Source organism: Ruegeria sp. O5, assembly GCF_056535105.1.
Genome location: NZ_JBQERN010000011.1, coordinates 57,085 through 113,673 on the forward strand (window position 1 = coordinate 57,085; position 56,589 = coordinate 113,673).

Annotated in this window: 56 protein-coding genes (2 of these 56 cut by a window edge); 34 read left to right on the forward strand and 22 right to left on the reverse strand. The window is 56.2% G+C overall.

Features of this window, described 5'->3' with window-relative positions; all coding sequences use genetic code 11:
• From ACR0M3_RS14125 to ACR0M3_RS14145, 5 genes are all read right to left on the reverse strand, one after another.
• Positions 1-1,084: the beginning of a GcvT family protein gene (locus ACR0M3_RS14125; protein ID WP_480911388.1), read on the reverse strand. The gene continues 1,361 nt to the left of window position 1, outside the view; only the first 1,084 of its 2,445 coding nucleotides appear in the window; it begins with the start codon at positions 1,082-1,084; its stop codon lies beyond the left edge, outside the window.
• An 8-nt stretch (positions 1,085-1,092) separates the two neighbouring features.
• Positions 1,093-1,974, reverse strand: coding sequence for a phosphotransferase (locus tag ACR0M3_RS14130; protein ID WP_480483477.1), 882 nt, complete (start codon positions 1,972-1,974; stop codon positions 1,093-1,095).
• 1 nt (position 1,975) lies between these two features.
• Positions 1,976-3,967, reverse strand: coding sequence for an ABC transporter permease (locus ACR0M3_RS14135; protein ID WP_480871248.1), 1,992 nt, complete (start codon positions 3,965-3,967; stop codon positions 1,976-1,978).
• Positions 3,964-4,986, reverse strand: a complete 1,023-nt coding sequence (locus tag ACR0M3_RS14140; RefSeq protein WP_480546022.1) for a quaternary amine ABC transporter ATP-binding protein — start codon at positions 4,984-4,986, stop codon at positions 3,964-3,966. Before ACR0M3_RS14140 ends, ACR0M3_RS14135 begins: the two co-directional genes overlap by 4 nt.
• Positions 4,987-5,062: 76 nt before the next feature.
• On the reverse strand, positions 5,063-6,010 hold the full coding sequence (locus ACR0M3_RS14145; RefSeq protein ID WP_480488010.1) for an ABC transporter substrate-binding protein: 948 nt from the start codon (positions 6,008-6,010) through the stop codon (positions 5,063-5,065).
• A 203-nt stretch (positions 6,011-6,213) separates the two neighbouring features.
• Between ACR0M3_RS14145 and ACR0M3_RS14150 the strand changes: the two genes are divergently transcribed.
• Positions 6,214-6,999: a DeoR/GlpR family DNA-binding transcription regulator gene (locus tag ACR0M3_RS14150; RefSeq protein WP_480483469.1), complete on the forward strand. Its 786-nt coding sequence runs from the start codon at positions 6,214-6,216 to the stop codon at positions 6,997-6,999.
• A gap of 197 nt (positions 7,000-7,196) precedes the next feature.
• Here the strand turns inward: ACR0M3_RS14150 and ACR0M3_RS14155 are convergent, their stop codons facing one another.
• Positions 7,197-8,225, reverse strand: coding sequence for a LacI family DNA-binding transcriptional regulator (locus tag ACR0M3_RS14155; RefSeq protein ID WP_480773823.1), 1,029 nt, complete (start codon positions 8,223-8,225; stop codon positions 7,197-7,199).
• A gap of 112 nt (positions 8,226-8,337) precedes the next feature.
• Between ACR0M3_RS14155 and ACR0M3_RS14160 the strand changes: the two genes are divergently transcribed.
• The 5 genes from ACR0M3_RS14160 to ACR0M3_RS14180 are packed head-to-tail and all read left to right on the forward strand — an operon-like array spanning position 8,338 to position 14,293.
• Entirely contained in the window at positions 8,338-9,849 is a 1,512-nt protein-coding gene (locus tag ACR0M3_RS14160; RefSeq protein ID WP_480488014.1) for a tripartite tricarboxylate transporter permease, read from the forward strand.
• A complete protein-coding gene (locus tag ACR0M3_RS14165; protein ID WP_480483463.1) occupies positions 9,846-10,301 on the forward strand; it encodes a tripartite tricarboxylate transporter TctB family protein in 456 nt (151 codons plus the stop codon). The genes ACR0M3_RS14160 and ACR0M3_RS14165 overlap by 4 nt, the downstream gene beginning before the upstream one ends.
• Before the next feature lie 42 nt (positions 10,302-10,343).
• A complete protein-coding gene (locus tag ACR0M3_RS14170) occupies positions 10,344-11,303 on the forward strand; it encodes a Bug family tripartite tricarboxylate transporter substrate binding protein (RefSeq protein WP_480488016.1) in 960 nt (319 codons plus the stop codon).
• Positions 11,304-11,363: 60 nt separating this feature from the next.
• Positions 11,364-12,785: an acylating sulfoacetaldehyde dehydrogenase gene (gene sauS / locus ACR0M3_RS14175; protein WP_480899706.1), complete on the forward strand. Its 1,422-nt coding sequence runs from the start codon at positions 11,364-11,366 to the stop codon at positions 12,783-12,785.
• Positions 12,782-14,293: a class I adenylate-forming enzyme family protein gene (locus ACR0M3_RS14180; protein WP_480773821.1), complete on the forward strand. Its 1,512-nt coding sequence runs from the start codon at positions 12,782-12,784 to the stop codon at positions 14,291-14,293. Before sauS ends, ACR0M3_RS14180 begins: the two co-directional genes overlap by 4 nt.
• 195 nt (positions 14,294-14,488) lie before the next feature.
• Here the strand turns inward: ACR0M3_RS14180 and ACR0M3_RS14185 are convergent, their stop codons facing one another.
• Positions 14,489-14,653: a hypothetical protein gene (locus ACR0M3_RS14185; RefSeq protein WP_480539211.1), complete on the reverse strand. Its 165-nt coding sequence runs from the start codon at positions 14,651-14,653 to the stop codon at positions 14,489-14,491.
• Positions 14,654-14,733: 80 nt separating this feature from the next.
• Between ACR0M3_RS14185 and ACR0M3_RS14190 the strand changes: the two genes are divergently transcribed.
• The 6 genes from ACR0M3_RS14190 to ACR0M3_RS14215 all read left to right on the forward strand — a co-directional run bounded on the left by ACR0M3_RS14190 (position 14,734) and on the right by ACR0M3_RS14215 (position 20,904).
• Positions 14,734-14,982 carry a hypothetical protein gene (locus ACR0M3_RS14190; RefSeq protein ID WP_480773819.1) on the forward strand — a complete coding sequence of 83 codons (249 nt, stop codon included), beginning with the start codon at positions 14,734-14,736 and terminating at the stop codon, positions 14,980-14,982.
• Between the two features lie 14 nt (positions 14,983-14,996).
• Positions 14,997-15,299: a hypothetical protein gene (locus ACR0M3_RS14195; protein ID WP_480773818.1), complete on the forward strand. Its 303-nt coding sequence runs from the start codon at positions 14,997-14,999 to the stop codon at positions 15,297-15,299.
• A 239-nt stretch (positions 15,300-15,538) separates the two neighbouring features.
• Positions 15,539-17,167: a peptide ABC transporter substrate-binding protein gene (locus ACR0M3_RS14200; protein ID WP_480623655.1), complete on the forward strand. Its 1,629-nt coding sequence runs from the start codon at positions 15,539-15,541 to the stop codon at positions 17,165-17,167.
• Positions 17,168-17,233: 66 nt separating this feature from the next.
• Positions 17,234-18,157 (forward strand): oligopeptide ABC transporter permease OppB, encoded by a 924-nt coding sequence (gene oppB, locus ACR0M3_RS14205; protein ID WP_209507493.1) that lies wholly within the window; start codon positions 17,234-17,236, stop codon positions 18,155-18,157.
• Positions 18,158-18,167: 10 nt separating this feature from the next.
• Positions 18,168-19,097: an ABC transporter permease subunit gene (locus tag ACR0M3_RS14210; protein ID WP_480478073.1), complete on the forward strand. Its 930-nt coding sequence runs from the start codon at positions 18,168-18,170 to the stop codon at positions 19,095-19,097.
• Between the two features lies 1 nt (position 19,098).
• On the forward strand, positions 19,099-20,904 hold the full coding sequence (locus ACR0M3_RS14215) for an ABC transporter ATP-binding protein (RefSeq protein ID WP_480911391.1): 1,806 nt from the start codon (positions 19,099-19,101) through the stop codon (positions 20,902-20,904).
• A 92-nt stretch (positions 20,905-20,996) separates the two neighbouring features.
• Here the strand turns inward: ACR0M3_RS14215 and ACR0M3_RS14220 are convergent, their stop codons facing one another.
• Genes ACR0M3_RS14220 through ACR0M3_RS14230 form a run of 3 tightly spaced genes read right to left on the reverse strand, consistent with a single transcriptional unit; the run spans position 20,997 to position 22,884 of the window.
• The gene (locus ACR0M3_RS14220; RefSeq protein WP_480911392.1) at positions 20,997-22,058 is read right to left on the reverse strand and encodes a YeeE/YedE family protein; all 1,062 of its coding nucleotides are present in this window, start codon (positions 22,056-22,058) and stop codon (positions 20,997-20,999) included.
• Positions 22,059-22,100: 42 nt separating this feature from the next.
• Complete coding sequence (locus ACR0M3_RS14225; protein WP_209507497.1) at positions 22,101-22,457, reverse strand: ArsR/SmtB family transcription factor; 357 nt, start codon at positions 22,455-22,457, stop codon at positions 22,101-22,103.
• A 52-nt stretch (positions 22,458-22,509) separates the two neighbouring features.
• The gene (locus ACR0M3_RS14230; protein ID WP_480911394.1) at positions 22,510-22,884 is read right to left on the reverse strand and encodes a hypothetical protein; all 375 of its coding nucleotides are present in this window, start codon (positions 22,882-22,884) and stop codon (positions 22,510-22,512) included.
• An 80-nt stretch (positions 22,885-22,964) separates the two neighbouring features.
• Here ACR0M3_RS14230 and ACR0M3_RS14235 point away from each other — a divergent pair, with 80 nt between their 5' ends.
• The 14 genes from ACR0M3_RS14235 (at position 22,965) to ACR0M3_RS14300 (ending at position 35,643) form a co-directional block, all read left to right on the forward strand.
• Entirely contained in the window at positions 22,965-23,705 is a 741-nt protein-coding gene (locus tag ACR0M3_RS14235; RefSeq protein WP_267366182.1) for a cytochrome c biogenesis CcdA family protein, read from the forward strand.
• Between the two features lie 14 nt (positions 23,706-23,719).
• The gene (locus ACR0M3_RS14240; RefSeq protein WP_480911395.1) at positions 23,720-24,298 is read left to right on the forward strand and encodes a thioredoxin family protein; all 579 of its coding nucleotides are present in this window, start codon (positions 23,720-23,722) and stop codon (positions 24,296-24,298) included.
• Positions 24,299-24,429: 131 nt separating this feature from the next.
• On the forward strand, positions 24,430-24,906 hold the full coding sequence (gene soxX, locus ACR0M3_RS14245) for a sulfur oxidation c-type cytochrome SoxX (protein WP_267366181.1): 477 nt from the start codon (positions 24,430-24,432) through the stop codon (positions 24,904-24,906).
• Positions 24,907-24,952: 46 nt separating this feature from the next.
• Positions 24,953-25,369 (forward strand): thiosulfate oxidation carrier protein SoxY, encoded by a 417-nt coding sequence (soxY, locus tag ACR0M3_RS14250; RefSeq protein ID WP_209507502.1) that lies wholly within the window; start codon positions 24,953-24,955, stop codon positions 25,367-25,369.
• Between the two features lie 34 nt (positions 25,370-25,403).
• The gene (gene soxZ, locus ACR0M3_RS14255) at positions 25,404-25,733 is read left to right on the forward strand and encodes a thiosulfate oxidation carrier complex protein SoxZ (protein WP_209507503.1); all 330 of its coding nucleotides are present in this window, start codon (positions 25,404-25,406) and stop codon (positions 25,731-25,733) included.
• A 70-nt stretch (positions 25,734-25,803) separates the two neighbouring features.
• A complete protein-coding gene (gene soxA, locus ACR0M3_RS14260) occupies positions 25,804-26,649 on the forward strand; it encodes a sulfur oxidation c-type cytochrome SoxA (protein ID WP_209507504.1) in 846 nt (281 codons plus the stop codon).
• Positions 26,650-26,736: 87 nt separating this feature from the next.
• Complete coding sequence (gene soxB / locus ACR0M3_RS14265) at positions 26,737-28,434, forward strand: thiosulfohydrolase SoxB (RefSeq protein WP_480507619.1); 1,698 nt, start codon at positions 26,737-26,739, stop codon at positions 28,432-28,434.
• Between the two features lie 65 nt (positions 28,435-28,499).
• Positions 28,500-29,771: a sulfite dehydrogenase gene (gene soxC / locus ACR0M3_RS14270; protein WP_480911398.1), complete on the forward strand. Its 1,272-nt coding sequence runs from the start codon at positions 28,500-28,502 to the stop codon at positions 29,769-29,771.
• Positions 29,755-30,795 (forward strand): c-type cytochrome, encoded by a 1,041-nt coding sequence (locus ACR0M3_RS14275; protein WP_480483435.1) that lies wholly within the window; start codon positions 29,755-29,757, stop codon positions 30,793-30,795. The genes soxC and ACR0M3_RS14275 overlap by 17 nt, the downstream gene beginning before the upstream one ends.
• A gap of 29 nt (positions 30,796-30,824) precedes the next feature.
• Positions 30,825-31,505 carry a c-type cytochrome gene (locus ACR0M3_RS14280; RefSeq protein WP_480911399.1) on the forward strand — a complete coding sequence of 227 codons (681 nt, stop codon included), beginning with the start codon at positions 30,825-30,827 and terminating at the stop codon, positions 31,503-31,505.
• Between the two features lie 24 nt (positions 31,506-31,529).
• Positions 31,530-32,792: an FCSD flavin-binding domain-containing protein gene (locus ACR0M3_RS14285; RefSeq protein ID WP_480911400.1), complete on the forward strand. Its 1,263-nt coding sequence runs from the start codon at positions 31,530-31,532 to the stop codon at positions 32,790-32,792.
• 80 nt (positions 32,793-32,872) lie between these two features.
• A complete protein-coding gene (locus tag ACR0M3_RS14290; protein WP_480488033.1) occupies positions 32,873-33,307 on the forward strand; it encodes a DUF302 domain-containing protein in 435 nt (144 codons plus the stop codon).
• Between the two features lies 1 nt (position 33,308).
• Complete coding sequence (hemA, locus tag ACR0M3_RS14295; RefSeq protein WP_480773810.1) at positions 33,309-34,532, forward strand: 5-aminolevulinate synthase; 1,224 nt, start codon at positions 33,309-33,311, stop codon at positions 34,530-34,532.
• Positions 34,533-34,584: 52 nt separating this feature from the next.
• On the forward strand, positions 34,585-35,643 hold the full coding sequence (locus ACR0M3_RS14300) for a YeeE/YedE family protein (RefSeq protein ID WP_480773809.1): 1,059 nt from the start codon (positions 34,585-34,587) through the stop codon (positions 35,641-35,643).
• Position 35,644: 1 nt separating this feature from the next.
• Here the strand turns inward: ACR0M3_RS14300 and ACR0M3_RS14305 are convergent, their stop codons facing one another.
• The 3 genes from ACR0M3_RS14305 to ACR0M3_RS14315 all read right to left on the reverse strand — a co-directional run bounded on the left by ACR0M3_RS14305 (position 35,645) and on the right by ACR0M3_RS14315 (position 38,661).
• The gene (locus ACR0M3_RS14305; protein ID WP_480773808.1) at positions 35,645-36,589 is read right to left on the reverse strand and encodes an MBL fold metallo-hydrolase; all 945 of its coding nucleotides are present in this window, start codon (positions 36,587-36,589) and stop codon (positions 35,645-35,647) included.
• Positions 36,586-37,515 (reverse strand): MBL fold metallo-hydrolase, encoded by a 930-nt coding sequence (locus tag ACR0M3_RS14310; RefSeq protein ID WP_480911401.1) that lies wholly within the window; start codon positions 37,513-37,515, stop codon positions 36,586-36,588. Before ACR0M3_RS14310 ends, ACR0M3_RS14305 begins: the two co-directional genes overlap by 4 nt.
• A gap of 300 nt (positions 37,516-37,815) precedes the next feature.
• A complete protein-coding gene (locus ACR0M3_RS14315) occupies positions 37,816-38,661 on the reverse strand; it encodes a LysR family transcriptional regulator (RefSeq protein WP_480507636.1) in 846 nt (281 codons plus the stop codon).
• Between the two features lie 86 nt (positions 38,662-38,747).
• Between ACR0M3_RS14315 and ACR0M3_RS14320 the strand changes: the two genes are divergently transcribed.
• Entirely contained in the window at positions 38,748-39,215 is a 468-nt protein-coding gene (locus ACR0M3_RS14320; RefSeq protein ID WP_480911402.1) for a c-type cytochrome, read from the forward strand.
• Positions 39,216-39,229: 14 nt separating this feature from the next.
• Entirely contained in the window at positions 39,230-40,117 is an 888-nt protein-coding gene (locus ACR0M3_RS14325; protein WP_480911403.1) for a c-type cytochrome, read from the forward strand.
• 58 nt (positions 40,118-40,175) lie between these two features.
• On the opposite strand, the gene nagA is transcribed toward ACR0M3_RS14325, so the two are convergent.
• Genes nagA through ACR0M3_RS14345 form a run of 4 tightly spaced genes read right to left on the reverse strand, consistent with a single transcriptional unit; the run spans position 40,176 to position 43,994 of the window.
• On the reverse strand, positions 40,176-41,309 hold the full coding sequence (gene nagA, locus ACR0M3_RS14330; protein ID WP_480911404.1) for an N-acetylglucosamine-6-phosphate deacetylase: 1,134 nt from the start codon (positions 41,307-41,309) through the stop codon (positions 40,176-40,178).
• Positions 41,306-42,334, reverse strand: a complete 1,029-nt coding sequence (locus ACR0M3_RS14335) for an SIS domain-containing protein (RefSeq protein WP_209507519.1) — start codon at positions 42,332-42,334, stop codon at positions 41,306-41,308. The genes nagA and ACR0M3_RS14335 overlap by 4 nt, the downstream gene beginning before the upstream one ends.
• Positions 42,335-42,363: 29 nt before the next feature.
• Positions 42,364-43,119 (reverse strand): GntR family transcriptional regulator, encoded by a 756-nt coding sequence (locus tag ACR0M3_RS14340; RefSeq protein ID WP_209597491.1) that lies wholly within the window; start codon positions 43,117-43,119, stop codon positions 42,364-42,366.
• The gene (locus ACR0M3_RS14345) at positions 43,116-43,994 is read right to left on the reverse strand and encodes a glucosamine kinase nucleotide-binding domain-containing protein (protein WP_480911405.1); all 879 of its coding nucleotides are present in this window, start codon (positions 43,992-43,994) and stop codon (positions 43,116-43,118) included. The genes ACR0M3_RS14340 and ACR0M3_RS14345 overlap by 4 nt, the downstream gene beginning before the upstream one ends.
• A gap of 166 nt (positions 43,995-44,160) precedes the next feature.
• On the opposite strand from ACR0M3_RS14345, the gene ACR0M3_RS14350 reads away from it, so the two are divergent.
• The 6 genes from ACR0M3_RS14350 to ACR0M3_RS14375 all read left to right on the forward strand — a co-directional run bounded on the left by ACR0M3_RS14350 (position 44,161) and on the right by ACR0M3_RS14375 (position 50,182).
• Positions 44,161-45,048 carry an N-acetylmuramic acid 6-phosphate etherase gene (locus tag ACR0M3_RS14350; RefSeq protein ID WP_480911406.1) on the forward strand — a complete coding sequence of 296 codons (888 nt, stop codon included), beginning with the start codon at positions 44,161-44,163 and terminating at the stop codon, positions 45,046-45,048.
• 24 nt (positions 45,049-45,072) lie between these two features.
• Complete coding sequence (locus ACR0M3_RS14355) at positions 45,073-46,326, forward strand: ABC transporter substrate-binding protein (RefSeq protein ID WP_480911408.1); 1,254 nt, start codon at positions 45,073-45,075, stop codon at positions 46,324-46,326.
• 66 nt (positions 46,327-46,392) lie between these two features.
• Positions 46,393-47,307 (forward strand): carbohydrate ABC transporter permease, encoded by a 915-nt coding sequence (locus ACR0M3_RS14360; RefSeq protein ID WP_209597484.1) that lies wholly within the window; start codon positions 46,393-46,395, stop codon positions 47,305-47,307.
• Positions 47,308-47,319: 12 nt separating this feature from the next.
• The gene (locus ACR0M3_RS14365) at positions 47,320-48,159 is read left to right on the forward strand and encodes a carbohydrate ABC transporter permease (RefSeq protein ID WP_267366204.1); all 840 of its coding nucleotides are present in this window, start codon (positions 47,320-47,322) and stop codon (positions 48,157-48,159) included.
• Positions 48,156-49,190, forward strand: a complete 1,035-nt coding sequence (locus ACR0M3_RS14370) for a Gfo/Idh/MocA family protein (RefSeq protein WP_480911410.1) — start codon at positions 48,156-48,158, stop codon at positions 49,188-49,190. Before ACR0M3_RS14365 ends, ACR0M3_RS14370 begins: the two co-directional genes overlap by 4 nt.
• Positions 49,187-50,182, forward strand: coding sequence for an ABC transporter ATP-binding protein (locus ACR0M3_RS14375; RefSeq protein ID WP_480911412.1), 996 nt, complete (start codon positions 49,187-49,189; stop codon positions 50,180-50,182). The genes ACR0M3_RS14370 and ACR0M3_RS14375 overlap by 4 nt, the downstream gene beginning before the upstream one ends.
• A gap of 83 nt (positions 50,183-50,265) precedes the next feature.
• Here the strand turns inward: ACR0M3_RS14375 and ACR0M3_RS14380 are convergent, their stop codons facing one another.
• From ACR0M3_RS14380 to ACR0M3_RS14400, 5 genes are all read right to left on the reverse strand, one after another.
• The gene (locus tag ACR0M3_RS14380; protein WP_480871260.1) at positions 50,266-52,485 is read right to left on the reverse strand and encodes a CHASE2 domain-containing protein; all 2,220 of its coding nucleotides are present in this window, start codon (positions 52,483-52,485) and stop codon (positions 50,266-50,268) included.
• Between the two features lie 45 nt (positions 52,486-52,530).
• Complete coding sequence (locus tag ACR0M3_RS14385) at positions 52,531-53,451, reverse strand: FecR family protein (RefSeq protein ID WP_480871261.1); 921 nt, start codon at positions 53,449-53,451, stop codon at positions 52,531-52,533.
• A gap of 397 nt (positions 53,452-53,848) precedes the next feature.
• A complete protein-coding gene (locus ACR0M3_RS14390; protein ID WP_480911414.1) occupies positions 53,849-55,363 on the reverse strand; it encodes an aldehyde dehydrogenase (NADP(+)) in 1,515 nt (504 codons plus the stop codon).
• 71 nt (positions 55,364-55,434) lie between these two features.
• On the reverse strand, positions 55,435-56,115 hold the full coding sequence (locus tag ACR0M3_RS14395) for a GntR family transcriptional regulator (protein ID WP_480483392.1): 681 nt from the start codon (positions 56,113-56,115) through the stop codon (positions 55,435-55,437).
• A 226-nt stretch (positions 56,116-56,341) separates the two neighbouring features.
• Positions 56,342-56,589, reverse strand: partial view of a trans-3-hydroxy-L-proline dehydratase gene (locus tag ACR0M3_RS14400; RefSeq protein WP_480559080.1) — the 3' portion only. The gene runs 778 nt beyond the window's last position; the window shows 248 of its 1,026 coding nt (coding positions 779-1,026); its start codon lies beyond the right edge, outside the window — the gene reads right to left on this strand; the stop codon is at positions 56,342-56,344.

Genomic DNA, 56,589 nt, shown 5'->3' on the forward strand with positions numbered 1-56,589 from the left:
CCAGCACCATTCCGGCGCCACCGCCAGAAGCAATGCCAAAGGCGTTGAAACCAGCACCAACAAAGAAATTCTTCAGCTCTGGTGCTTCACCTACAATGAAGTTGCCATCCGGAGTGAAGCTTTCGGGACCATTGGTTAGGGTCTTGATCCCTGCGGTCTCCAACGCTGGCACCCGGCCCAGCGACAGCTCTATGATCTGTTCGAAATGGTCGAAGTTACTGTCGAGCAAGGTGTAGTGGAAATCTTTAGGTATGCCATTCACCGCCCATGGGATTGGGTTCGGCTCATAACCGCCCATGACGAGCCCACCAACTTCTTCCTTGTAATAGGTCAGCCGATCGGGATCCCGCAGGGTAGGCAGATCACCGGGTACACCAAATGGTTCTGTGACCATGTACTGATGTTCCATTGGCACCAGCGGCACATTCACACCGAACTTGGCGGCAAAGTCGCGCGTCCACTGACCGGCACACACGATCACCTTTTCACATTCGATACGGCCATGTTCAGTGATTACGGCGCGGATCTTGCCGTTCTCGATTTCAAGATCGGTGGCCTTGGTATCCTCGAATATCTTCGCGCCTGCCATGCGCGCTCCCTTGGCCAGCGCCTGGGTAATGTCCGAGGGGTTTGCTTGCCCATCGGTGGGCAGGAACGCCGCGCCGATGACGTCACCGATATCCATCAGCGGCCAAAGATCCTGCGCTTCCTTCGGGGTTAGCAGCTGCATGTCCAGACCAAAGGAATGGGCTGTGGTGGCCTGCCGTTTGACCTCGGTCCAGCGTTCCTCGTTGCAGGCGAGACGCAAACCGCCATTCATTTTCCAACCCGTTCCCAGACCGGTTTCTTCTTCAATCTTGTTGTACAGATCGACTGAATATCCCAGCAGCTGAGTGATATTGGCGTTCGAACGCAGCTGCCCCACCAGACCCGCAGCATGGAATGTGGTGCCCGAAGTCAGCTTTTTGCGCTCCAGCAGCACCGTGTCGGTCCAACCGAGCTTGGCAAGGTGATAGGCGGTCGAGCAGCCGATGATGCCGCCGCCGATGATGACGGCTTTGGCTGTATTTGGAAGGTCGGTCATATCTGTCCTCAGGTGTTTTTGTAATCGGTCAGGGCCGTGCGAAACCGCGCGAGATTTTCACTTGTGTAGGCTGCATAGTCGAAGTCGATATCCGAGGTGATCTCGGACACCATGCTCCACATGGTTTCACGAAGCAGCGAGGCGCATTTCATCGCCGTATAGCGATGACGCAATTGGTTGGTGACGGGTGCCTGAAAGTAGGTTTCCAGAACCCAGTCCTCTTGTTCATTGGAAAGAGAGTTGTTCGAGGCCAGCCCACCCAAATCAAACAATGGCGAGTTGAAGCCCGCGTAGTCGAAATCGATCAGCCACAGGCGGGTGCCATCGTCCAGAAAGTTGCCGCAAAGCAGGTCGTTATGGCCAAACACGATTTCGTACGGCCCGGCCTCGGCTTCCAGATCATTTCCAATTTGCACAAGTTCAGGGATCAGGCCTTTATGCGAACTTCCATGATCGGTGAGGGTGGCGGCATAGTCGCGGATGACATGAAAGACCCAGAACACCAGCGACGGGCCGCGCAGGTGCTTGGGCACCTCAAGGTGGCAGGCTTTCACGAGCTCCAGCACTCGAGGCAGCATACTGGGGTCGCGTACGTCTTCTTCGATCAGAGTGCGGCTTTCGACGAATTCCAGCACTGTTAATTCGTTGGACGAAAACACTACAGCGGGTGACAGACCTGCAGCATGGGCGGCCTTACTGGCAGCCAGTTCGTTGAAGCGCATCACCTGGTGCAAAGGGATGTCGTCACCGACACGCACCACATAGGATCCACTGCTGTCAGTGACCTTGTAGTTCACATTTGTAATCCCACCCGTCAACGGGGTGGCTTTGATCTCGCCCTGCCAGATCGGTAGCTTGCGAATGCGGGTCATCAGGTCGGATTGGGTCATATCAACTCTCCATTCCAAAGCGGATGCGTGCCTGACGAGCGCTTGCGTTGATCAGCCTATCAGCGATGATGGCAATGAATGCGATGGACAGCCCTGCCACCAGACCTCGACCAGTGTCAGCCTTTGTCAGGGCAATGTAGACTTCCTGCCCCAGATCGCGGGTGCCAACGAGGGCGGTGATAACCAGCATGGACAGCGCCAGCATGATGGTCTGGTTAATACCCAAAAGGATTTCGGGCAGGGCCATGGGCAAGCGAATATGGCGCAGAAGTTGCGTGCGTGTGCACCCAGAGACCAATCCGGCCTCGATCAATTCCTCACTGACCGAGCGCACGCCATGGGCCGCATAACGTACGGCCGGGGCCAGCGCGTAAAGGACTATGGCAATCAGCGCAGTGAAATCGCCGACGCGAAACAGCATCACAACCGGGATCAGATAAACAAAGCTGGGCAAAGTCTGCAACGTATCAATCAACAGGTTGATCACCGTCCCGGCGCGTTTGTTCAGAGCAGCCACAACGCCCAGCGGAACACCGATCAGGGTAGCAAGAAACACAGAGGCACCGCAGAGATAAACTGTCACCATTGCCTTGGCCCACAGTCCTGACACGAGGATCAGCGACGCCAGTCCTCCGCACAGCAACGCCAGCCGCCAGCCCCCTGCGTGCCAACCCAGCAAGGTCAGCATGGCAATGGCCCAAGGCCATGGGATTCCCAGTAAAACCGTTTTGATCGGGATCATGAACCACGTCAGGAAGAAGATCTTGATCGCCTCAAACGTGTCAAAATAATTGATGTTCAGGTATTTGACCGTGTCATCCCAGAACCCGCCAGTGGTGATCGTCTGGCTTTCAGGATATTCCAGCAACAGGGGTGAGAACTGTCCCAGAACCCAGGTCAAAATCAGCAGGATCATTACCAGAACTGTCCGGCGATGGCGGGTGATCCACGAGCCGGGGAGCTCGTGATGTACCTGCCCCATACGCTCGGCAAAAGCCTGACTTAGGCGATCGACGGCAATGGCCAGAACCACAATGGCAATACCTGCCTCGAACCCAGCGCCGATGTCCAGTCGGCGCAGCGCGGCAAGGACGTCAAACCCTAATCCTCCGGCCCCGATCATCGAGGCAATGATGACCATGTTCAGCGTCAGCATGATCACCTGATTGACGCCTACCATCAGACTGTGGCTGGCGGAAGGAACCAAAACGCGCCACATCAACTGTTTTTGCGTCGTGCCTGCCATGCGCCCGAAGTCCAAAATCTCGGGGTCGACGGCTCTCAAGGCAAGCGTGGTGATCCGCACCATGGGTGGTGTCGCATAGATGATAGTTGCAACAAGCGCCGAAATCGGTCCAAAGCCGAACATGAACAGAATTGGTACCAGATAGGCAAAGATCGGAATTGTCTGCATCAGGTCCAGAATGGGCGAGATGATGCGATCGAAAGTCAGGTGGCGATAGGCCAATATCCCCAACAACAGCCCGCCGCCCGCGCCAATCGGCACCGCAATCAGGACCGAGGCAAGCGTTACCATCGCGCTGTCCCACTGGCCAAAAACGGCCAGATAGGTAAAGCAGCCGCCGACCAACGCCGCCAACCCCCAGTCCCGGCAATACTGTCCCAAAGCTATTACGGCGGTGATAACCACAATCCAGCTGATCGCAGGTAGGATGACTTGCGCATCGTTGCCTTGCCCGGTGACAAAACCCTCGGCCAGCAGGGACAAGACAAGGTCATAGGGCTGTTCTATCAACCAAGCAGCAGCGCGGGTAACGTCGGTGAACGAAACTGGGCCGATTGCAGCATCCTCGATCAGCCAGGACATTGCAGATGAGATATAAGTTTTGAACGGGACGACCCAAGCCGACGGGAATTTGGTGATCCAGCGCGCATCGAGCGCTTTTCCCAGGTTGCTGCCGAAATACCCCAGCAGGATCGTGAGTCCGACAAACAGCAGAATGATGAGCTGACTGCGGGACAGGCGGCTCATACCGCGTCCCCTTCACCGAATAGCACATGGGCCACAGCCTTGCGATCAATGGCGCCAATAACCAGCCCATTGCTGTCTGTCACGGGAATTGGCGCATCTGCGGCGATGATCCGTTCCGCCACGGTCGAGACGCGGGTCGATTGCACAATGGGCTCACCTTCACCTGCAGCGCCGACGGTCATTACACCACCAACCGTCAAAACCTTGGAGCGCGGAATATGGCGCGTGAATTCAGCCACATATTCTGTCGCTGGATTCATCACCAGTTCTTCCGGGGTGGCGATCTGGATGACTTCACCATCCTTCATAATGGCGATGCGGTCGGCCAAGCGAACGGCTTCTTCAAAGTCGTGCGTGATAAAGACAATAGTCTTATGCAACCGTTCCTGGAGTCGCAGAAATTCGTCCTGCATTTCGCGCCGGATCAGCGGATCGAGGGCCGAAAAAGGCTCGTCCAGAAACCAAAGATCGGGCTCTGTCACCAACGATCGAGCAATGCCCACACGCTGTTGCTGACCACCCGAGAGCTCTCGTGGATAGTAGTCCTCGCGCCCCTTCAGGCCGACCAGTTCCACCACGTCTCTCGCCTTTGCGTCGGCTTCGTGTTTGGGCGTAGCCTGAATAGTCAGGGGGAACATCACATTCTGCAATACGGTCAGGTGCGGCAGCAGGGCAAAATGCTGAAACACCATGCCCATCTTGTGCCGGCGGATTTCAATCATTTCTTTCTCGCTGGCGCGCAGCAGGTCGGCGTCGTCGAACAGAACCTCACCGCTTGTAGGTTCGATCAACCTGGACAGACAACGAACCAGGGTTGATTTGCCTGAACCGGACAGGCCCATGATGATGAAGATTTCACCTTCAACGATTTCAATATTGGCGTTGCGTACCGCTCCGATCACACCCGCATTTCGAATGTCATCTGCCGATGGGTTTGGATTTTGCGCCAGAAGGGTCTCGGCGTTTGGACCGTAAAGCTTCCAAACGTTTCGGCAGGACAGTTTTGTTGTGGGAGTCATCAGTGGTGTCCGGGACTAAGACGGAAAAAGACCGAAGCGGTAGAGGAGAGCGGGGTAACCGCTTCGGCCAAGCAGATTATTTAGAGATCCAGCCAGACCAACGGTCCTTGTTCGTCTCCATCCAATCCGCGACAACTGCATCAATATCCACACCGTCCAGATCGGCTTTGCCGACCATGGCGCTCATCTCGTCGTTATTGATGTTATAGGCTTCGATGATGTCATACGCGCCCGGCCACTTTTCTTGCAGGCCAGACCAAGCAGCCTTCCAGATCGGACCGCGCGGTTTTCCGCAATCATAGGCCAAGGCCGGGTTCACACCGACGGACGGGTCGCTGTAGCACTCGGCCGAGTATGGCGGAAACTCCACGAATTCACCGTCATATTTGGCCGGGGCCCAGTGCGGAACATAGACCCACAGCATGATCGGATCTTCGCGCTGATATGCGGATTCCAGCTCTGCAAAAAGCGCAGCATCCGTGCCTGCGTGGACAACTTCAAACTCTAACTCTAACGCTTCGACGCGTTCTTCGTCGAAACCGCCCCAGGTCACGGGTCCGCCGACATAGCGCCCATTTGGCGAGGTTTCAGCCGTGGCAAATTCCCCTGCGCAGTCTTTCAGAGCTTCCCAGTTTGGCAAGCCGGGGCAGCGGTCTTTCATGTAAGTCGGGTACCACCATTCTTCGATCGCCATCAGACCGGTTTCACCAACGTTCACCACATTGCCAGAGGCGGTGGCTTCGTCCAGCGCTTCACGCCCGGTGGTTTCCCAGATTTCCATTGCCAGATGTAGATCACCTGTCTTCAGGCCCGCAAACTGAGCGATATAGTCTGCCTGTACATATTCAACGTTGTATCCGGCCTCTTGCAGGATTGATCCCATTATCTTGGTGTTGATCAGCTGCCCTGACCAATCATGCAACGTCAGTTTGATTGGGTCCGTCGATTCGGCGGCCCAAGAAGCCGAAGCAGTTACGCCAGCGACTAATGCCATTGCGTGTAGTGCATTGAATTTCCTGATCATGTTGTGCTCCCTGAATGTGGCTTTTTGAGTGTTTTTCGTTTATTACACTTCCATGCTGCGCCAATCTGACAACTACGTCAATAAAAACCACACTTCGCCACGACTATTCGTTATAATTCACACAAAAAGCCCCGAACGGCACCGTATTGGGCGTAATATTGTTTTATTGGGATGACTGCCGTATCCCCCTTTCAGGAGGTCGCATGTTAAAGCCACGAAAAACCACAAATCAGCGCGAAGAAGAAATCCTTCGCGAGCTGCAACATGCGGGCGGATCGTGCAGGGTCAGCCTCCTGGCTCAAAAACTGAATGTTTCCAATGAAACGATCCGGCGCAACGTCAAGGCGCTGGAAGAGCGCAAGATCGTGCGGAAGGTTCATGGCGGCGTACATCTTAGCGAAGACGCCATAGAGCCACCCTTTGAAAACCGCTTGGGAACGCAAGCACATGCGAAAGAAGCAATAGCCCGGGCAGTCGCAAATACAATTAGCGACGGGGATTCCCTATTTCTGGATATCGGTTCGACGACCGCCTACGTCGCGCTTGCGCTACGGAAACACAAAGACCTGTTTGTAGTTACAAATTCGGTTTTCGTCGCTTACACGTTGTCAAAGCACAACAACAACCGGGTGTTTCTGGCGGGTGGAGAACTGCGCGCCCATGATGGGGGCGCTTTCGGTGCAGAGGCATTGGATCTTGTGAAGCGTTTCAACGTACAGCTGGCAGTGTTCTCGGTTGGAGCCGTGAATGGCGATTTGGGCTTCATGCTTCATGATCTTGAAGAGGCCAATATCGCGCGTGCTGCAGCTGAAAATGCGCAGGTGCGCATCGTCGTAGCCGACAGCGGAAAATTCAACAAGCGGGCTCCGATATCTCTCCATAACATGGCCGGAATTGATGTTTTGTATACGGACCGCGTTCCTCCTGCCAACATCCTGGCCATGCTCGACAAAAATGAAATCGAAGTTGTTATCGCAGGGTCGGACTAGTGTCAGAACTGATAGATGTACCCAGCTTACAAAACTGCATCTTTGAGGAGATGGCAGCCTTTTAATGAGATCATGTTGAAATCTGTTAACGAACTATTCGATGGGGAAAACGTCAAATCGCGCATGTTCGTCAACCGGGCCTCATAGTTTGCGACACATCCGTTCTGAATGTGCAAACAAGTTGGCAATGCCGACTATTATACTGACACTGGACCTGTTGTTCCTCTAACAACACAATCCAGCTCGCAGCAAATTTTAAAATGTTCCGACTCATCTGACGTAATGTAATCGGTGAACTTGTCACCTGCGAGTTTACCGATGGCTTCGGCGGGGATTCGAATGGTGGTGAGCCCCGGCTCAACATCAGCCGATCCCTTGAAATCTCCGATGCCCATAATTGAAAGATCGCCGGGAACGTTTAACCCCAGTTTCTGGGCCGCAAACAAAGCGCCCTGCGCTATGACGTCATTTCCACATAACAAAGCCGTAAGTCGAGATGTTTCCGCCAAAAGGTTCAGCGCAGCCTGCTTGGCCTGCGAAACGCTGTAAGGAGCTTCAGATTCGTGCTCGCCCGGAACGGAGACACCCATATTTTGTAGCGCTTCGTGCACGGCGGAAAGTCGATGTTGCGCGCGGTCATTACCACTGGTCTTTGGAAAGATCAGCCCAATGTCACGATGCCCTAGGGCCAGCAGGTGCTCTGTTGCGAGACGGCCGGCCAACTGGTTGTCGGCCCCGACACAAGGAAGTTCCGAATCCTTTGAGTAGTTCCAAATCGCAAGTGCAGGTATTTTCTGCTGCGTGATCAACCGATTGGTGGCATCGGAATGCTCCAAGCCAACCAATGCCACGCCGTCCACACGATGTTCAAGAAACTTGCGGACCATCGCGTATTCCCGATCTAGATCATACCCGTGCGACGCCAGTAGAAGGCTGAATCCTGCCTTGTCGATAGAGTCGGAAAAAGCCTGAATGACCTCGGCGAAGATGGCATGGTTGATAGTTGGTACGACCAGGCCAATCGTTCCTGACCGTTTGCCATGCATTGTTTGAGCGGCACGATTGCGGATATACCCGAGCCGCTGCACTGCCCTGTTGATCTTTTTGCGAGTCGCAGGGCTGACCAGATCAGGGTGATTGAAGGTACGAGAAACCGTAGACGGTGAAACCTTCGCGGCCTTTGCGACTGCCACGATATCGACTTTACCATGCTGAAAATTAGACATAATTTCGTCCTGTTCGGTCGATTTTATGAAAACATTTGCAATACTATTTTCATCCCCTAACCTGATTTGTCAACAAACCAAAAGTGCAGACAAACGGGTTGGGAGGCACTGGATGGAATTCATTTACTACTTCGGGGATGTGTTCACACCGATGTCCTTCTTGCTGCTTTTGGGCGGCACGATCGGAGGGCTGATCCTGGGCGCGACACCAGGCTTGTCACCAACGATGGCGGTTGCCCTTTTGATTCCGTTCACCTTCCAGCTTGAGGCCGCACAGGGGCTGATCTTGCTGGGAGCCGCCTATACCTCGACCGTTGCTGGTGGCGCGGTGAGTGCAATTCTACTGAAAATCCCAGGCGCTCCAGCCAATATTGCCACCACTCTGGACGGCCACACCATGGCCAAGCAGGGACAAGGGGCGCGGGCGCTGCAACTGTCGTTTCTGGCCTCGGCGGTTGGCGGCATCTTCGGTGTGCTCCTATTAATCTTTCTGACACCGGTTTTGGCCAAATGGGCGCTGGCGTTTGGCCCCTCACACCTGTTCTGGCTGGCCATTTTAGGGGTGACTGTGATCGGCACGCTGGATTCTGCATCCGTGGTCAAAGGTTTGCTATCGGGTTGTATCGGATTGTGGCTGGCGACAGTCGGTTTCGACGACATTATGGGCGCGCAACGCTTTATCTTTCACCCTGCACTGGGCGGCGGCATCAACATTATCGCGGCGCTGATCGGTCTGTTCGCGATCCCTCAGGTGCTGACGATGTTTGCAAAGGGACGCCACGACACGGGTGCTGAAGTCATCGAAGTACAGCGCCATTCGATCATGGCCGCATTGCGAGAACTGTTCAGCCGCACCCGAGCACTTAGCATCGGCACACTGACAGGTTCCATCATTGGCCTGATCCCAGGCGTTGGCGGGCAAATTGCCGGGCTGGTTGCCTATGATCAGAGTAAGAAGTTTTCAGCCGAGAAGGACAAGTTCGGCACGGGTCATTCCGAGGGCGTAATTGCCGCGGAGTCCGCCAACAATGCGATGGTGGGCCCATCTCTGGTACCGTTGTTGACCTTGTCGATCCCGGGTAGCCCAACCGCAGCCGTTTTGCTGGGCGGGCTGCTGATTCACGGAATTTTTCCGGGCTCGGATCTGTTCGACAACCACCCGGACGTTGCGTGGACGTTCATAAACTCCATGCTGATCGGCCAGGTCCTGATGTGCGTCTTCGGCCTATACATTGCTGGTCTGGCCGCGCGTGTCGCGCAGGTGCCGCAATCGGTCATGGCGGCCGTTGTTTTGGCCCTTTCGGTCTTCGGCGCCTACTCGGTTCAGAGTTCGATGGGGGATGTCTATGTCATGGCGTGCCTTGGCATTGGGATGTTCTTTCTGGAACGATTTGGATTCTCGGCTGCTCCGTTGGTACTGGGATTGATCCTTGGTCCGATTGCCGAAGCCAACTTCATTCAGGGCGGAATGATCGCGGACGCGACCGTCGGCAAGGCCTCTTACTTCCTGACGGGCGGATTGAATCTTCTGCTGATCGCCGTTGTACTGGCTTCAATTGCCTACTCGGTTTGGATGGAACTTCGCCACCGGCGCTATACCACCAAAGAGGAGGCACAGGCATGAACCGCACACAACACATAATCGGGTCGGGTTTGGTTTTTGCCGTAGGACTTTGGGTAACCTGGGTCAGCTTTACTCAACAACCGGTCGAGGCATTTCTGTTTCCGCGTCTTATCGCTTCGGTCTTTGTGGTTTTGGCAGGGTGGACCTTCGGCAAAGCGCTGATGGGATTGTCCAAGGTAGGCAACGGCGTGACCCGCATGATGTTCATCAACATGCTGCCGGGCCTGTTCGTCACCCTTATCTATGTCTTCTGGGCGTCCAAATCGCTGGGGTTCTACACAGCAACGGCAATCGCGTTTTTCATTCTGCTGTCGATTTACGATCCAGACCCACATTCCGAAGCCAAAACCTGGGTCAAGCGCGGTGTCATCACAGCGATCTTTGTGGCGGTGATGTACGGGCTCTTTGCCATGCTTCTGCAAGTCTACACACCAAGGGAATTTCTGTTCTGACCGCAAGGGATGCGGGTGAACCAAAATAGGGAGGAAACGCAAATGAAACGGTTGATTACAGGGGCAGCACTGGCCCTCACGAGCCTGACGGGCGCGGCGGTTGCCGAGGAGTATCCCGAACGCCCAATCATGATGATGGTCAGTTACGGCGCTGGTGGCGCAACCGACTTTCAGGCGCGGATTGTCACCATGACATCCGGGAATGAAGACGCGCTGGGAATGCCAATCGCCATCATAAACAAACCCGGCGCCGGAGGGCGTGTGGGTTGGAACTGGTTCGCAACCCAGGCCGACGCCGATGGCTACACGCTTGCTGCCTACAATGTTCCACATTTCATCGCCCAATCGATCAAGGGTGGGGTCGAGTATTCGGTCGACAGCTTTGAGCCCATCGCCAACTGGGGTGCTGACCCGGCTGTCTTCGTGGTTGGTGCGGACAGCCCGTTCAACTCGATGGAAGGTGTTGTCGCATATGCCAAGGAAAACCCCGGCAAGCTTACCGTGTCCGGGGCTGGGCTTTTTGTTGGTCACCACATTGCGGCTCTTCAAATCGACAAGGCTGCAGGAACAACGATGGCCTATATCCCGACCAAAGGTGGCGGCGCAGCGGCCATGAAAGCGGTAATTGCTGGCGAAGTCATGGGTGGTATAAACAACCTGTCGGATGCGTTCCGCGCAAAAGAGGCGGGCAACGTCAAAATCCTGGGTGTCGCAGATCTTGAGCGAAACGCGTTCCTGCCCGACGTGCCGACTATGATGGAACAGGGGCTTGATGTCGACAACTCGTCGGTCAATTTCCGGGGCGTGATGGTGCCCAAGGGAACGCCGCCCGAGGTGATCGAGAAACTTGCGGAAACGGTTCCCGAGATGTTCGCCAACGATCGTGTGGTGAAAAAGATGGAAGCTGGCGGATCGCCCATGCACATCATGACACGCGATGAAGTGATCAAGATGTGGGAGAAACGTCAGCAAACACTGAACGAATTGTTGGCTGGGCTCTGAACCAGTCAACTCCCTACGGGGCGGAGTGGGTCCGCCCCGATCAAACAATCGAGGACCGAGATGAACGCTCAGGAAGGGGTTTCCCCCCAGATCGACGAAGTTGATCGCATAGTAGCGCATGCGCGCAAGGCCCAAGCGACCTTTGAAGAAAGCGGCAGTCAGGCGCTGTACGACAAGGCGGCGCTGGCGGCGGGATGGGCAATCATGGAGCCAACACGCAATCGGGCACTGGCCGAAATCGCTGTTGCGACCACCGGTCTGGGTAATGTTCCGGACAAGATTACAAAGAACCACCGCAAGACTCTGGGCTTGTTGCGCGATATCGCTGACGTGAAAACCCACGGCATCATTAGCGACAATCCAGCAACCGGCATGACCGAGATTGCACGCCCAATCGGTGTAATCGGTGCTGTGGTTCCATCGACCAACCCCGCTGCGACGCCGGCGAACAATATCATCAATGCGCTCAAAGGAGGCAACTCCATCGTGGTGGCACCATCCCCCAAAGGAGTCGCTTCCTGCGAGATGCTGATCGCTTTTATCCATTCAGAGTTTGACAAGCTCGGCCTCGATCGCGATCTGGTCCAGATGATCCCTGCGCCCGGATCCAAGGCCAAGACACAAAGGTTGATGGAAGCCGTAGATCGCGTGATCTGTACCGGCAGTCAGAACAACGTCCAACGCGCACAATCCTGTGGAACGCCAGCAGTGGCGGTTGGTGCGGGCAATGTGACGGTGATTGTGGACGAAACCGCAGATCTGGCCGCAGCTGCTTTCAGGATCACGGCATCGAAATGCTTCGACAACGCGACGTCCTGCTCGTCTGAAAATGCGCTGGTTGTTGTAGATGCGGTCTATGACGCCTTTGTCGCCGCGATCGCCGTTGAAGGCGGTGCCTTGGTACCATCTTCCGAGGCTGGAAACATCATCGCACGGCTGTGGCCCGATGGGCATCTCAACCGATCTGTAATCGCGCAGGACGCTGGCAAGATGCTTGAAGCACTGGATATGGCGGATAAGGTCCCCGAAGGGACCAAGTTCCTAGCCGTGGAAACTGACGGAATTGGCCCGGATCATCCTTTGTCGGGGGAAAAGCTCAGCCGGGTTCTGGCGCTTTATCGAGCGGCAAATTTTGAAGAAGCCAAGGTAATCGCGGCTCGTATTCTGGAACACCAGGGCGCGGGGCATTCTGTCGGAATCCATACCAGCGACGACGCGCGCGCGGTTGGGTTGGGTCGTGACCTGCCCACCTGCCGGGTCATTGTAAACCAGGCGCATACCTTTGCCACTGGTGGCAGCTTCACCAACTGCATGCCCTTTTCGCTGTCAATGGGCTGCGGCAGTTGGGGAGGCAATTCCATCGACACCAATCTGCATTGGCGGCATTTCGTACAAACGACAAAGATCATCCGTGAAACGCCGCCGCGCGAGCCCGAATTGGAAGCGATATTTGGCGGCTATTGGTCGGAGGCGGGGCAATGATCGAACCACCCAAGGGAACCGTCCGGGACTGGCTTGACCGTCGGGCAAGCCGCGGGGGAACCGGGTTCGTTTTCCCGGACGGGGCGCGGGACCTGAATTGGGGTGAATTGCGTGACTCAGCTCGCCGCATCGCAAGCATGTTGACCGAACGGGGTGTGGCGAAGGGAGAAAGCGTCGCCATCCTCTACCCCAATTGCCGGGAAGCGCTTGAGGTCCTTTTTGGCGTTCTCTATGGCGGATTTCGGGCCACGATGATCAATCTTGTCGCGGGTGACAGCGCCGTTGCCTATGCGCTGGAACACAGCGGCGCGTGCTATGGATTTGTACATTCCGATCAAACGGACCTGTTCAGGCGAACGGCCAATCCTGCGAGAATCAAACAGTTGAAGGTGGCAGATGCCGTTGAGTCCGGCAGCAACCTGCATAGCCTCTCGCCTCATAGCCACGCTTTGTTGATGTATACATCCGGAACAACCGGTCGCCCCAAGGGGGTGGTCCACACACATTCCAGCCTGTTGGCAGGGGGTTGGACGACCAAAATTGCCCATGAATTGTCCGAGGCTGATCGCGGGTTTTGCGTCTTGCCGATCTATCATATTAACGGGCTCTGCGTGACGGTGATGGGAACACTGGTCTCAGGCGGATCGTTGGCCATGTGCGAACGATTTTCTTCCAGCAAATTCTGGGACAATCTTGGAAAGGCCGAGGCAACGTGGTTCTCGGTCGTTCCGACCATTATCTCGCATCTGCTGCACTCTGAGACTAGTCCGGATGCGCAAACCCGGCAACGCGTGCGTTTCGGGCGCTCTGCGTCGTCAGCCTTGGCGCCGGACGTGCAGCGTGGCTTTGAGGATCGTTTCGAAATCCCAATCGTGGAAACCATGGGCTTGACGGAAACTGCCGCTCAGATTCTGTCAAACCCGCTGCCCCCCGGCGTTCGGAAGATTGGTTCACCCGGCATTGCATATGGAAATGAGGTTGCAATTCTGGACGCGGAATTTCGGCCTGTACCTACCGGAACAGAAGGTGAGTTGGTCATACGCGGTCCGAATGTGATGCTGGAGTACCTCAATGACCCGGATGCTACTGCGGGCACATTTACTTCGGATGGCTGGTTGCTGACCGGAGATCTCGCCCGCATGGATCAGGACGGGTATGTTTATGTGACCGGTCGATTGAAAGAACTGATCATTAAGGGAGGGGAGAATATAGCCCCTCGTGAGATTGACGAGGCACTTTATTCACACCCCGACGTTGTTGAAGCTGCGGCCTTTGCCCGCCCTTGCAAAAGCTACGGTGAAACCGTCGAGGCAGCGGTAAAAATTCGAGAAGGTTCTGAATTGACGCCGCAAGCTTTGTCAAAGATCTGTGAGTCCCAGCTAGGCCGTTTCAAGTCTCCTGACAAAGTTCACATTCTGATTGATCTTCCAAAGGGCCCGTCGGGAAAGATCCAGAGAAACAGGATCCTACAAATCGTTAGCGAGGAGGCGAGCGACTTGAAGATGTAGATGGCAATGCCGGTCCGACTCTACCTGAAAAATAAATGCCAAAACAAAAGCGGGAATAGCCACAAAGGCAATTACCGACGCCAGCTTCAGCAGTGCCGAAAGCCTTTCAATCGTCATGATAAGCGTGTTTCCATCAACGGTTCTAGGCACCCGTTGTGGCAGGTGCCTGAACGCCTCTCCTCTTTCAGAGCGATCTTACTCAACCGCCACCGTCACCGAGATTACCTTGCAGGTAAAACGCAAAGCTGCTTCGGTGCCGTTCGCTTTGGCCATCGGTGTGGAAAGGTCGAAGCCAACGTCTGCTGTATCGTCCGCCGAAAAGATGATGGCCTGCGTCTGGTCGGTCCTGCCCTGTGCCACCTGCATCTCGTCAACAAAGAGGGTGCCGTCCCACCTTTGCCAGGGCTTCCACCGTCATAATCGAAATCGAGGACGATTTCATGAGTACCTTCGGTCACAGGTTCGGACGCCGAAACGGTAAATATCTCGATCCCCAACCAGTTGTAGGCATAGGCTGGAACGCCATTTTCAACATAAAACGACCAGCCGCCAAAGCGGCCCGCTTGTGCGATAATAGCTCGGTGGTCTTCGTTAGAAGGTTCTTCGATATGTTCTGCAATGCGTTTGGAGAGGTGCTGGATATTCGGGGTCATGCCGGTCATGCCACTGCAATCGCCGAAGCTGCATGACGACGGAAAGGCCCATGCGATCACCCGAACTACTCGGCGCGCTCAACTCTGTGCAACAGAGCCTGACAAAGCTCAGTGATCTGACCCGTGGTATTCTGAACCGTGTGATACATGTAATGGACCACAGGCTTGCTGAAATGACGTCACTGATTCGCGTATTTTTTGGTTTGTCCGAGGCCAGAATGCAGTCGCCATTCGGGCACGAAGGATTGTTCGGATTTCGCGTGGCTTCACGAAAATGTCACGAAGACCGAGCTGATCCTCAGAAAATTGCCAGCGATAGGTCGTTGGAGATATTTCTGCTTGTGGTTGCCTAAAATTTCATCAAGGCTTTATCCCAGAGCCAAAAGATGTCACGGTTCAACGCAGTGAAAGACAACTTTCGCAACTTCTTTACCGACAGAAACCAAGAAAGCTGCGACGCAGTGTTCCTTGCGAATTGGCAAAACCAAAATCGAAATGGACGAAGTCCCAGCGGGCGTCGGTCTAATCCGGCTGCTGCGTGCGACCCCGATCAAGTGGGGCCGCGCGGCGACGAACATATGGGAGAGAAATCATGAACAGATACATTCGGAACTCAGTGGCGGGGCTTTTGTCGTCGACCATGATCACAGGTGCCGCGTTTGCCGCTGGCACGCATCCTGAAACCGGCGAAGCGCTGGCGGACGATCAAACCTTTACCTACCGTATTCTGGACGAGCACAGCTCGGTCGATCCGCAGGTTGTCGAAGACGTTTCCGGTGCTGAAATTGTACGTGACCTGTTTGAAGGGCTGATGAACCAGGATGAGGATGGCAATCTGGTTCCGGGCGTCGCCACAGGCTACACCGTCGATGACAGCAAGAAAGTCTATACCTTCACACTTCGCGACAATGCTAAATGGTCGAATGGCGACCCGGTAACCGCCGGAGATTTCGTTTTCGCATGGAAACGCGCGGTTGATCCGGCGCTGTCCTCTCCTTACGCGTGGTTCATGGAGCTGATGTCGATCGAAAACGCATCAGCGATCATCGCAGGCGAAAAGCCGGTTGATGATCTGGGTGTCAAAGCCATCGATGACACGACCCTGGAAGTCACGCTGAGCGCGCCGCTGCCGTATTTCCCGCAGATGACAACGCATTCGACGACCTTCCCGGCACCTCAGAAGGTGATCGCGGAATTTGGCGATGAATGGACCAAGCCCGGAAACATCGTGTCGAATGGCGCGTATGTTCTGACCGAGCACCTGCCGCAGGAACGTTCAGTCCGTGAGCGTAACGAGATGTACTGGGACAATGACAACACCATCATCGACAAGGTTGTGGCACTGGTCATCAATGACGAAAACGTAGCCCTGACCCGCTATCTGGCCGGTGAACTGGACCGGACCGAAGTTCCCGCCGGTCAATTCCCGCGTCTGCAGGAAGAGCATCCGGGCGAGGCTATCAGCTTCCCGCGCCTGTGCAACTACTACTACACGTTTAACGTGTCGGACAGCGGCCCTGAAGAATTCAAGGATCCCAAAGTTCGTCAGGCCCTGTCGCTAGCCGTTGACCGGGACATCATCACCAAGAATATCAAGGCCGGTGGCGAGCCGCCCGCGTATACATTCGTGCCAGAAGCAACCGCAGGTTTTACTGTCCCGGTCGTTGAAATGGCATCGATGAGCCAGGCCGAGCGCGATGAGCTGGCCAAGGAACTGCTGGCCGAGGCCGGCTTTGGCGCGGATAACCCTCTGACCTTCTCGATGGTCTACAACACATCGGAAGCGCACAAGAAAGTTGCCGTCGCGCTGAGCCAGATGTGGAAGCAAAAACTGGGCGCCAATGTTGAACTGGCCAACATGGAATGGAAAGTCTTCCTGGAAGAGCGGGGCAACCAGAACTTTGATCTGGCCCGCGGCGCGTGGTGCGGCGACTATAACGAAGCCTCGACTTTCCTTGATCTGTTGCAGTCGGATTCGGGCTACAACGACGGCAAGTATAACAATGCCCGCGTGGACGAGTTGCTGGCCGAAGCCAAAACTTCGGACGATCCGGCACCGCTGTACACCGAGGTCGAGCGTATTATCGCTCAGGAAACCCCCGTTATCCCGATCTATCACTATGCTGGTGTCTACATGATGGATAGCGATGTCGGAAACTGGCCGGTCAAAAACGTAGAGCAAAACTGGTACTCCAAGAACCTCTACAAAATCGCCGAGTAATCATCTTCTGACCATGACCTGCCCCGAAGTTTTCTTCGGGGCAGCGCCATCTATTGGGGGCATTGAATGCTTGCCTATGTCATTCGGCGGGTGCTGACCGCCATACCGACGATTCTGCTGCTGATCGTCGCCTGTTTCTTTTTGATGCACTATGCGCCCGGTGGGCCCTTTACCTCGGAACGGACATTGCCGCCGCAGGTTCTGGCCAATATCGAGGCGCGGTACGGTCTGGACCAGCCGTTGTGGAAGCAACTCTGGGATTATCTGTACAATATCGTTGTGCATTTCGACTTTGGCCCGTCCTTCAAGTTCAAGGACCGCGATGTGAACGACATCATCGCGCAGGGCTTTCCGATCTCACTGACCTATGGGTCGCTGTCCTTTCTGGTCGCTACTGTGGTGGGCATCGGACTGGGGATTGCCGCCGCAATCCGGCACAACAGCTGGATCGACTACTTTGCGGTTGGGCTGGGGATTGCAGCGCAGGCGCTGCCCAACTTCATCATGGGTCCGATCCTGATCCTGACCTTCACCCTGTGGCTGGGATGGTTGCCCGGCGGTGGGTGGAATGGTGGTCAGTGGCCCTATCTGATCATGCCGGTTATTGCCCTTGCGACATCTTACATGGGGTCGATTGCGCGGATCACCCGGTCTTCAATGCTGGAGGTTCTGAATTCGAACTTCATCAGAACCGCCCGTGCCAAGGGCCTGCCGACTAGAACCGTGATCTGGCGCCATGCGATGAAGCCGACATTGCTGCCGGTCGTATCTTATCTGGGGCCGGTGTTTGTGTATGTGCTGACCGGATCCGTCTTTGTTGACATCTACTTCTCGACCGGTGGTCTGGGGCAGGCTTATGTCGGCTCGGCCTTGTCACGCGACTATGCTGTGCTGCTTGGGGTTACGATCCTCTATGGCGTTCTGACCGTTCTGGTAAACCTGCTGACCGATCTGGCCTATGCCTGGTTCGATCCGAAGATCCGCTATTGAGGGGCTGGATATGCTAGGAAAATCACAAAAAGCCGCGCATCTGGCCGAAGAAATCACCGATTATACAGCCGTTCAGGGGCGTTCGCTCTGGCAGGACGCGCGCATGCGCTTTGTACGAAACAAAGCAGCAATGGCCAGTGTGTTCATTTTGCTGCTTATCGTGTTGTTCACAATCCTTGGCCCGTATTTTGCGGTCTGGAGCAATGAAGAGATCGACTGGAATGTCATGGGCGATGTCCGGGGCATGGGAATGCCGTCGATGGAAACGGGTCACTATTTCGGTGTCGATGATCTGGGGCGCGATCTGTACAGCCGCGTCATTCAGGCTACCACGACGTCCCTGCTTGTGGGGTTGATCGGGGCGGCGACCGCTCTGATCGTTGGTACGTGTTATGGCATTACTGCCGGTTACTTTGGGGGTCGGACGGATGGCGCCATGATGCGTTTTGTCGACATCCTTCTGGCTATCCCGACAACTCTGATCATCATCCTTCTGCTGGTTGTTGCCGGGCGATCCTTCTTCACGCTTTTCATCGCACTGGGCGCGGTTGGATGGCTGACCATGTCACGTATCGTTCGCGGGCAGACGCTTGCCCTGAAGAACCGCGAATTCATCGAGGCTGCTCGCGCCGCGGGCGTCAGTGAATTTACGATCATGTATCGTCATATTTTGCCCAATCTGCTGGGTGTTGTGATCGTCTATGCCTCGCTTCTGGTGCCCGAGATGATCCTGACCGAAAGTTTCATCTCCTTTCTGGGCCTGGGGATTTCCGAACCCTACACGTCGCTGGGGAGGCTGATCGCAGAAGGGGCGGGAACCATGGGCTATGGAACGTTGTGGCAATTGATGTTCCCGCTGACATTCTATGTCGCCATCATCATCACGATGTTCTTCATCGGCGATGGTCTACGTGACGCTTTGGACCCGAAGGACCGCTGATATGAGTCTGTTTTCCGTAAAGAACCTGAGCGTCCGGTTTGACACCCCCGATGGTGTCGTTGAGGCGGTCAAGGATATCAGTTTTGATATTAATCCGGGCGAATGCCTTGGTATCGTTGGTGAAAGTGGATCCGGCAAAAGCCAGACTTTCATGGCCGCTATGGGTTTGTTGCCCTCTGCCGGACACGCCAGCGGGTCAGCCAAGCTGAACGGTCAGGAGATTTTGAACCTGCCGGTGAACAAGCTGAACCAGATCCGCGGCGACGATGTCGGCATGATCTTTCAGGATCCTCTGACTGCATTAACGCCACATCTGAAGATTGGGCAACAGATGCGTGAAGTGCTGCAGGTCCACGAGGGCCTGAAGGGGTCAGCCGCGCGCGCGCGCTGTCTGGAGTGGTTGGACAGGGTGCGCATTCCCGAAGCGGGCCGCCGTCTGGACCAGTTCCCGCACGAATTATCCGGTGGAATGCGACAGCGTGTGATGATTGCGATGTCGATGCTGTGCAGTCCCAAACTGCTTATTGCGGACGAGCCGACGACGGCGCTGGATGTTACGGTTCAGGCAGACATCCTTGATCTGATGGTTCATCTGCAAAAGGATGAAGGCACCGCAATTGCACTGATCACACATGACATGGGCGTCGTTGCGCGCATGTGCGACCGGGTTCAGGTCATGCGGATGGGTGAATTCGTCGAAGCCGGTGAAACACGCGCGCTGTTCCGAAATCCGCAACATGAATACACGCGGGCCCTGCTGGAGGCGATGCCCCGGATTGATTCCGGCGACGCACCGCGCGCTTTGGAAAAGGCCGAAGAACCCCTTCTCAAGGTTGATGATGTCAAGGTTCATTTCCCCATTCATGTCTCTGGCGGGTTGTTCGGGCGCAAGGTTCCGCTGAAAGCTGTCGACGGTGTCAGCTTTGATATTCGCAAGAGCGAAACTCTGGGTGTCGTGGGCGAATCCGGTTGTGGAAAATCGACGCTGGCGCGCGCGGTCTTGCAACTGATCGAACCCAGCGCGGGCGGCGTCAGCTGGTTGGGCCATCCGATCGTCGGCTTGAAGCGATCCGAGCTGAACAAATACCGCAAGGACCTGCAGATCGTGTTCCAAGACCCGTTGGCCAGTCTTGATCCACGCATGACCATTTCAGCGTCGATTGCTGAGCCGCTGAAAACCTACCGCCCCGATCTGACGGACCGGGAACGCAAACAGATGGTCGCCGAGATGATGGAGCGGGTTGGTCTACAGGCCAACATGATCAACCGTTACCCGCACGAGCTGTCCGGAGGGCAGAACCAGCGCGTCGGCATTGCGCGGGCGATGATCAACAAGCCCAGGCTGATTATCTGCGACGAGGCGGTTTCAGCGCTCGACGTTTCCATTCAGGCGCAGATTGTCGAGCTGCTAAAGGAACTTCAGCAGGAATTTGGCCTGTCGATGATTTTCATCAGCCATGACTTGTCGGTTGTGCGTGCGGTATCGAACCGGATCATGGTTCTGTATCTCGGGCGAATTGTGGAAATGGGTGACGGTGAGGTGATCTGCTCGGAACCGATCCACCCTTATACTCAATCGCTGATTTCGGCCGTGCCGATACCGGACCCGGATGTAGAGCGGACGCGGCAGCGCCTCAAACTGCCGGGTGAGCTGCCATCGCCGCTGGATCCCAAAGCCGCGTTGCGTTTCTTGCCCAGTCGGCTGGTCAACGGTCGCAGTGATTATGTTCCAAAGCTGCAGGAGGTCGCACCAGACCATTTTGTAGCGGAACACGACACACTGGATTCCATCATGGCCAATGGCTGAGAGAAGGGTCTGCTGCAGGTTTTCGGTGCTTGAAGCATGCGCCGAAAACCTGCGCAGGGACTGTACGAAGAAACCGTAGCGTGTGGTGGGGCTTAACGCTCGGGAATGAAAGACAATCCTGACACAAGCTGTCGCAGGCCAAGAGCTGCTCCGGCAAAGATCGCCGCAAAGGTTATAGGCGCGCTATAGGCCAGCAGAGAAAAAGCGGAGATGCCTTGCCCGACGCTGCACCCAACCGCAATTATTGCTCCGGGTCCCATAATTGCCGCTCCCAGCATCTGCCGCTTAAGTTCACGTGGATCTTCGCAGGCTTCCCAGCGGAAATGACCTTTTGACCATGACCCGAGGAAAGCCCCAATCAGAACCCCTGAAACCGAACCGACCGCAAACGAGAGCGTGTTGCCTGAGGCGGTCATGAGATAGAACACGGTATCACCCAAAGGCGCGGCAAACGTGTGTGTTTGCAAGGTCTCACCTTCAAACCCGTGTGTGGCCACCCAATTGGTGCCAAGCCAGCCTGAAACGACTGCCAATCCGACCGCCGCACCCCAAAAAACCTGCGCAGGTGATTTGCGAAACCGATCATTTGTCAGGGCAAATACTACTATGGCAGAGCCGACAAGCGTTCCTGTAACCCATGCCGGTATCGACGTCAGCCGTTCGGCAAGGAAGCTGACGCTTTGAGGATTACCGAGATCCATGGCTTCGGGGAAAAGCCAGATCCTGACATAGGCCAGAGGGCCGGACATGACCATATATGCGGAAAGGCCCACGATCAGGACAATGACGAATGACCGAAGGTCGCCGCCGCCAAGGCGTGCAAGCGCGCCATAGCCGCAGTTTCCGCTGATGGCCATGCCATATCCGAACATTAATCCGCCAATGACCGATCCGATCGGATTCCATGTCTGCGCAATATAGGTCGTGCTGAGCGGATCAATCCACCCTAACGCTATGCCCAAATGGCTGCCGACAATCGCAACACCTATCGCAACGGCCCACATACGCAGGCGCCGGTCGTCATTTGCATAAAGATAATCTTCAATCGCACCCAAGGTGCAGAACCGCCCAATGCGCGCGGCAAGACCAAGTACAATGCCGCCAACCAGACCGATCAGCGCAACTGTATTGGCGTCTCCCAGAAGTTCGAACATGGCCAGTCTCCTCCCAAAGCTGGCGGTGTTTCTCGCGGGCTTCTATTTGTCCCGACAGAAAAGATTGTAGACGACTTCCAGGATCTGAGTCGACCGGTCGTCCGCCAATCTGTAGTAGATCGTTTTGCCTTCCCGCCGTGTCTTGACCAGCCCTTCAAAGCGCAAGCGGGACAATTGTTGGGAAACGGCAGCCTGTCTGGCCGACAACATTTCCTCCATCTGCGTGACGGATTTTTCCCCTGATGACAAATAGCACAGAATCATCAGCCGCCCCTCATGGCTGATCGCCTTGAGGAAATTGGACGCCGTCTGGGCGTTATCCATCATCCTGTCCAAGTCCTCGTTGCACATGTCCTTGGTGAACACGGGCAGTTTCGACGGTTTGTCCAACAAGATCATCTCGCTTTCGTGGCTTCACGTATTCAAAACAGTATATGTAAATCCCGAGGATTTAACCAGAGCTCTCGATCTTAACTCCGGCGTCACGTAGTAAAACACCCAATAGCCCCCAGAAAAAGTCTTCGCCAGGATAACCTTCGATCCGGCCGATTTCTTGACCGTCCTCCAGCAATACAAAGGTCGGCGTATAAAAAAGCGGCCGGTCCAGGGTAATCCCTTCGGGCGTGGTTGCGTGGATGTCCGTTCGTTGCAGTGGGGCAGCTTTTCCTTCCGCTGTCAGCGGGTAGATTTCGGAAATTTCGGCGTCCCAGCGGGCGCACCACATGCACCCGTCTTCTTCGGCCATCAGCAACACCATTTCAGCCCGAGACGCAGCAGGCCAGATCAGCAATGTGATGACGAGCAATGTATGTATTACGTGACGCATCAAAAGCTCCGATTGACCTGGGTGGTACATCTTTATTATTTTGAATGTGTGAATAGTAACCTGTCTGGACGGATTTGACCATGCTCGACATCACGTTTGCAGGGGCTCTGATCGCGGGGCTTTTGTCGTTCCTGTCCCCCTGCATTCTGCCCATTGTCCCTTTCTACCTCAGCTATCTTGCAGGCGTCGGGATGGAGCAGATTTCGGCCGGTTCGACGATCACCCCGGATGTTCGCCGCCGGGCGACCCTGTCAGCGATTGCTTTTGCTGCAGGGATCATCACGGTCTTCATGGCGCTTGGGGCCACGGCGTCGATCTTTGGTCAGCTGGTTCGCGCGTATTTCGACATTCTGCGATGGATCGCTGCGCTCATCATCATCGCGATGGGCCTGCATTTTCTGGGTCTTTTCCGCATCGGGTTCCTGTATCGACAGTTTCGTGCAGATATCGGCGAGACGACAAATGTAAGCGTGATCGGGGCATATGTTCTGGGGTTGGCTTTTGCCTTTGGCTGGACGCCTTGCGTCGGGCCGGTCCTGGCGGCGATCCTGTTCACAGCGGCCGGAACCGAGACCGCCTGGCGTGGTGCCGTGCTTTTGTTCGTCTATGGGGTTGGCATGACAGCGCCGTTTGTTCTGGCAGCCTTTCTGGTTCGGCCATTCATGCAATGGATGGCACGTTTCCGGAAACATCTGGGAATGATTGAAAAGGCGATGGGTGTCTTACTGATTCTTTTTGGCATCCTGATCGCGACCAATTCCATAAATCTAATCGCACAATGGATGCTGGATCACATGCCTTGGCTGGCGGCCATTGGCTAATTCGGGAGAACACCATGAAACGGATAGTATTGTTCTTGATTGCGGGGCTGTTTGCTGGGGCGGTTTCCGCGGCTGAACTGGGGGACGACGGTCTGCATAAAACGCCGTGGATGCGGGACACGTTCAAAGACCTTCGTGAAGACCTTGAAGAGGCGACGGGGGAAGGCAAGCGGTTGGTTCTGTTCATTGAACAACAGGGCTGCATCTACTGCAAAAAGATGCATGAAGAGGTTTTCCCCGAACCCGACCTGTCTGCGTATATCGAGGAAAACTTCTTCGTCGTTCAGCTGGACTTACACGGAAGTACGATGGCCGTCGATTTTGACGGAGAAGAAGCCGAGCAAAGATCACTGATGCGCAAATGGGGGATTCTGTTCACCCCTACTTTGGTTTTCCTGCCGGAGGACGTGTCAGAGGATGCCACAGCAATCGAAGCGGCCGTTGCGGTCATGCCCGGGGCGTTCTCGAAGGGAACGACCCTCGATCTTTTTACCTGGGTCAATGAAAAACGGTACGAGCTTGATAATGGGGAAGATTTTCAACGGTATCATGCGCGCCGCATTCAAGAACGAAACAATGTTTCGCAAGATTGACGCAGCGCAGTATAAATAAAAAAATTCATTAAGATGAATTTAATGTTGCGATGAACCCTGCCCGTCGACTACGGTACACAGAGGCTTTGGGTCGCAAAGCGCCATCGGCGCGGTAGCAAATGGGAGGGATCATGAAGCTGAGACACTTGACTTTGGCTTGTATCATAACAGGCAGTGCCGCCATCGCGGCAGAAACAGGACCAAAAGAGGTACAGTTCGACGATTATGGCGCGGTGGAGGCTTCATTGACCGGCGTGGCTGGCGATGCGGCAAACGGTGCGGTCATCGTGGGCGAGAAATCCAAGGGCAACTGTGTGGCCTGTCATCAGGTCACTGCTTTGGCGGATATTCCGTTCCATGGCGAAGTCGGTCCGCTGCTGGATGGGGCCGGGGACCGGTGGTCCGAGGCGGAGCTTCGAGGACTGGTCGCAAATGCCAAGATGACGTTTGACGGAACGGTCATGCCGGCCTTCTACAAGGATGACGGCTATATCCGCCCGGGCGACGCCTATACTGGCAAAGCTCCGTCAGGGCCTTTGACGTCAATCCTGACTGCACAGGAAATCGAGGACGTCGTCGCGTTCCTCGCAACCCTAAAAGAACAATAATCACGCTTTCAGGCGTGAATTCGTGAGGATCCAAAGGAGATTGAAAATGGAATTTTCTCGTCGCGAGACTCTGGCTCTTGGTCTGGGCGCTGCGGTCCTGACCCTGATGCCGTTCCGCGCAAATGCGGCTGCGGAAGACGCGATAGCCGCGTTTACTGGCGGTGCAGACATGGCCGACGGCGGTGTGACACTGACGGCGCCGGAAATTGCCGAGAACGGAAACACCGTTCCGATCGAAGTCAGCGCGCCGGGTGCGGCTGCGATCCTGATCGTAGCGGCCGGAAACCCCGAGCCCGGCGTTGCCACGTTCAACTTTGGCCCGCTGGCTGCTGCACAGGCGGCTTCGACCCGCATTCGTCTTGCAGGAACGCAAGATGTCATTGCTGTGGCCAAAATGGCTGATGGCAGCTTTGCCAAGGCCTCGGCAACCGTAAAAGTGACAATTGGCGGCTGCGGCGGCTGATCGCCACGCGCCCTGAAGAACAGGAGAACAACCAATGGCATCCGGTGTAAAACCCCGCGTCAAGGTTCCAAAAACAGCCGCTGCTGGCGAAGCAATCACGATCAAAACACTGATCAGCCACAATATGGAAAGTGGCCAGCGTAAGGATAAGGAAGGCAACGTCATTCCGCGCTCGATCATCAATCGGTTCACCTGCGAGTTTAACGGAGAGCTGGTGATAGACGTGACGATGGAGCCGGCGATTTCGACAAACCCGTACTTTCAGTTCGATGCAACCGTGCCTGAAGCCGGGGAATTCGTTTTCACGTGGTATGACGATGACGGGTCCGTTTACGACACAAAAAAACCGATCGAGATCGCCTGACGGCTCGACCGTAACGGCAGATCAGCGCCGGTGGTAAAAACCTGCGCTGATCACCCAAGGGAGGAACGCAATGAATAAAAAAGCACTCACGGCGATCGCGGCAGTTCTGGCTTTCCCGGTTTCAGTGGCAGCTGGACCTGACGAAGACAAGCTGGTGATCAACGAAGAACTGGAAATGGTTTCGGTGACCGAGGCCCCGGCCCATGTCGAGAACTTCGATACGATCTACTCGGGGTGGCATTTCAGGACCGATGAAACGCAGGCGTTGCAGATCGACGATTTCGACAACCCGGCTATGATCTTTGTCGACCAGGCCGCTGATCTTTATGAGGCTGTCGATGGCGCGGCTGGCAAAAGTTGCTCTTCGTGCCACGATGATGTGGAAAGCTTCAAAGGGCTGCAAGCGTCCATGCCGAAGGTCGATGCGGAAACCGGCAAGCTGGTTGTGATGGAAGATCTGATCAACAAGTGCCGTACGGAACGCATGGAAGCAGATGCGTGGAAATGGTCTGGTGCCGATATGCAGGGCATGGTCGCGCTGATTGCCTTTCAGTCACGAGGGCTGCCCATGAATGTCGCCATTGACGGCGATGCTGCCCCATATTGGGAGCAAGGCAAGGAAATGTACTACACCCGATATGGTCAGCTGGAGTTGAGCTGCGCCAACTGTCACGAAGACAATTGGGGCAACATGATCCGGGCCGACCATCTGAGCCAGGGGATGATCAACGGTTTCCCGACTTATCGTCTGAAGCAGGCCAAGCTGATCTCGCGTCACAACCGCTTCCGCGGCTGTATTCGTGATACACGCGCTGAAACCTTTGCTGAAGGTTCGGACGAATTCCGGGCGCTGGAGCTTTATGTAGCATCGCGCGGCAACGGCCTTTCGGTCGAAACGCCAGCCGTGCGTCAGTAACAAAGAACCCGCGCCGGGATTTCCGGGCGCGGGTTTTTCATTTCTGCCACATTCACACATTTATATGTGAAATAGGAAAGCCAACAGATGATATCGCGACGTGATTTTCTACAGGTCTCCATGGCGGCCTCAGCGCTGTACGGGGCATCCGGTTTCGGGAACTGGGCAAGGCTGGCAGCCCAGCAAAGCCTGACCCAGGACCAGTTGCTGGAATTTGAGACCTTCGGAAATATCAGCCTGATTCATATCACGGATATCCACGCGCAGCTCAAACCGATTTACTTCCGCGAGCCCGAGGTCAACCTGGGCATCGGAGACGCGCGCGGGCAAATGCCGCATGTGACGGGGGCCGCATTTCGCAAGGCTTACGGGATCGAAGATGGCAGCCCGTCCGCCTATGCGCTGACTTACAATGACTTTGCTGCATTGGCGAAGACCTATGGCCGCGTCGGAGGGCTTGACCGGGTCTCGACCGTTATCAACGCCATCCGTGCCGACCGGCCAGATGCGTTGTTGCTGGATGGGGGCGATACCTGGCATGGCTCGTATACCTGCTATCAGACAGCGGGTCAGGACATGGTCAACGTGATGAATGCACTCAAGCCCGATGCGATGACATTCCATTGGGAGTTCACGTTGGGCAGCGAGCGGGTCAACGAGATCGTTGAAGGTTTGCCTTTTGCGGCGTTGGGTCAGAATATCTTTGACGCGGAATGGGATGAACCTGCGGAGCTTTTCAAGCCCTACAAGTTCTTCGAACGCGGCGGGGCCAAGGTTGCCGTCATCGGACAGGCTTTCCCGTATATGCCAATTGCCAACCCCAGTTGGATGTTCCCGGAATACTCGTTCGGGATCCGGGATGAGAACATGCAGGCCATGGTGGACGAGGTGCGCGACGCAGGTGCCGATGTTGTCGTCGTCCTCAGCCATAACGGCTTTGACGTGGACAAAAAGATGGCGAGCCGCGTTCAGGGGATTGATGTAATCCTGAGCGGTCACACCCATGACGCTTTGCCTGAACCGGTTCTAGTCGAAAAGACGCATATCATCGCGTCTGGCTCGAACGGCAAATTCGTCAGCCGCGTTGATCTGGACGTGCGGGATGGCCAGATGATGGGGCTGAAGCACAAGCTGATCCCGATCTTTTCAGACGTCATCGCGCCTGATCCGGCAATCACTGCCCTGATCAACGAACAGCGCGCACCATATGATGCGGCACTAAGCGAAGTGATCGGCAAGACGGACTCGCTGCTGTATCGGCGCGGAAACTTCAATGGCACGTGGGACGATCTGATCTGCGATGCACTGATCAGCGAGCGCGAGGCGGATATTGCCATGTCGCCGGGTGTGCGCTGGGGTCCGTCGATCCTACCCGGTCAGGAGATCACGCGTGAGGATATCTGGAATGTTACTTCGATGTCCTATCCGAATGCGTATCGTACGGAAATGACGGGTGAATTCATTCACGTGATCCTCGAGGATGTTGGCGACAACCTGTTCAACCCCGATCCCTATTACCAGCAGGGTGGCGACATGGTGCGTGTCGGCGGCCTTGGATACCGTATCGATGTCACCAAACCGCAAGGGCAGCGGATCAGCGACATGACCCTGCTCAAGACAGGTGAGGCGATTGATCCGGCGAAATCCTATGTTGTGGCCGGTTGGGCCAGCGTCAACGAGGGCACCGAAGGCCCGCCCATCTGGGATGTCGTCGAAAACCACATTCGTAATCAGGGCACCGTCACCGTCGAGCCGAATACATCGGTCGAGGTGATCGGAGCCTGACAGCGCGAACCGAATGTCAAACATTGAATACAAGATTTGCTGATCGAATGACGGAGGCAAACAAAATGAGCGAGAATCCAAGGGCAAAAGCCCCATCGCGTCGCCAGTTTCTAAGCGGTGCTGCCGCGGTTGGCGTAGGTGCGGTCGGTGCCTCAGCGGCGCGCGCCGCAGGCCCTGACCCGCTGATCACTCAGGTTCAGGAATGGGCACAGGCAACGGGCGAAGGTGTAGATGCAACCCCCTACGGCCTGCCAATCCAATTCGAGAGTGATGTCGTACGGCGCAACGTCGAGTGGTTGACCGCAGACACAATCAGTTCGATCAATTTCACGCCGATCCACGCGCTGGACGGCACGATCACCCCGCAGGGATGCGCATTCGAGCGGCACCATTCGGGTGCGATCGAACTGAGCAAGGCGGACTACCGTCTGATGATCAACGGTCTGGTCGAAACTCCGCTGATTTTCACATATGAAGATCTGGAACGTTTCCCGCGCGAGAACCGTATCTATTTCTGCGAATGCGCTGCCAATACGGGTATGGAATGGGCCGGTGCGCAGCTCAACGGCGCGCAGTTCACGCACGGAATGATCCACAACATGGAATATTCCGGTGTTCCGCTGCGCACTCTGCTGGAAGAGGCCGGGGTAAAGCCCGAAGGCAAATGGGTTTACGTCGAAGGCGCGGATGCTTCCTCGAATGGTCGCTCGATCCCGCTGGAAAAGGCGATGGATGACGTACTTGTAGCATTCAAAGCCAATGGCGAGGCTTTGCGCAAAGAACACGGATATCCCGTTCGTCTTGTCGTTCCCGGCTGGGAAGGCAACATGTGGGTCAAGTGGCTGCGCCGGGTCGAGGTCACCGAGATGGCTATCGAAAGCCGCGAAGAGACATCCAAGTATACGGATACTCTCGAAAACGGAACATCACGCAAGTGGACATGGGTCATGGACGCCAAATCGGTCGTCACATCGCCCAGCCCGCAAGCGCCGATAACCCATGGACCCGGACCGTTGGTGATCACCGGGTTGGCCTGGTCCGGTCGGGGTTCGATTACCGGCGTCGACGTGTCGGTGGATGGTGGCAAGAACTGGGTTCCGGCACGTCTGGCGGCCCCCGGGACAGACAAGGCGCTGACCCGGTTTTATCTGGACTATAACTGGGACGGTTCAGAGATGCTGTTACAGGCCCGCGCGAAGGATTCGACCGGTTACGTCCAACCCAGCAAAGCTCAACTGCGGGACGTGCGGGGCGAGAACTCGATCTACCACAACAATTGTATCCAGACCTGGTGGATCAAGGAAAACGGAGAGGCGGAAAATGTCGAAGTATCGTAAGCTATTGGCCGCCTCGGCCCTTGGGTTGAGCGTGGCGGTTCCAGCCCATGCAGACAAGCTAGGACTTGGGCGCCCTGCGTTGCCCGAAGAAATCGCGGCGTGGGACCACGACATTGCACCTGACGGAACCGGATTGCCCGAAGGTTCTGGCGACGTGTTCACCGGCGAAGAGGTCTTTGCCGAACGGTGCGCGATCTGTCATGGCGATTTTGCTGAAGGTGTGGACAACTGGCCGAAACTGGCGGGCGGCGAGGGCACGCTTGCAGATAAAGACCCGCTGAAAACAGTAGGCTCTTACTGGCCGCACCTTTCGACGGTATGGGATTATGTGAACCGTTCGATGCCGTTTGGAGACGCACAAACGCTGGAGCCTGACGAAGTTTACGCGATTGTCGCTTATATACTGTATTCCAACGACATCGTTGATGATGAGTTCACGCTGTCGCACGAAAATTTCCTTGAAGTGGAAATGCCGAATGCCGGGGGTTTCATCGTGGATGACCGCGAAGCGGCCGAGGCGCATTTCTGGACGGATGAGCCATGCATGACGGATTGCAAAGAAGGCGTGGAAATCACCAAGCGCGCCGCCGTTCTGGATGTAACGCCTGACGAAGCCGGGGCTGACAGTCCGGACCAGGCGGCTGTTTCCGAAGAAGCATCCGTCGAAGTTGATGAACCTGCTGAGGACATAGCGGCACTTGATCCTGAGATGATCGAAAATGGCGAAAAAGTTTTCAAGAAGTGCAAGTCCTGCCATCAGGTCGGGGACGGGGCCAAGCATCGCACCGGTCCGGCACTGAACGGTGTCGCCGGTGCCAATGCGGCTGGTGCCGAAGGCTTTAAGTACTCTCAGGCGATGAAAGCTGCTGCCGAGGATGGGTTGGTTTGGACAGATGAAGAAATGGCTGCATTTCTGGCCAAACCCAAAGCCTATATGAAGGGGACACGTATGTCCTTTGCCGGCCTCAAGAAACAGGATGATATCGACGCTGTCATTGTTTACCTTAAGTCGTTCGGAAGCTGATCATGTGGCGGCGGTGGGCAACAGGTGTCATGTTTGCTGCGAGTATCCTGGCAACCGCTGCCGCCGCGACTGAGGACCTTGGCGATGCAGCAGCTGGCAAACTTGTGTTTGCCCAATGCGAAGGATGTCATCAGGTCGGCGCGGGCGCTGAAAACAGGATCGGTCCGCACCTGAATGGTATTTTTGGCCGCCGGGCTGCCGGGCTTGAGGAGTTCACCTATTCCAAAAGCCTGATCCGTGCGGGTACCTCGGGTCTGGAATGGCATGCCGACACATTGTCGGCTTACATTGAAAACCCCCGCGCATTCGCATCCGGCACCAGAATGAGCTTTCGCGGGCTCGAGAACCCGGAAGACCGGGCCAATGTAATTGCCTATTTGCGTGTGTTTTCCGACAACCCGCAAGACATCCCCGAAGCCGACCCAACGGCAAAGGGAACGGACCATTCCGTCAATCCCGAAATCCTCGCGATCCAAGGTGATCCCGAATATGGCGAATACCTGAGCAGCGAATGCACGACGTGCCACCAGATAGAGGGTGGCGATGATGGGATTCCTTCGATCGTTTACTGGCCCGACCAGGATTTTGTTGTCGCCATGCACGCCTACAAGGATAAGCAGCGGCCTCATCCCGTCATGCAGATGATCGCGGGCCGCCTGAGCAACGATGAGATCGCGGCACTGGCCGCTTACTTCAACAATCCACAGTGACAATGCCTAAGGGGAGGAAACGCGATGACACTCAACAGACGGACATTTCTGGGAACCGCAGGGGTACTTGCCGCCGGGCTGTCGGCCCCGATGGTGCTGGCGCAGGGCAAGCCCCGTGTCGTGGTGGTCGGGGGCGGGGCAGGCGGCGCAACCGCGGCCCGCTATATCGCCAAAGACAGCAAGGGTGAGATTGATGTCACCCTGATCGAGCCGTCCAGAACATATTACACCTGTTTTTTCTCGAACCTGTATCTGGGCGGGTTTCAAGAGCTTTCGGACATTGCGCACAGCTATGGCACGCTTGCCGCAAAATACGGTATCAACGTGGTTCACGATTGGGCCGTGGGCGTCGACCGCGACTCCAAAACTGTCTCATTGGCAGGTGGCGGATCCATTCCTTATGACAAATTGATCCTGAGCCCGGGTATCGACTTTGTCGACGGCGCGGTCGAGGGGTGGGATGTAACTGCACAGAACAAGATGCCGCATGCGTATAAGGCGGGCTCTCAAACCGAGCTGTTGAAGGCGCAGGTTCTGGCGATGCCCGAAGGCGGAACCTTTGCGATGGTCGCACCACCGAACCCGTTCCGTTGCCCGCCCGGACCTTATGAGCGGGTTTCGATGGTTGCGCATGTTCTGAAGGCGAACAATCCGACAGCGAAAATCATCATTGCTGATCCGAAAGCCAAATTCTCCAAGATGTCTTTGTTCCAGGAGGGGTGGGCCGACCACTACGAAGGCATGATCGACTGGATCGGAGAGGATTTTGGCGGCGGCAATGTCTCGGTCAATCCGGATGCCATGACGGTGACCATCGACGGTGAAGAAACCAAGGTCGACGTCTGCAACGTGATCCCGGCCATGAAAGCCGGGCGTATTGCGGAAATGGCCGGTGTAACCGATGGCAACTGGGCACCGGTGAACGCGGTGAACATGTCATCGAAAGCTGATCCTGACATCTATGTTCTTGGTGATGCCAGCCAGCAAGGTGACATGCCGAAATCCGGTTTTTCGGCCAACAGCCAGGCGAAAGTCTGTGCCAATGCGGTTCGTGGCGCATTGACCGGATCAAAGATCTTCCCGGCCAAGTTCTCGAACACGTGCTGGTCTCTCATTGATACGGATGACGGGGTCAAGGTCGGTGCCACTTATGAGGCGACGCCTGAAAAGATTGCCAAGGTGGATGGCTTTATCAGCCAAACCGGCGAAGATTCCGACCTGAGAAAAGCAACCTACCAAGAGTCGCTGGGTTGGTATGCTGGTATCACATCGGACATGTTCGGCTAAGAAACGCCAAGGCTTTGACCGGTGTCAAAACCTTGGCGGTGAAATCTGAAGAAATGTGGTTCAGGAGGAGGAACATCATCATGAAACACTTTATCGCATCAGCCGCACTTTCAGTTGTATTGGCAAACCCGGTTATTGCTGAGGAGGTCATTGCCGTTCCCTTTGACGGGAGCTTTGATGATGCAACCTTTGCCGTTGAATCAGCAATTGTTGGGCAGGGGCTGGTTATCGATTATGTGAGCCATGTTGGTGACATGCTGAATCGGACGGGGGCGGATGTCGGCAGCGACAAGCAAATCTTCACAGCCGCTGAGATATTTATCTTCTGTTCCGCAAAGCTCTCGCGCGAGATGATGGAGGCCGACCCGATGAATATCGGCTATTGCCCCTACGGGATCTTCGTGGCCGAGGACGAAGGCGGTGTCAAAGTGGGCTACCGAAGCTATCCTGACGGACCGATGGAGAAAGTCGAAGCCCTGTTGGCCGGTATCGTAGAAGAAGCCGTTGGAAACTGACATGGACTACCAACAGTATTTTCGTGACCAGTTGAGGCAATTGCAGGACGAAGGAAATTACCGGGTCTTCGCCGAGCTTGAGCGTCATTGCGGAGCATTTCCAACTGCACACAACCACGCAGAAAACGGACCTGAGAAAGTCACTGTCTGGTGCTCGAACGACTATCTGGGAATGGGTCAGCATCCAAAGGTTCTGGCAGCCATGCACCGGGCGATTGATAGCTGCGGCGCAGGGGCTGGCGGGACCCGGAATATTTCGGGGACCGCGCATGAGCATGTTCTGCTTGAGCGCGAGCTTGCAGATCTGCATGGCAAGGAAGCAGCGCTGCTATTCACGTCCGGGTATGTTTCAAATTGGGCTGCTTTGGGAACTCTGGCCTCTCGAATTCCCGGTATCACGGTTCTGTCCGACGAATTGAACCACGCGTCGATGATCGAGGGTATCCGCCACAGTCGTTGCGCAAAGCGGGTCTGGAAGCATAACGATTTGAAGGACCTTGAACGACATCTCATGAACCTGCCGTCCAACTCGCCAAAACTGATCGCGTTTGAAAGTGTGTACTCGATGGATGGCGATATAGCACCAATCGCCGAAATCTGCGATCTGGCGGATCGGTACGGCGCGATGACCTATCTGGACGAGGTTCATGCAGTAGGGCTGTATGGGCCGCGTGGTGGTGGCATCGCCGAACGCGAAGGGTTGATGGATCGCCTGACGGTCATCGAAGGCACGTTGGGCAAAGCGTTCGGCGTGGTTGGTGGATACATCGCGGCGTCAAAGGAACTTGTCGACTTTGTCCGTTCCTTTGCCAGCGGGTTTATCTTTACCACCGCATTGCCCCCGGCCGTCGCCGCCGGTGCCGCAGCATCCGTTCGGCACCTCAAGCAAAGCAATGCGGAACGGTGTTTGCATCAGCAACGCGTAAGCGAGGTTCGCGGCAGGCTGGACGCTTTGGGCATACCGCACACACCCAACCCAAGCCACATAATCCCGGTCATGGTCGGCGACCCGGTTAAGTGCCGCTTTATCTCGGATGTCTTGATGCGCGACTATGGGATTTATATCCAGCCGATAAACTATCCCACTGTCCCGAAAGGCACCGAACGTCTTCGGATCACACCGTCACCTGTACATTCGTCAGAAGATGTAACCCGGTTGGTCGAGGCATTGGGTGCGTTGTGGACACAGTGTCAGCTTGCGCGCAAGCCAATGGCTGCACAGTGAGAACTTGACGAAAGGCAAAGACGGGCACGTAAAAAGGTGAGAGTTTTTGTCTATGGAACGCCTCATCGATCTGCTGGGAGATTCGGGCACATTGGCTGTAGCCGGTTTGCTTGTTGGCATCCTGTTTGGAGTTACCGCTCAGAAATCTCATTTCTGCTTGCGGGCATCCACTGTTGAAGTCGCTGAGGGCGAGCTTGGGCCCCGTCTGGCCGTCTGGCTGATCGCATTCACGTCGGCGCTGACCCTGGTTCAGGGGTTCGTTTCGATTGAATGGCTGGATTTGTCCGGGGCGCGTTCGATTGCGTCAACAGGCAGCCTGAGCGGGGCGGTGATCGGCGGTCTTATGTTTGGCGTCGGAATGATTTTGGCGCGCGGATGCGCGTCGCGCCTGTTGGTGTTGGCCTCATGCGGCAACCTGCGGGCAATGGTGACGGGGTTGGTTCTGACGTTGGTCGCGCAAGCGGCTTACACGGGTGTGCTCAGCCCCGCGCGCGAGACGCTCTCCGGTATTTGGACGATCGCAGGTGGCAATGCGCGCGACCTTTCGGCACTACTTGGGTTTTCGCCCATCGCGTACACAGTCTTTGCCGCAGGGACCTTTGTTCTGGCCGTCGTGTTTGCAGTGCGCCAGCAGGTGACAGTGACAAAGATTGTCACGGCCGCCGGAGTTGGTGTCGCCGTGGCGCTTGGCTGGTTGATGACATTTGCGATTGCACAAGCCTCCTTCGAAGTCGTGCCGGTGTCTTCGGTCACGTTCACCGGCCCGGCAACGGATACATTGATGGCGCTGGTGGCCGAACGGAACATTGCGCTGTCCTTTGGCATTGGTCTGGTTCCGGGCGTTGCAATTGGCGCCGCTGTTTCTGCCGTTCTGTCCGGCGAGTGGAAGATCGAACAGTTCGGCCCGGATACTCCGATGGAGCGTTACCTTGTCGGGGCCGTCTTGATGGGCTTTGGTGCAATGTTGGCAGGTGGCTGCGCCGTTGGTGCCGGATTGTCCGGGGGATCGGCCTTGTCGCTGACTGCGTGGCTTGCCGTCTTCTCGATGTGGGTCGGGGCCGTCGCCACCCATCGGATGATGATGCGAATGCCCGTTCTTCGGCGGTCCTGACTTATTCGAATTCCATCTGTTCGTAGACCCGACCCGCGTTTTTCGTGGCCAGTTCTTCGAACGTGTCCAAATGGGCATAAGGGCTTTGGTCGACGTAATAGGCCTCGGCCAGATCCCCGCCAGCATCCATATGTTCCTGGATCTTTGCGCGCAGGTAGATCAGATAGTCGCGTGTATACCGGCGCACCTGATCCATGTTCGTAGGATGACCGTGCCCGGGGATCACATATCTGGCTTCCAGTGCCTCGAATTCGTTGTCCCAGGTCTCAAGCCAATCTGCAGTGTAGGTGTCCTGAAAGATCGGCAGCATACGTTCGTGAAATGCCATGTCACCGGCGATGACAAGGCTTTGATTGGGCAACCAGATCGAAATGTCGCCGGGGCTGTGCGCAGGTCCAAGATGTTTGGCCTCGATGCGAAAATCGCCGAGTTCGACAACGTATTCATCGTCAAACGTTTCTGTCGGACCGGCCAAAAACGTTCCTTTTGCCTTGTCCTTGTTATATGCCTGCATCCCTTCAAGGATTTGAGGCCCATATTCTTCGAATTCAGCCGCAGCATCTGAATGAGCGACGATGGGCACCCCAAGTTCCGACCAGTAGGCGTTCCCCAGCATAGCGTGCCCCTGACCGTTTTCGTTGAAGACAAGCATCACGGGCTGATCCGTGAGCGCTTGAATCTCCTTATGAAGCGCTTCGGCAAGCACATAGGCCGCGCCACCGTTGATGACAACAACGCCCTCTCCGGTTACGATAAAGCTGAGGTTATTGTTGTGGCCCGAATTCTCATAAGTCGGGGGTGCGGTTGCACCGATGGCGGAAAAGACGCCGGGAATAAATTCGACAGGTTTCGAGTAAAGAACGCTCTGCGGGTACTGGTCTGCAATATCCTCACTGGCCCAGGTTTGCGTGGCCAGGGTACAGGCAATCAACAATGCGCGCATCATGCAGGCTCTCCAATAAATCGATAGGTCGAACCGGCCTTTTCGACACGGCCAATTCCGCCATTTGGCAAATGGAATCCAATAATCTTCATTTGGGCATGAGAAATCTGATCCAGCAGCGATTTCCGGGCACTTGCCGCGGCGCCGGGGTCCTGATCCGTACCGCTCAGCCAGTCTGGACGCTCGAACGCGACGTGTGGATTGCCGAGCGCATCGCCCACGACCATCACCGCGTCACCGCCTTTGCGAATTTCGAACGCCATATGTCCTGGCGTGTGCCCGAAACTAGCGCGTGCTGCGATACCGGGAAGGATTTCCTGCCCATCATCAAAGAATGCAACCATGTCTTCGATGGCTTCCATGCGCCGCTTTGCGCCCACCGCGAATGCCGTGCGGTCGGCTCCTATCGTGTCAACGGTTGCAGGGTTCCACCAATAGTCCCATTCCTTGCGGCCAAGATGATATCTGGCATTGGGAAAGAGGGGATCTCCGAAGTCGTCCAGCACACCCCAGATGTGATCCGGATGAGCATGGGTGAAGATCACCTGCGTGACCTCATCCGGAGACAACCCGACGGCGTCCAGAGTTTCCGGAAGTTTGCCAGCGGTTTGCATGAAGTCTGGCCCGGCCCCGACGTCGAACAGTATGGTATTCTGGTCATCGCGGTAGAGCACAATGTTGCACTCGGGCTCGTATCTGGTCAGATCTGTTTGATGGCGGTTCAGAAGTTCTGTCAGCTCTGCCTCGGGCATTGCCCCAAAGACCATTTCGGGTGGCAATGACAAGTAGCCATCCGACAAAGTTGAAATCCTTGCCGATTGACCAAGTGTCATTTCCGCAATCGCAAAGCTGGGTCGCAGGCAGAGTGCCGCCAGACATGCGCCTTGGGACAGGAAGGTGCGCCGGGAGAAATTTGGGTCTCTGCTCATACATAATCATTAAGATGAATGTTTATATTTGTAAATGATGAATAGCGCGGTCGGCACATTCTATCTGGGGCTTTTCACCACCTGCGTTGAAACGTTCGAAGCGAGGTGTCGCATATCTGGCCCATCCCAAAGTACCTTCGACACGTCTTGGCGAAACAGATCCGGAAAGAACTACCTGGAGCGGCGGTGAAAACCTGACCATCGCGGCGCAGGACGTCCAGTTGCAGGTATAGGGCAACCGCCACGACTTGCCGGAGATTTCAACGCAAAGCGACCTACCAAGACGCTAAAATTGTGACGTCATCCAGCCAGTGCGTGCGGCAGGTGTTCAACCAAAGCCCGTTGCACGACCGCAAACCTTGGCGTGTGTGCGATTTCCTCAAGTGTCGCGACCCAAAGCGGAACCTCGATCCCGGGATCAATGTCGTTCAACCTGTGAAGCCGGGGATCAGCGTCGCCAATAAACGCAGGTAAAAAAGCTCTCCCCACACCGGATGCAACCATCTGCTGAAGCACCAGAAAACTGTCTGCTCCGTTCGTCATTTCATTGGCACGCACATGTTCAGCCAACCATTTCGCCGGAAGTGAACGGCTGAGTGCCCCATCAAGCCGCATCCATTTTTGGTCATGGGTACCGTTACAATAAACCCCAAAGTGCAAAGTTCCTGCGCGCTCTCCAGTCAAGCCTTCACCTAGTTGAACCGAAGGGCGGACAACTATGTCCGCGGTTAACCTGGTCAGATCATGGTGGCTGTTTCCGCTGAGGATCGTCAGTTCGAGGCTGGGATAGAGAGCGGAAATTGAGTTTAGTATCTGTGGCAGGACAAACTGGCAAAGGCTGTCCGTGGACGCGATACGCACATGACCCGTAGGCGAACGATTTGCGCCCACAACGGCGCGTTCGACCGAAAGCACGGCCTCTTCAACGCTTTCCATTGCGGACAGAATTGTTCTGGCTTCGGGAAGAACCGAATACCCTGACGGGTCTTTCCGAAAAACAACACAGCCATATCGGTGTTCGAAGGCGGCAACTCTGCGCAGGACGGTTGCATGTGCAACGCCCAGGGCTGTCGCCGCCGCATTCAACGAGCCGTGTTTGCTGACGGCGAGGGCATATCGAATATCGTCCCAGTTGTCGTTGTTCATAAATGAACAAGTGAGGCCGAATAACAAACAATTACAAGAAAAATCGTTCAAGCTATCATATGGCACATTAAACAGGGAGCCACACCATGATGAAGAAGTCTTCGATCTTTGCGGCAGGTCTTTTGTCCTTGGCCGTAGTTGGAACTGCAATTGCTCAGGATAGCGAAAACCCGGCTGTAAAAGCGCGGACTTCGATTATGCAGCTTTACGCTTTCAACCTTGGAACGCTGGGCGCCATGGCCAAGGGAGAGGCAGAATATGATGCCGAAGCGGCTACGCGTGCCGCAAATAATATCGTCGTCGTGTCGCAGATCGACCAATCCGCGATGTGGCCAGCCGGATCGGATAATGGGTCAGACCCGTCGACCCGCGCCTTGCCCGCTATTTGGGAGAACTTTGCAGATGTCGGCGCTAAAGGGCAGGCACTGGCCGATGCCGCTGTTGCGATGCAGGCTGCGGCAGGTCAGGATGTTGAAGCCCTGAAAGGGGCGATGAGCCAACTTGGCGGAGCCTGCTCGGCCTGTCACAAAGCTTACAGAGCACCAGAAAATTAAAGGAGTATCGATCAGTGCGGCGCATTCTACTTTTCGCCGTTCTAGTCATGCTTATGGTTGGGTTGGCCGGTTTGCTGCTAACCCGGCCGCAAAGAGTTGATCCGGCACAGTTGGCCGGTCTGACCCCCGACGTGACCAGAGGGGCGTCTGTTTTCTATTCAGCAGGATGCGCCTCATGCCACTCGGCCTCGGATGCCCGCGAGGAAGAAAAGCTTGTTCTTTCTGGCGGGCGCCGGTTTGAAACGGATTTCGGTACGTTTGTAGCTCCAAACATCTCCAGTGATCCAGACGCCGGAATTGGATCATGGTCTGCGCTAGATCTGGCCAATGCCTTGAAACACGGCACAGGACCAAAGGGACAGCATTATTACCCGGCCTTCCCCTATACGTCTTATGCCAAGATGACGGTCGAGGACGTCGCGGCGCTTCATGCGTTTTTGAACACCCTGCCTGCGTCTGATGCGGCAAGTATCCCGCATGACGTCGGTTTCCCTTTCAACATCCGGCGCGGGCTGGGGTTGTGGAAGCTTCTGTTTTCAGGCTCGGGCTGGGTGGTCGAAGGTGATCTGACCGATCAGCAAATCCGGGGCCGGTATCTGGTGGAAGCTTTGGGGCACTGCTCAGAATGCCATACACCACGAAACGGACTGGGAGGGTTGAAGCGGGATCTTTGGCTGACCGGAGCGCCAAATCCTAACGGCAAAGGGCGCATCCCCGGTCTGACCACTGCCCAGCTTGACTGGTCTGAGGCTGACATCGCTGAATATCTGAAATCCGGTTTCACACCGGATTATGACAGCGCCGGAGGCGAAATGGTCGAAGTTATCGAGAACACCTCGAAACTAAGCGATGAAGACCGATTGGCCATTGCTGCTTACCTGAAATCCGTTCCCGTTCAGTGAATTGGCTACTGGTTGCAGAAACTCTGGATTTTGTCAGCGCAGGTCTTATGACACTGGGTCAAACCAGCGCGTCTACGTTGCTCAGATCTCTGGCAATACGGATCAGCGGGCATTGCTCTCCTATGGCCAGCCGACCCGCGTCGGTTAATCCCATCACTTCGGCGGGTATACGAGTTGCGGCTGCCAATGCGTCTTCCAGCGGCACTTCTGCTTGCGTGGTCAGGACACGCAGCGCTGTGGTCAAGTCCAGATCAGCCCCCGCCAAAGTACCATCAGACAGTGTCAAACGCCCGTCTTTGCGGGAAATGCGGCGGCCTTCCAGTTCGAACATGCGCTGGTCCGTGCCAGCCGGTGCCATCGCATCGCTGACCAGAAATATCCGGCTCGGGCCCCGCTTGGCGACCCAGGCTGTGCGCATGGCTTCGGGGTGAACGTGAATGCCGTCAGCGATCAGTCCGGCGTTCAATCGACCCGAGGCCAGAACCGCCCCGACAAGCCCCGGAGATCGATTGCCCAGCTGACTCATGGCATTGAACAGATGCGTCACGCAGGACGCACCGGCCTTGGCATAAGACAGGCAGATATCAAAATCCGCATCACTGTGGCCCAGCGATACAACGGCACCGGCCGAGACCAGCGCTTTTACCTGCGCAATTGATACGTTTTCAGGCGCAACCGTCAGCATCAATGCGGGTAGCGCTTGTGCTGCCGCGACAAGCGTTGTCAGGTCCTCGTCATCCATGGGGCGGATCAGGGCTGCATCATGGGCACCTTTCCGAGCCACCGAAAGGTGTGGCCCTTCCAGATGCAGGCCAGCGATCCCCGGAACACCCGCAGCTACCGCCGCCTTGGCCGCTTCGATGGCGGCGCGGGTCTTGGCTGCGGTATCCGTGATCAGGGTGGGAAGGATCGAGGTTGCCCCAAGCGTCCGGTGCGCCTTGGCGATGCGTGCCAGTGTTTCGACAGACGGGGCGGCGTTGAACATCACTCCGCCGCCGCCATTCACTTGCAGGTCAACATAGCCGGGGGCCAGTATGTCGCCTTGCAGATCGACAAGCTTGCCAGCGCTTGTCTTCACGTCAAAGCCAATATCGGTGATGCGGCCAGCCTCCAGCCGCAGTGCGGCACCGTCACGCAAACTGGTGCCGTCATAAACAAGCCCGCCGTGGTAGATGGTCGCCTGGACGCTCATACCGTTTCCGTCACTTTCCGCAGGTGACGTGGCGCATCCGGGTTGATCCCGCGCTGTACTGCGACCTGCTCGACCATTGAATAAAAGGACACGATAGCTGCCACCGGGTCCGTTAGCCAATGATCCGTGCGGACATGAGGCAGCACCTCGGCCTTTGTGACCAATGGGCTGGTGGCAAATACCTGTGCCCCTTTGGCCGCGAGCGTGTCGGCAACCTCGGCCAACAGCGGCTCTGCCGGATCATTGGCGGCAAAGGCAATAACCGGAAATCCGCCTTCCACGATCGAGACCGGGCCGTGCAGCACCTCGGCCGAGGAATAGCTTTCGGCATGGATCTGGCAGGTTTCCTTGAATTTCAGCGCGGCCTCGTTCGAGATCGCTACGCTTGGTCCGCGACCGAGCGTATAAAGCGAGCTTTGGGTGACGGCAGCCGCCGCTCTGCCCCAGTCACACCGTGTGGCGGCATCAAGGTGCTTTGGCAGGCCACGCAGCGCAGCCAGAAGATCTTTGTCGCCTTTCAGTTCCGCCAGTAGCCAAAGCCCGGCAACCAGCGAGGTCACGAAGGTTTTTGTCGCTGCTACACTAAGCTCGGGGCCTGCGTGCAGCGGCAAAGCCGCCTCAGCCGCCAGTGCAAGGGGGGAAGATGGGTCATTTGTGATTGCTACGGTGCTGGCCCCGGCCTTTCGGGCATTTTTCGTAAGCTGCACGATATCCGGGCTTTTTCCTGATTGTGAAACAGAAAGGCAAAGCGCCCCGGCCACATGCAGGTCAGCGCCATACACTGACGCGACCGATGGGCCGACGGATGCCATAGGCAAGCCAAGAAGCAATTCGCTTGCGTATTTCAGAAAGGTGCAGGCGTGGTCGGAAGAGCCGCGCGCCGCCGAAATCATGAACTTCAGCCCTCCGTTCCGGGCGACGTCCGCGGCTGTGCTCAGGGCGTCTCCGCCATTGCTGAGTAATCGCTCAACAGCGACAGGAATTTCTTCGATTTCCTGACGCATCAGGGTCGTTTTCGGGGTCATCGGGGCAACCTTTCCATCGGAATCGCAGATCATGGAGTGAGTCGCAGCTCAGCCACAAAGTCATAGGCATCGCCGCGATAGTTGGATTTTGTGAACTCGGCGACGCGCCCGCCTTCCAGATGGGAAATCCGCTGGATGCTCAGCCCTGCCGCGCCTTCCGCGACGCCAAGCAGAGCGGCATCTTCAGCCTCAAGATTAACGGCGGAAATCTTCTGGATGGCGCGAACAGGTCGGCAGCCGCTTTCTTCCAGTAGATCATAGAGTGAGTCGCGCACGGCAAGCGGATTTGGCAGAATGTCCAATGGCAACGAGGCACGTTCGACTGCCATGGGGCGTCCACCAGCCTCTCGCAGGCGGCAAATGCGCGCCACCTGTCCGTCAGCGGGCAACCCGAGCACCGCCGTTTCCTCGGGGGATGGCAGAAAAACACCCCGTTCCAACCACTTGGAGGTTGATTCCATACCGCGCAGGCGCATGTCCTCGCTGAACGAGGTCAGATGCGAAAGCGATTGTTCCAGTTTCGGTGCGGCGTTCCGTACGAAAGATCCGGAACCCTGCCGCTGCACGATTGCGCCCTGTTTCACCAGTTCCTGAATGGCCTTGCGCACGGTGACCCTGGACAGGCCGGTAATCTCGGCGATCTCGCGCTCGGGCGGCAATGAGGAATTCGGGGGCAGGACACCAGCGTCGATGCCTTCCTCCAGTCGCTGACGCAGCCGGACATAACGCGGCCCGCCGCTGTTTTCGAGCCAGTCGTCAGAAGCCAGAAAGGATGCTGCGTTCATGCCGAATGCTCCACTTGAAAAGCTCGGGCCAAGGCGATGGCCCCGTCGATAGGCGCACCTTTGGGCTCTGTTACTGCGCCGCGCGCACGATCCGGCAGATACGCCTCGTAATGGGGGCCAATACCCCCGGTCAGGCATAATGGCATGGCCGGGGTCCAACCCATTGCTTCCAGTGCCCGCAAAAGATGCGCGGCGCCTTCGCGCATAAGCGAAACCGCCCGTTCATCCCCTGACCTCGCTGCCGCTGTCACCTGTCGCGCAATTTGGCCGAATTCATGAGGTTGGGCCGCAGCCGCGAAAGCGACAATGCCGCTTGTACTGCCAAATTCGTTCAGCAAGGCCTCGGTCAGGTTGGAAATTGAGACCAGCCCGTCCCATGCATCCAGCGTAACGGAAAGCGCTCTGCGCCCAATCCACTGAGCAGAAGCCTCATCCCCCAGCACAGAGCCCCAGCCACCGGCAAAGCGTCGGCCGGCTTGCGATTGCAGGGCCAGAAACGAACCCGTCCCGCAATGGGCGATTGCACCATCGGTTGCCTGATGCGCACCCGCCAGCGCAGGGTGACGATCATCCTCGACCAGTATCCTGTCCAACGGCAAATCCGCGGCTACTCGCTGGGCGATCTGCTCGCCGGTAACACCGGCCAGTCCAAAATACGCCGGTACCGGTCTCAGGGTGTCGGGCTGAACATTGAGCTTGGTTGCAAGCATCTTCAGGCCGTCTTTCAGCCGCACAATCGCGCCGTCATAATCGCTGGCGACGTTGGCGGGGCCAACCTCGACCACCAGTCGCTGCTGGCCATCGTCATAGGCGATCCGACAGTTCGTTCCGCCGCCGTCTGCCGCGATGATTGGATTGTTTTTCGACCTAAGCATGATGATACCTATATAATGCCTATGTTGAGCTGTAAATGCCAAAGTAAATCCAATATGGGCGGAAAGATCGAAAATACGTTGAATTATAAGGCCAATAGCGGCTGAAAAAAAATTAGTGGACAAATGGTATTGTATAGGTATGCTTTCTGGCAACGAGGAGAAACACGTGCTGCCACACATCACCGAACAACTCCACCCGGACGCATACGATTTGGGTAACCGACCGCTGGAAGAGGCGGCGCTGGCCCTGTCCAGGGGTCAGCAGGAAGCGGCCGGTGCCCCGCAGGGCGCCCTGCGTGGGATATGCGACGGTGCCGACGCCATGGCCCGCAGTCTGGCATCAGGTGGTTCATTATATTACGCGGCGGCGGGGTCTTCGGGGCTGATGGCTGCGGCTGATGCAATGGAACTGGGCGGCACTTTCGGCATCGACGAAAACCGAATCCATATCCTGATGGCCGGAGGGTTGCCGCAATCCGCGCATATGCCCGGTGGAACCGAGGATGACACCGACGGGCTGGTTGAAGGGCTGGCCGGGCTTACCTGCAACGACACGGTCATTGCTGTCTCTGCCAGCGGCAGCACCCCTTATACACTTGAGGCCGCGCGACTTGCGCGTGCTGCGGGTGCCAGCACGATCGGGATAGCCAACAACCCGGGAAGCCCACTGTTGACGCAATGCGATCACGCGATTCTACTTGCCACCCCGCCTGAGCTGATTTCAGGCTCAACCCGAATGGGCGCCGGTACGGCCCAGAAAATCGCGCTGAACATGCTGTCCAGCCTTATGGCAATCAAGTTGGGTCATGTTCACGAGGGGATGATGGTCAACCTGAGAGCAGACAATGCAAAGCTGCGCGCGCGTGCGACCGGCATCGTCTCCCGGATCGCCGGAGTTGATGCAAGCACCGCCCAAAACGCCCTGGCTGAAGCGCAAGGAGACGCCAAATCAGCCATCCTCATCGCTGCTCGCGGCGTTTCACTAGCGGCAGCCAATGCGCGCCTGAAAGAAACAGGCGGAGTTCTGAGCGCGGCACTGACACCTGATAAATAACTGCAAACCAAATGGGAGAGTACAATGAAACGTAATAGCCTGAAACTGGCCTTGCTTGGTGGGACGCTGTTAGCCTCTGCCGCCTATGCCGAGGACGTCACGCTGACCATCGAAAGCTGGCGAAACGATGACCTGACCCTGTGGCAGGACCAGATCATCCCGGCCTTTGAAGCAAAGCATCCTGGAATTAAAGTCCAGTTCACCCCGTCTGCCCCGGCAGAATATAACGCGGTTTTGAACTCGAAACTCGATGCGGGGTCTGCTGGTGACCTGATTACCTGCCGCCCCTTCGATGCTTCGCTGGCGCTTTATGAGGCTGGTCATCTGACCGATCTGTCCTCGGTCGAGGCGATGAACAACTTCTCGGACGTTGCAAAGTCTGCCTGGCAGACGGATGACGGTTCGACCAGCTTCTGCGTGCCGATGGCATCGGTTATTCACGGCTTCATCTACAACAAGGACGCTTTTGCCGAGTTGGGCCTCGAAGTGCCGACCACAGAAGACGAGTTCTTTGCCGCTTTGGACAAGATCAAAGAAGACGGCACTTACATCCCAATGGCGATGGGTACCAACGACCAGTGGGAAGCTGCCACGATGGGTTACAATAACATCGGGCCGAACTACTGGAAGGGTGAAGAAGGTCGTCAGGCGTTGATCGCAGGCGAACAGAAGCTGACCGATGAAGCCTGGACAGCCCCGTACGCAACGCTGGCCCGCTGGGGTGCGTATCTGGGTGATGGCTACGAAGCACAGACCTATCCCGACAGCCAGAACATCTTCACTTTGGGCCGCGCGGCCATCTATCCTGCGGGATCATGGGAGATTTCCGGCTTCAACGCACAAGCCGATTTCGAGATGGGTGCATTCAAGCCTCCGGTTCAGAACGCAGGCGACACCTGCTATATCTCGGACCATACGGATATCGGCATCGGCATGAACGCGGCCACGAAGAATCCTGAAGCCGCTGAAGCATTCCTGACCTGGGTCGCAAGCCCTGAGTTTGCTGAAATCTTCGGCAACGCTCTGCCCGGCTTCTTCCCGCTGTCGAGCACTCCGGTCGAGTTGCAGGACCCGCTGGCCAAGGAAATCGTCGGCTGGCGTGAAGAATGTGAATCGACTATCCGCTCGACCTATCAAATCCTGTCGCGCGGCACACCAAACCTCGAGAACGAGACCTGGGGTGCATCCGTTGCCGCGATCAAAGGTGCCAAGTCGCCCGAAGAGCTGGGTGCAGAACTACAGGCGGGCCTCGCCTCGTGGTACGCACCACATCAGTAAGCTGAACCATACCCGGGCAGCATGAGTTGCCCGGGTACGCCCGGCATTCCATCGAAAGCGCTCCCCATGACCCGCCCCCGCATCCGCTGGCATATCGTCGTGTTTCTGGCACCAGCCGTGCTTGTCTACACAGCGGTGATGATCTTTCCCCTGTTCAACACGCTCCGTCTGGCCCTTTACTCTGAAGTCGACCAGAGCCGCATATTTGTTGGACTGCAGAACTTTCAAACGCTGTTCTTCGATCCGATTTGGTCGGAACAGTTCTGGAATGCGCTGGGCAACAATTTCTGGTTCTTTCTGATCCATATGCTGGTGCAGAACCCCATCGGTATCGCGCTGGCCGCGCTTCTCAGCCATCCGCGCCTGCGATTTGCGGTGCTCTATCGGTCGGCGATCTTCATTCCGACGATCCTCAGTTTTGTGATTGTCGGGTTTGCATGGAAACTGATCTTGTCGCCCATCTGGGGCATCGCGCCTTCGATGCTGGACGCGGTTGGGCTGAAATCCCTCTTTGCCCCGTGGTTGGGGAAGGAGGAATATGCCCTGACCACACTGGCGTTGATTTCGGTCTGGCAGTTCGTTGGCATCCCGATGATGTTGATCTACGCGGCCTTGCTGTCGATCCCCGAGGAAATCCTGGAAGCCGGGGAAGTGGATGGTATCACTGGCACAAGCGCCTTTTGGAAAATCAAGCTGCCGCTGATCCTGCCCTCGATCGGGATCATCTCAATTCTGACATTTGTCGGCAATTTCAACGCCTTCGATCTGATCTATGCTGCACAGGGCGCTCTGGCGGGGCCTGACTTCTCGACCGATATTCTTGGCACCTTCATGTATCGCACATTCTTTGGCTTCCAGCTGCAATTGGGTGATCCGCATATGGGTTCGGCCATCGCTGGTGCGATGTTTGCAATCATCCTGCTGGGTGTCTGTGTCTACCTTTTCGGCATCCAGACCCGGATGCGCCGGTACCAACTGTAAGGAGCAGATGACATGAACAAGGCCCGCTCCAACCCGCTAAACACCTTCGCGATGCATGGTGCACTAATCTTCTATACGCTGATCGCTCTGTTTCCGGTTTTTGTGATCCTGATCAACAGCTTCAAGACCCGCAAGGCGATCTTTCGCGAACCGCTGGCGCTGCCTGATGCCGACAGTTTTTCGATGATCGGGTATCAGACAGTGATGAAGCAGGGGGATTTCTTCCTTTATTTCCAAAACTCTCTGATTGTGACCGTTGCATCCCTGACTTTGGTCCTGCTGTTTGGCGCAATGGCGGCTTATGCGCTGAGTGAGTACCGGTTCAAGGGCAACATGCTTATGGGTCTGTACCTGGCGCTTGGAATCATGATCCCGATCCGCATCGGCACTGTGGCCATCCTGGAAATGATGGTGGCGACCGGGCTGGTGAACACCCTGTGGGCGCTGATCCTTGTCTATACGGCGCAGGGCCTGCCCTTGGCGGTGTTCATCCTCAGCGAGTTCATGAAACAGGTGAGTGACGACCTCAAGAATGCGGGCCGTATCGACGGGCTAAGCGAATACACAATCTTCTTTCGGCTTGTGTTGCCGCTGGTGCGTCCGGCAATGGCAACGGTTGCCGTGTTCAACATGATCCCGATCTGGAACGATCTATGGTTCCCGCTGATCCTGGCTCCTGCGGAAGAGACCAAGACACTGACGCTGGGAAGCCAGGTCTTCATCGGTCAGTTTGTGACAGACTGGAACGCGGTCCTGTCAGCCCTTTCAATGGCGATCCTGCCGGTGCTGATCCTCTATGTGATCTTCTCGCGACAGCTTATCCGCGGCATCACGTCAGGAGCGGTGAAATGACCCGCGTCCTGATTGCAGGCCTTGGGAACATGGGGCTGAGCCATGCGTTGGCACATCACCTTCACCCGGACGCGCAGATTGTCGGGTTGGTGAACCGATCCGGCCGCGTGGATCACCCTGATCTGACGCGCTATCCGGTGTATTCAAGTTTTGAAGCCGCTCTGACCGAAACCAAACCGGATCTGGTTGTGATTGCGACCTACTCGGACAGTCACGCGGATTACGCCTGCGCCGCGATGGAGGCGGGTGCGCATGTGTTTGTCGAAAAACCGCTCGCCACCAACGTTGCCGATGCGCAGCGTGTGGTCGAAACAGCAACGCGGCTGAACCGTAAGCTGGTGGTCGGCTATATCCTGCGCCACCACCCATCCTGGATGCGTCTGATCGCCGAGGCTCGCACTCTGGGTGGCCCCTATGTGTTCCGTCTGAACCTGAATCAACAATCCTCGGGCCCTGAGTGGGAGACGCACAAGGCCCTGATGCAGACCACGTCGCCCATCGTGGATTGCGGTGTGCATTATGTCGATGTGATGTGCCAGATCACCGATGCAAACCCCCTTCGCGTTCATGGCATGGGTCTGCGCCTGTCGGATGAAATCGCGCCTGACATGTACAATTACGGCCAGTTTCAGGTCGTGTTCGACGACGGTTCGGTCGGGTGGTACGAGGCTGGTTGGGGTCCGATGATGTCCGAAACCGCGTTTTTCGTGAAGGACATCGTGTCACCCAACGGGTCTGTTTCGATCACCGACGGAAACAAGGGCGCGTCAGCGGACATCGATGGTCACACCAAGGTTGGTGGCCTTCTGGTTCACACGCCGCAGGGCGACAGGATTATCGACATGCCTGATGAGCCCGGCCATCAGGAACTGTGCGATGCTGAACAAGCCTATATGCTGCGCGCCATCGCCGAGGATATCGACCTGACCCGCCATATGTCCGACGCCGTACAATCCCTTGCCATCTGCCTGGCCGCTGATCAAAGCATCCGCACTGGCCAACCCGTTTCTCTTGAGGAGACCCGCCAATGACCGCCCTTTCACTGAAAAACATTCACAAATCCTTTGGCAATGTAGAGGTCCTGAAGGACATCAATCTTGAGGTTGAGGACGGCGAGTTTGTGGTTTTTGTCGGCCCCTCCGGATGCGGCAAGTCCACTCTTCTGCGCGTTATTGCAGGGCTTGAAGATGCCACATCGGGTGATATCAGAATTGCTGGCGAGCAGGTCAATCTGACCCCGCCCTCGAAACGTGGCATCGCCATGGTGTTCCAGAGCTACGCGCTTTATCCGCACCTGAATGTACGCGGCAACCTAACCCTTGCCCTGAAACAGGAACGCCAGCCGAAAGCCGTGATCGACGAGCGGGTCGCGGAGGCGAGCCGGATGCTGGGGTTGGAGCCCTATCTTGACCGCTACCCATCCGAACTGTCGGGGGGGCAGCGCCAGCGTGTTGCCATCGGTCGCGCCATCGTGCGCCAACCCAAGCTGTTCCTGTTCGACGAACCGCTCTCCAATCTTGATGCTGCTTTGCGCATGAACACCCGGATCGAGATCGCAAATCTGCACAGGCAACTCTCGGCCTCGATGATTTATGTCACGCACGATCAGACAGAAGCGATGACACTGGCCGACAAGATTGTGGTGCTGCGCGACGGACGGGTGGAACAGGTCGGCAGCCCGATGGAGCTGTACAACAACCCGGCAAACCGCTTTGTCGCGGGCTTTCTTGGTTCACCGTCCATGAATTTTCTGCCTGCGGACAACCTGACCCCGGGCGATGCGCGCGAACTGGGGTTGCGCCCGGAGGACATCCGCCTGGAAAGCGGCGGACCGATCGCCGGCACCGTTTCGCATGTTGAGCAGTTGGGCGGTGATACCAATGTCATTCTGCAAACCAGTAACGTGCCAATTACAGTTCGTTTGTTTGGCCAGCATGCAATTGCTCCGGGTGACGATGTACAATTCGGGTTTGATCCCAACCGTGCATATTACTTCGGAAATGACGGGCAGAGACTACAGTAACGGCAGTTTTCGACCCGTTCTGCATCAGTTTGTTCCGGTGTGAGCGTGACCCAAAGAGGGCAAACGCCGGAAAACGTGGCTGGTTAACCAAGATTGTGGCGTGTGAACATGAATTGCCCGGATGGTAGGTTCGACCGGAAGTCAGCGGCACGACCGGGCAGCACCCTGTAGAACTGACGCAAGCCGGGCTCGATGTCTTCAGCCAGTTCTTCGCACTGTTGGCACAAGGTCTTGACCAGGCTGTTCGGGTGTCGATTGGTGATCGCCAAAATCAGCTCTGCATGTGCAGCCCTGAGATCCTGGAATGCCGCTGTTTGCAACAGGGCCTGATCGCCCACCAAAACAAAGACGGGTTCCGGGTTGGCTTTGCCTTTCAGATCAACATGCCCGGCCTCTAACATGGCCAGATCCCCATGCGTGATTTCATGGACGCCGTTGGAAACGACGATGTCATAGTCGACTGTTCGACAGCATTGTTCGATCCGTGCTGAGACATTCACGACGTCACCGATAACCGTGTAGTTGAACCGTTTCTGCGAGCCGATGTTGCCGACGCAGGCCTGCCCTGTGGCAAGTCCCGTTGCCAGCGCGATAGGGGGGCGGTTTTGCATGATGTCGGATGCATTGAACTCTGCCAAAGCGCGCCGCATTTTCAGCGCGGCTAATGAAGCCCGGCACGGGTGGTCAGCGACAGGCAAAGGCGCGTTCCAGAACGCCATAACAGCGTCGCCGATAAACTTGTCGATGGTTCCTCGTTCAGCCAGTATCTGATCGCCGATACTGGAAAAAAGCGCATTCAGCAGTGAGACTAGCTCGGTGGCAGATGCGGATTCAGACAGAGGTGTGAAACCCCGGATGTCGGAAAACATCACTGTGATATCCTGCGTCTCGCCTCCCAATTGCAGCTGATGCCCGGTGGCTTCCATCTCATCAAGGATTTCCGGGGCGACGTAATGAGAGAAGACTTTCCGGATTTTGCGCTTTTCCCGTTCGGTGGACAAGAAAAGATACCCTGCCAGAAGCCCGAAATTGGCCATGCCACCGATAAGCGGAAATGTGGCGTCGAACAAAACCGACTGGTTTTGAAAAACCAGCCAACTGATTGTCAGAACGGCGGCAGCGGCGACACCGCCTGCAATGAAAGATGCAACCGCACCGAAACTGGACATGACGGCAATCACGACAAGCCCGAGAAAGGCGAAGGCAAGCATTTCCTGCGCTGCGGTCACGTCCGAGCGACTTAGCATTTCGTTGGTCAACACCTGTTCCAGAACCTGGGCATGAATTGAAACACCGGGAACGCTTTCCCCAAGCGCCGTCTGATGCATATCGAATAAGCCGGCGGCCGACGTTCCGACCAGGATGATCCGCCCCTCAACTTCCGCCCGAACGTCCGCATCATCCGAACCTTTGAGGATATCGTTGGCCGAGATATACAGCTCGGGCGCATCACGCCGGTATCTCAGCCAAATCTCGCCGTTTTCTGTCGTTGGTATCCGGTATCCCCCGACCTCAACCGCCAACATGATGCCTGTTTCGTCCTGCGCACCTTCGGCCATGATATTGGTCTCGCCCAAGGCAACTCTCAGAGCTTCAATCGATAGACCCGGCAACAGCCCATCTGGCCCGCGCCAAAGAACCGGCACGCGGCGCATGATACCGGTTCCGCCGATGGGCGAGACGTTGACCCCACCAATACCTGCCGCAGTCCGGTCCAACGGAGACGCTATTGGCGTCCAATGAGGAACTGAGATTAGACCCGCGGCGGGATTTTCCCCGAACTCAATGATACCTGCTTTCGCAGAGATAGGATTTCCTTCAGCAGACAAACGTGCGGCAGTCCCAAGAACGACCGGCCAATAAGCGATTTCCATCCCAAGCAAGACATCATTGTCGAGCTTCCGAGCGTGGCGTTCCACTGTGAGAACCCCTGCCAAAGACGGATCGTTCAAAAGCCGTGAGGGGGAAAACCGGTCAGGCTCAGCGAACAACATATCAAATGCGATGGCCGCAGCGCCATATTCACCCAGATTTTGAACCATCTGCGCCACCAGTGTTCGGGGCCAGGGCCATTGCCCCCAATTGGCCAGAGAGGCCTCGTCAATATCTACAACCCGTATGGGGAGGTCAGGATTGAACTCTCGCGGAGATGACCTTTGCAGAACGTCGAAATAGATCAGACGGGTCATTCGCACCGGATAGGGATCCATGACCCGGATGAAACAACCCACCAGGATCAGACACAATCCGACAAGGCGGAACGCCCATTTCCCTGTCCTGGTTTTTCGCTTTTCGTCGCTCACGTCGTTCTCCGGACAAGTGAGTCCATTTCCGCTTTTTCGACAACGCTACCGGAACAGCTCACTATTTGATTCTTGCTGCTCTGGATCTTCCTGACCTGGGTCCTCTCGATCAGGTTCTTCGGGTTCCGGTTCAGGCTCTTCCGGTTCTGGTTCTGGTTCTTCCGGCTCCGGTTCTGGTTCTACTTCTGGCTCTGGGTTTGACGGGGGGGTTGGCGGCGCTGCGACGCTGACTGGGCGCGGCTGGGGCGCAGTTCTGCGAATGTCGGCCCTGTCGACTTTGGCCTGTTGCACGGGCGCGCCTTCGCCAGAACACCCCTCAACCCGTACCTGCAAAGGAGGCAGCAGGCTTTCCTGCGACTGAACAAATGGGAAACCAGATTTTAGCGCCTGGTCATACTGCGCCTGATCAGCAGGCCGCCCGACTGATCCGCCTCCACTGGTGGCATACATGCTGCATACGCGGCCTGTGGACCTGCATGACCCTTGTGCACTGCACATTTGAACCGTCCCGTGCAGGACAAGCATTGCGCTTTGGGTTTGTGATACGACCCACATGTCGAAGGTTGTGCCACGAACTGCCATTGTCGCAGTCGGGGTCTTGATCGAATAGGCTCTTTTTCTGCTCTTGCCGGAAATGAATCGAAAGCTGCCACCAAGTGCTTGCACGGCAAAGCTTTTGGCCTTTCGGTTGCCGCGCAGCATGGTCACGTCCAACACCATATGCGCATTGGGGCCAACTGCAATTTTGGTTTCATCCACAAAAACGATCTGAACCAAACCGCTGTGATCTGTAGAAATCGTATCGCCCGACACCACATCCATTCCTGAAATGACAGGCTGCGCGTTTCCGGCGCGAATGATCTGAGCGCCTTGTTTGGCGCTGATAACTGTTCCGATGTTGGCAAGGGCCTGCGCCGGCATGAGCGCGACAACAAATACAACCAACACAATCTTTAACCAAGCCAAACCAGAGCCCCTTCCCCCAACGGGTCTAAGTAAGCGCGAAGCGCGCCAAGCTCGATTTTTGCCCCCAGAAATGTGTTATTCTTATTCAAATACTCTAAAATGCTAGCAATATTTATGCATTATGGTGTGTATTTGTAGCAAGTTGTTTTTTGGCCCACGTTTTCTAGCTTGGGCACACACGGGTATGCGGGCGATTGTCTCCGACATGGTCAGAACGTGTGAACAACAGGCTTACACCTATGGATCTGAGAGCCGTAAGTCGAGCAAACTGGTAGGCGCTTAGCAAGTTAACTGAACAGGCCGAAGCACAGCCTTCGGTAAATTCGAGCATAGGACACGTGGCTCATCGCTATCCTTGCGATGAGCCTTGACGCTCTTGCAGCGTGTTGTTGAAGGATCAGAGGAATTGTTCGGGCAACAATGCGTCCGGCATGTTCTGGTAACACACGGGTCTCAAGAACCGCCGGATCGACAATGTGCCGACAGAAGTAGCACCGAAATTGGTCGAAGCGGGGTAGGGGCCGCCATGCACCATGCTGTCGCAGACGTCGACGCCCGTGGGAAAGCCATTGGCCAGTACACGCCCGGCCTTGCGCTCGAGGATCGGCATCAGGGAACGCGCGGTGTCCATGTCCGCATCATCCATATGCAGGGTACAGGTCAGCTGACCTTGCAGACTGTGTGCGACGGCCCGCATTTCGTCAGGCGTTTCAGCGGTCACTATTACGCCCAGCGGGCCAAAAACCTCTTCACCAAGGGTTTCGTTTGCCAGCCAGTTCACAGCATTGGTGCGATACAGGTACGGGGACGCGGTGCGTTGATCACACATCGAGGTCAGAACCTCCTGCACACCTGCTGTATTGGCGATCCTTGCCTGACCGGCTCGATAAGCGTCGGCGATGCCGTCGGTCAGCATGGTCTGCGCGGGTGTTTCTGACAAGGCGGTTCGCGCGGTCTCGGCGAAGCGGTCCGCTGCTGCACCCGCCAGCAAAACGGCTACCCCGGGGTTGGTACAGAACTGACCTGCGCCCATGGTCAGCGACCCAGCCCAGTTCTGAGAAATGTTGTCGCCCCGGTTCGTCAGCGCAGCATCGAGAATGAACATCGGGTTGACCGAGCCAAGTTCACCGAAAAACGGGATTGGTTCAGGACGTGCGGCACATAGATCGAACAGTGCCCGACCACCAGCCAATGAGCCAGTGAACCCGACAGCCCTGATCAGCGGGTGCTGTACCAAAGCGGAACCCACGGTCCGGTCACCCCCCTGAATAAGACTGAAGACACCGGGATTAATTTTGCAGCGTTCGATGGCAGCATGTATAGCCTCGGCTATGATCTCACCGGTACCCGGGTGGGCGCTGTGCCCTTTTACGACAACGGGACACCCAGCAGCCAAGGCGGCCGCGGTGTCGCCGCCTGCGGTTGAAAAGGCCAAAGGGAAATTCGAAGCACCGAATACGGCGACAGGGCCAATTGGGCGCTGGATCATTTTCAGATCCGGGCGCGGCAGCGGCGAGCGGTCTGGCAACGGGCCGTCGTGACGCCGATCCAGATACTCACCACTCAGAATATGTGTGGCAAACAAGCGAAGTTGGCCCGATGTGCGACCCCGCTCTCCTTGCAGACGGGCCTCGGGCAGGCCGGTTTCCTGCGTACCGATTTCAGTAATCGCCTCGGCGCGGGCTTCGATCTCATCTGCGATGGCATTCAGAAATGCCGCGCGGTCTTCCCGGGTCGAAAAACCATAGCTCCAGAACGCTTCTTCGGCAGCTTCCGCAGCCGCATCAACATCCTGAAGGCGCCCCACCGAAAAACTGTGTGACGGTCCAAAAGCGGGCTGTGACTGAAAAAACGTGTCACCTGAAAGCCAGTTTCCAGCGATGAGGTGCTTACCATGGGGGGAGCAGGTCATGAAGGTTCCATATTTACGATTCTGAAGCTATGGATAATGTATCCAATTAAGAGAGACAATCAAGCGCCCTGTTAGGTCTCCTCCATGGCGCGTTTTGCTACGATCATCTCCAGCAGCTGTTCCTTTGTTCGCCGGATGTGCCGCATCAGCATGTTACAGGCTTCGTCAACGTTCCCTGCTTGCGCCAGTTTCAACAGCTCTCGATGCTCTTTTTTCGCCGGTTCCCGCTGCTTCATCACGCTCAAATGCATTCGGACATAGCGGTCTGATTGCAGATTGACGCGGTCCAGCAATTCATTCGTCAGTTTCCTCTGCGACGCCGCGTAGAGGGCGGAGTGATATTGGTAATTCAGGATCCCCCACTTGCTGACGTCATTCTCGTCATAAGACGCTTCCATCTGCGTCAAAATCTCGTTGCATCGTGCAAAGTCGGCAGATGTCATCTGCGGAATGGCTCTGCGGAAAAGATCGACTTCAATAAGCATTCGAAGGTCGAATATTTCTCCAATCTCGTTCAATGAGTGTTTGGTAACTGATCCGCCCCGATTATTGGCCCATTGAATCAGGCCTTCAGCGTTCAGACGCTTTAGGGCTTCGCGGATGGGCATCCGAGATACGTCGTATTCTTCGGCCAGAGCTTCCTGGCGAATAGCTTCACCTTCGGCAAGTTCACCGTTCAGAATACGTTCACGAAGATCGTTCGCGATGACATCTGGTAGGCTTTGCTTGGTTATCGCGCGCTTTCCTGCCATATCTTTCCTGCCACTTGTTTGGGTACAGCTACCGGTTACCGGCGTTATTCCAAGCTGAGCCGCGACTCGGCCACCCAGAAAGCTGATTAAGGACACTCCGCTTGATAATGCATCCAATATCCATGGTGATTCAACCCTGCTGAGACAGCGAGGTAAGACCAAGAGCGAATGGAACCTTCTGTAACTGCCTTTCCCTGAGAGCGGGCGCGGCCAATGCACTGTTTAGTCAGACACCCCAGGTGTCCGACAAGCGATACCCGCCAGGCCAGGGGTCATCCGGGTCAAGCATGTGTTGGTGAATTCCGGTGATCCAGCCGCGCCCACTGATTTCGGGGACAATCGCGGTACGGCCGGCCACTTCGGTGGTATCGACAATCCGACCGGTGAACCGTGATCCGATGATCGAGACCGCCTCGAACGTCTGACCCGGCGACATCAATCCTTTTGCCGCCATCAGCGCCATGCGCGCGGAAA

Coding starts and splice junctions, on each gene's coding strand:
- ACR0M3_RS14130 (WP_480483477.1), bottom strand. CDS start 1,974: ATGACCCAATCCGACCTGATGACCCGCATTCGCAAGCTACCGATCTGG.
- ACR0M3_RS14135 (WP_480871248.1), bottom strand. CDS start 3,967: ATGAGCCGCCTGTCCCGCAGTCAGCTCATCATTCTGCTGTTTGTCGGA.
- ACR0M3_RS14140 (WP_480546022.1), bottom strand. CDS start 4,986: ATGACTCCCACAACAAAACTGTCCTGCCGAAACGTTTGGAAGCTTTAC.
- ACR0M3_RS14145 (WP_480488010.1), bottom strand. CDS start 6,010: ATGATCAGGAAATTCAATGCACTACACGCAATGGCATTAGTCGCTGGC.
- ACR0M3_RS14150 (WP_480483469.1), top strand. CDS start 6,214: ATGTTAAAGCCACGAAAAACCACAAATCAGCGCGAAGAAGAAATCCTT.
- ACR0M3_RS14155 (WP_480773823.1), bottom strand. CDS start 8,225: ATGTCTAATTTTCAGCATGGTAAAGTCGATATCGTGGCAGTCGCAAAG.
- ACR0M3_RS14160 (WP_480488014.1), top strand. CDS start 8,338: ATGGAATTCATTTACTACTTCGGGGATGTGTTCACACCGATGTCCTTC.
- ACR0M3_RS14165 (WP_480483463.1), top strand. CDS start 9,846: ATGAACCGCACACAACACATAATCGGGTCGGGTTTGGTTTTTGCCGTA.
- ACR0M3_RS14170 (WP_480488016.1), top strand. CDS start 10,344: ATGAAACGGTTGATTACAGGGGCAGCACTGGCCCTCACGAGCCTGACG.
- sauS (WP_480899706.1), top strand. CDS start 11,364: ATGAACGCTCAGGAAGGGGTTTCCCCCCAGATCGACGAAGTTGATCGC.
- ACR0M3_RS14180 (WP_480773821.1), top strand. CDS start 12,782: ATGATCGAACCACCCAAGGGAACCGTCCGGGACTGGCTTGACCGTCGG.
- ACR0M3_RS14190 (WP_480773819.1), top strand. CDS start 14,734: ATGAGTACCTTCGGTCACAGGTTCGGACGCCGAAACGGTAAATATCTC.
- ACR0M3_RS14195 (WP_480773818.1), top strand. CDS start 14,997: ATGCGATCACCCGAACTACTCGGCGCGCTCAACTCTGTGCAACAGAGC.
- ACR0M3_RS14200 (WP_480623655.1), top strand. CDS start 15,539: ATGAACAGATACATTCGGAACTCAGTGGCGGGGCTTTTGTCGTCGACC.
- oppB (WP_209507493.1), top strand. CDS start 17,234: ATGCTTGCCTATGTCATTCGGCGGGTGCTGACCGCCATACCGACGATT.
- ACR0M3_RS14210 (WP_480478073.1), top strand. CDS start 18,168: ATGCTAGGAAAATCACAAAAAGCCGCGCATCTGGCCGAAGAAATCACC.
- ACR0M3_RS14215 (WP_480911391.1), top strand. CDS start 19,099: ATGAGTCTGTTTTCCGTAAAGAACCTGAGCGTCCGGTTTGACACCCCC.
- ACR0M3_RS14220 (WP_480911392.1), bottom strand. CDS start 22,058: ATGTTCGAACTTCTGGGAGACGCCAATACAGTTGCGCTGATCGGTCTG.
- ACR0M3_RS14225 (WP_209507497.1), bottom strand. CDS start 22,457: ATGATCTTGTTGGACAAACCGTCGAAACTGCCCGTGTTCACCAAGGAC.
- ACR0M3_RS14230 (WP_480911394.1), bottom strand. CDS start 22,884: ATGCGTCACGTAATACATACATTGCTCGTCATCACATTGCTGATCTGG.
- ACR0M3_RS14235 (WP_267366182.1), top strand. CDS start 22,965: ATGCTCGACATCACGTTTGCAGGGGCTCTGATCGCGGGGCTTTTGTCG.
- ACR0M3_RS14240 (WP_480911395.1), top strand. CDS start 23,720: ATGAAACGGATAGTATTGTTCTTGATTGCGGGGCTGTTTGCTGGGGCG.
- soxX (WP_267366181.1), top strand. CDS start 24,430: ATGAAGCTGAGACACTTGACTTTGGCTTGTATCATAACAGGCAGTGCC.
- soxY (WP_209507502.1), top strand. CDS start 24,953: ATGGAATTTTCTCGTCGCGAGACTCTGGCTCTTGGTCTGGGCGCTGCG.
- soxZ (WP_209507503.1), top strand. CDS start 25,404: ATGGCATCCGGTGTAAAACCCCGCGTCAAGGTTCCAAAAACAGCCGCT.
- soxA (WP_209507504.1), top strand. CDS start 25,804: ATGAATAAAAAAGCACTCACGGCGATCGCGGCAGTTCTGGCTTTCCCG.
- soxB (WP_480507619.1), top strand. CDS start 26,737: ATGATATCGCGACGTGATTTTCTACAGGTCTCCATGGCGGCCTCAGCG.
- soxC (WP_480911398.1), top strand. CDS start 28,500: ATGAGCGAGAATCCAAGGGCAAAAGCCCCATCGCGTCGCCAGTTTCTA.
- ACR0M3_RS14275 (WP_480483435.1), top strand. CDS start 29,755: ATGTCGAAGTATCGTAAGCTATTGGCCGCCTCGGCCCTTGGGTTGAGC.
- ACR0M3_RS14280 (WP_480911399.1), top strand. CDS start 30,825: ATGTTTGCTGCGAGTATCCTGGCAACCGCTGCCGCCGCGACTGAGGAC.
- ACR0M3_RS14285 (WP_480911400.1), top strand. CDS start 31,530: ATGACACTCAACAGACGGACATTTCTGGGAACCGCAGGGGTACTTGCC.
- ACR0M3_RS14290 (WP_480488033.1), top strand. CDS start 32,873: ATGAAACACTTTATCGCATCAGCCGCACTTTCAGTTGTATTGGCAAAC.
- hemA (WP_480773810.1), top strand. CDS start 33,309: ATGGACTACCAACAGTATTTTCGTGACCAGTTGAGGCAATTGCAGGAC.
- ACR0M3_RS14300 (WP_480773809.1), top strand. CDS start 34,585: ATGGAACGCCTCATCGATCTGCTGGGAGATTCGGGCACATTGGCTGTA.
- ACR0M3_RS14305 (WP_480773808.1), bottom strand. CDS start 36,589: ATGATGCGCGCATTGTTGATTGCCTGTACCCTGGCCACGCAAACCTGG.
- ACR0M3_RS14310 (WP_480911401.1), bottom strand. CDS start 37,515: ATGAGCAGAGACCCAAATTTCTCCCGGCGCACCTTCCTGTCCCAAGGC.
- ACR0M3_RS14315 (WP_480507636.1), bottom strand. CDS start 38,661: ATGAACAACGACAACTGGGACGATATTCGATATGCCCTCGCCGTCAGC.
- ACR0M3_RS14320 (WP_480911402.1), top strand. CDS start 38,748: ATGATGAAGAAGTCTTCGATCTTTGCGGCAGGTCTTTTGTCCTTGGCC.
- nagA (WP_480911404.1), bottom strand. CDS start 41,309: ATGAGCGTCCAGGCGACCATCTACCACGGCGGGCTTGTTTATGACGGC.
- ACR0M3_RS14335 (WP_209507519.1), bottom strand. CDS start 42,334: ATGACCCCGAAAACGACCCTGATGCGTCAGGAAATCGAAGAAATTCCT.
- ACR0M3_RS14340 (WP_209597491.1), bottom strand. CDS start 43,119: ATGAACGCAGCATCCTTTCTGGCTTCTGACGACTGGCTCGAAAACAGC.
- ACR0M3_RS14345 (WP_480911405.1), bottom strand. CDS start 43,994: ATGCTTAGGTCGAAAAACAATCCAATCATCGCGGCAGACGGCGGCGGA.
- ACR0M3_RS14355 (WP_480911408.1), top strand. CDS start 45,073: ATGAAACGTAATAGCCTGAAACTGGCCTTGCTTGGTGGGACGCTGTTA.
- ACR0M3_RS14360 (WP_209597484.1), top strand. CDS start 46,393: ATGACCCGCCCCCGCATCCGCTGGCATATCGTCGTGTTTCTGGCACCA.
- ACR0M3_RS14365 (WP_267366204.1), top strand. CDS start 47,320: ATGAACAAGGCCCGCTCCAACCCGCTAAACACCTTCGCGATGCATGGT.
- ACR0M3_RS14370 (WP_480911410.1), top strand. CDS start 48,156: ATGACCCGCGTCCTGATTGCAGGCCTTGGGAACATGGGGCTGAGCCAT.
- ACR0M3_RS14375 (WP_480911412.1), top strand. CDS start 49,187: ATGACCGCCCTTTCACTGAAAAACATTCACAAATCCTTTGGCAATGTA.
- ACR0M3_RS14390 (WP_480911414.1), bottom strand. CDS start 55,363: ATGACCTGCTCCCCCCATGGTAAGCACCTCATCGCTGGAAACTGGCTT.
- ACR0M3_RS14395 (WP_480483392.1), bottom strand. CDS start 56,115: ATGGCAGGAAAGCGCGCGATAACCAAGCAAAGCCTACCAGATGTCATC.